Origin of the sequence: Pasteurella atlantica (assembly GCF_963693435.1) — a bacterium.
Classification (GTDB): Bacteria; Pseudomonadota; Gammaproteobacteria; order Enterobacterales; family Pasteurellaceae; genus Phocoenobacter; species Phocoenobacter atlanticus.
This window is the reverse complement of record NZ_OY856306.1, coordinates 1,729,237-1,786,907: the sequence shown is the minus strand read 5'-3', so window position 1 is coordinate 1,786,907 and position 57,671 is coordinate 1,729,237. Positions and strand designations below refer to the sequence as shown.

Below are 57,671 nucleotides of genomic sequence, written 5' to 3'. Positions count from 1 at the left end.
ATAGTGGTGTGCCAAGTAAATAGAGTACTTGTTCTTGATTCATTCCTACCTTTAATTGATCGACCTTTTCTTGCTCTAAATAATTACCTTGAGGTACATCAATACGATACACGACTTTTTCTAATGTTGAACAGGCTGTTACGCCCATCATAAGTAAGATTGTTGCTAAAAGTGATTTTATTTTCATAATTTTTTAAACCTTTCATTTTATAATATTGGGTAAATAATACCTAAACTTACACTTAAATACCATTATTTATTGCGTTGAAGTTGATCTCGCAAATTTGCGGGTATTTCTTTGATTGTTAAAGTGTCATTTAGTTCGTCCCAAATCACTCGCTCGTTTAATAATTGAGCATCAAAACTGAGAGTAACCCCTTTTCCTGAACCTGAATATTTAGTTAAGGCTTTTAATGTATTGCGAATAGGGGGAATAGAGTCTTCTAAATCATAATCTTGAGTTTGAGTAAATTGTGCAAAATTTTGATCATTTAAGGTAGGAATTTCATTGGCTAATTCTTGAATAGCGATTTCTTCACCACTGTTAATTTGACCTTTACAATAATCAAAAACTTGTGTTTTTACTGCTTTGGTTTGATCTGCATTTAGTTCACCTTGATCGCAATAATCGTGAACTGCTTGTAACAAGGTTTGGTTTTGTACTTTCGGATCAAGCCCTGCTTCTGCGCCTAAAAAATCCATAAAAAAATCTGCTACTTTTCGTCCCACTCGTCCTTTGATAAAGGTCAAATAGCGGTTAGATTGTGCATCTAGCTTTAATTCTGTTAAATTAATACGACAAGCAATGTCATATTGTGCCATTTCTAAATATTGGGTACGTTTAATTTCTAATTGTTCATCCACTAACATAGAGGTTCGGTTATCAATTAATGCAATAAATAGATAATCAGTTGCTAAAAAATTATAACGACACAAAATAAAAGAACCACCACTGGCAAATGGATATTTTACCAATTCCGTTGCCAACATTTTGGTACAGCTATAACTAAAGGGTAAAAAATCATTTTCTTGTTCTAATAAACGATTTAATTCCTGAGCAAAATTTGAATTCTCTTGAAATAAGCCATAGCCTTTGGCTTTTCCTTGATAGGCTTGATGAAGTTGTAACATCATCTGCTCAACTTCAGGCGTAACCTCTAATAATTTTTCTCTTAAAACTGTTTTTAATTCAGGTGTTTCGCTTTCAGTTTGTGTCAATTGGTGGAGAACAATTTCTGTTACATTTATACTCATAGTTTCCTTATATTACATCTTTTTATTCAAAATTAATTTGGAAGAGATTTTAACTGTAGTTAGGGTAATTAACAAATGTATTTATGCTTAAGTATTTTTTAGATTAGGTATAGTTTCTAATTACAATTTAATTATAGTAATATGTCATTTAATTCCTAATTAAATTTATAAAGGGATAAGAAGGCAAAGAGGCTTTCATAAGGTAATCCTTAAATTACTGAAAATTTATTAATAGATATATAAAAAATCAGGGTAAGAGCATACTTGAAATTTATTCCCCCCTCCTAACCTCCCCCCGCAAGCGGAGGGAGGAACTTGTGTGTACAACCTAAAAATCCCCTCCTCCGCTTGCGGGGGAGGGTTAGGGAGGGGGAATGTTGTTACTCTGTATTAAACTCACAAACTTAGAAAAATAAACCAATGAAAATTTATATAGATGCGGATGCTTGTCCAAAAACATTACGAGATTTTATTTGTAAATCGGTAATGCGAACCAAAACTACTGCAATATTTGTAAGTAATAGTTTTATCAATTTGCCACGTTCGCCTTTTATTAGCATTAAAGTGGTTGAAAAAGGCTTTGATATTGCGGATAACTATATCGTGGAACAGGCTGAAAAAAATGATTTAGCGATAACCAGTGATATTCCTTTGGCGAATGATCTTATTAACAAAGGTGTGGCGGTAATTAATTTTAAAGGACTAGAGTACAATAAGGATAATATTAAGCAAAATCTAGGGATGCGTGATTTTATGGATATGATGCGTAGTACGGGCGTGCTTGAACCTTCTCAAATGGGTAAACAAAAACCATTTTCTGATAAAGATAAGAAAATATTTGCAGATACATTTAATCGACTACATACAAAATTATCAAGAATATGCAATTAAAGAAAAAATAAATAAAGGCTGAAACTACTCAGCCTTTGTTTCTGTATTACATCAATTAATTTCGTTCTAATCTAAAAGTGGAATAATATTGTTTTTACTCGAAATTAGTCCTGTTTGGGTATAAAGTCCGAGTTTGTCACGAGTATCTTTAATATCAAGATTACGCATAGTTAATTGACCAATACGATCTGTCGCTGTAAAGGGTGCATCTTCCACTTTTTCCATACTTAAATGTTCTGCTTGATAGGTTAGGTTTGGTGATTGAGTGTCTAATATTAAATAATCGTTACCACGACGTAATTCCAATGTGACGTCACCAGTAATTGCTTTGGCAACCCAACGCTGTGCGGTTTCACGTAACATTAATGCTTGTGAATCAAACCAGCGACCTTGATAGAGTAAACGTCCTAGACGTAAACCATTGATACGATATTGCTCAATGGTATCTTCATTATGAATACCTGTGACTAAACGTTCATAAGCAATATGTAATAGTGCCATTCCCGGTGCTTCATAAATGCCACGAGATTTTGCTTCAATAATACGGTTTTCAATTTGATCTGACATTCCTAATCCGTGTCTACCCCCAATACGATTCGCTTCTAAAAATAATTCAACCAAATCATCAAAACGTTTGCCATTTAATGCAACGGGAATGCCTTCTTCGAAACTAATTTTTACTTCTTCTGTTTCAATTTTTATATTTTCATCCCAAAACGCAACACCCATAATAGGTTTTACAATTTTGATACTGGTGTCTAAATCTTCTAAATCTTTTGCTTCGTGAGTGGCTCCAAGCATATTAGAATCTGTGGAATAGGCTTTTTCAACGGACATTTTATAATCAAAACCATTCTTGATTAAAAATTGTGACATTTCAGAACGTCCACCTAATTCGTTAATAAACAGTTCATCTAACCAAGGTTTGTATATTTTGAGATCAGGATTAGTGATTAGACCATAACGATAAAAACGTTCAATATCATTTCCTTTATAAGTGCTACCATCTCCCCAAATATTTACACCATCTTGTTGCATTGATGCCACAAGCATTGTTCCTGTAACTGCACGTCCTAAAGGCGTCGTATTAAAATAGGGCATTCCACCTGTAGAAATGTGAAATGCACCACATTGAATGGCAACAATACCTTCGTGAGCAAGTTGGCTGCGGCAATCAATTAATCGCGCTTTTTCTGCCCCATATTCTATTGCTTTTTGAGGGATTGCATCATAATCTTCTTCATCTGGTTGACCTAAATTTGCTGTGTAAGCATAGGGTACCGTTCCTTTTTGACGCATCCAAAGTAAAGCTGCACTGGTATCTAAACCACCTGAAAATGCGATTCCCACTTTTTTACCAAATGGTATAGATTCTAAAATTGTACTAGACATATAAATTCCTTGTTGTATTGCATAATTTAAATTTTATATAAATAATTCCATTATTCTATCTAAAATAGAATTAAAAATGAACTTGTTATTTTTATTATGACAAAATTTGCAAATTTTAATGAAAAAATAACCGCTTATCATAATTGATAAGCTATTTTTTATCTCAATTTACAAATTTTTGTAAAATAGTTATTGGACTAGTATTCATTGCTTCACATAGTTCAATAAATTCTAAAATATCAAGTTTTCTTTCACAGCGCTCAATTTTTGCAATATATGATTGTGGTTTATTTAATTTATTTGCAATTTGCTGTTGGGTTATTCCTTGCTTCTTTCGTGTAGAAATCAAACATTGAATAATTTTTTGATATTTTTCTTTATAAATTGTTTTCAAGGTTAATCACTCTAAGCTAAAAAATCTAGCTTGTAATTATTATCCTATTTTAGTATTATCCCGTATTGGGATAATTGTTGAATATTAGGAGGAAAAAATGGCTTATCGTTATGATCCCGATTTAGATTTTTTACAACACCTTGAGTCTGATGATTTAAAAGAACTTTATGATGTTTTAGTTTACGATAAAGATGGTGATAGACGTTTAACAGAAACATTATCAGTATCAAATGAACGTAAAGAATATGGTAGTAATTATTCCATCTATTGGGAGCGTATTGCTGAGGAATTACAATGCTATGGAGCGAATACTTTTGTAACGTTACTGAGATTTGGAAAGGGGGTGACCTATCACGAAATTTTATGTGATGTTTGTGATAAATTGAAAGTTAATTATAATAAAAACTCAGCAATAGAAAAAATAGAGCAACATTTATTGATGAAGATTTTAGAAAAATCTTTGGAAGAGATGTCTTCTTCTGAAAAGCAAGAGTTAGCCCGTAGTATTGGCATTAAAAATACGGATAATGTTACACCTGAATTATTAACAGCAGCATTCTTGAAAATTTTTAAATTGGGTGGCTTTAAATCATATCAACTCACAGTTATTGTGGTTAATGCAATTTTAAAAGCATTGATTGGACGAGGATTATCTTTTGCAGGTAATGCTACCTTGACTAGAACAATGGCTGTTTTAACAGGTCCTATTGGTTGGGTAATAACTGGATTGTGGACGGCTATTGATATTGCAGGTCCTGCGTATCGTGTTACAATACCTGCGGTAATAACTGTTATTGGATTAAGACAAAAATATATTAATCGACATATGCTATCTGAACTCAATATTGAATAAGTTTTAGAAAATAACGTAAAACCCAAATGGTTCAATTATTGTTTCTGATAGTCAGTTAAAATTTATAAATTTTAATAAAAAAGTAACCGCTTATTTTAATCAATAAGCGGTTACTTTATTTCTAGTAGTTTATTTTTTATGCGTTATTTTTTCTTCGCATATTTTAAGCTATCAATTGCAACAGCGAAAATGATAATACTACCTTTGATAATATATTGCCAATATGGGTTTACACCGATATAAGTTAAACCGTAGTTGATAAGGGTAAAGATTAATACCCCAGTCACAACACCAGCAACAGTACCCACACCACCAGCAAAGGATACGCCCCCAACCACACAGGCGGCGATGGCATCAAGTTCGTACATAAAACCAAGGTTATTAGTTGCACTTCCTACACGTCCACCTTCAAGCATACCTGCGAAAGCGTATAACATACCTGCAATCATATAAATAACGATGAGATTACGCGTTACGTTTACACCCGATACACGAGCCGCTTCTGGGTTTCCACCGATTGCAAAGATATTTTTACCAAAGCGGGTTTTATTCCACATAATCCATACTAAGACCGTAATAATGGCGGCATAAATGGTAATGTAGGAGAGTTTAAATGATCCTATTCTAAAGAAGTTTTGGGTGAAATCTAAGAATGCGTCACTAAATCCAGCGATAGGTGATGCACCTACTGAATCATAGTAAAGGGAGTTAATACCATAAACGATGATCATTGTCCCTAATGTAGCAATAAACGGAGTTACATTTAAAATTGCAATAATAAAACCATTTAATAATCCAATAATTGCACCGATTACACATACAATTAAGATAACAACAGGAATTGGAATTTCACCAAGATCAGGGAATACTCGGTTTACGTTATCCATTGCCTGTAATAATGTTGCAGAAACTACAGCGGTAAGCCCCACCTGACGACCTGCTGATAAGTCGGTTCCTTGTGTTACCAGTAATCCTGCCACACCAAGTGCGATAATTAAACGTACCGATGATTGAGTTAAAATATTACTAAAGTTACGTAAACTTAAGAAACTTGAATCTTGTGTAATAATGACAGAAAGTAATACTAACAAGACAAAGTAAATAGCGTTTTGTTTTAAAAAATCAAGTGATTTATTTTGTTTTAAGGCTGACATAATACGGTTCCCTCTATAGATATTTAGCCGCTAACTGTAAAATTTCTTCTTGCGAGGTTTCTGCTGTATTGACAATCCCCGCAACTCGTCCGTTACTCATTACTAATATTCGATCTGTTACCCCTAAAAGTTCAGGCATTTCTGATGAAATCATAATAATACCTTTGTCTTTATTGGCAAGATCCATAATGAGTTGATAAATTTCAAATTTTGCTCCAATATCAATACCTCGAGTAGGTTCGTCGAGCATTAATATTTCAGGCTGAGTTAATAACCAACGACCAATGACGACTTTTTGTTGATTACCACCAGATAATGAACCAATACTCGTTTGATGAGAAGGCGTTTTAACATTCATTGAATCAATGACCCACTGTGTATCACTTTTCATTTTTTGATTACTTAGTAGTCCAAATTTTCCTAAATAGGTTTTCATATTTGAGATCAATGAGTTAAATTCAATACTTAAATTGGAGTAAATACCAGTCGCACGGCGTTCTTCTGTTACAAGAGCAAATCCGTGGTTGATTGCCTCCAGAGCAGTATTATTTTTAACGATTTTATCGTGTAATTTAATGGTACCACTTTTGCGTTGGCGAACACCAAAAATGGTTTCTACAATATCAGTTCGTCTTGCTCCCACTAAGCCAGCAATACCTAAAATTTCACCTTTATGGAGATTAAAACTCACATCTTGAATTGATGGCTGATTAGTTGCGGTTAATCCTTCTACTTCTAAAATAACTTCTTTTGGTGTATTTGATTTTGGCGGAAAACGCTGAGTTAATTCACGTCCAACCATCATTGCAACAATATCATCAATAGTACAATCTGCGACTGAAACACTATTTATCCATTTACCATCTCGTAAAACGGTGACTTCATCACAAATTTTAAAGATTTCGTCCATTTTGTGAGAAATATAAATAATTCCACAGCCACGATCTTGTAATTTTTTAATAATTTTAAATAAGTGATCCACTTCTTTTTCAGAAAGAGAAGAGGTGGGTTCATCCATAATAACGATTTTTGCGTTATAGGAAAACGCTTTGGCAATTTCAACCATCTGCATCTGAGAAACAGATAATTTTCCTACTTTTTCTTTTGGATCAACATTAATATCCAACTCATCAAAAATAACCTTAGTATCGTTATACATTTTTTTATGGTCAATAAAGCCACCTTTGGTTGGATAACGTCCCAGCCATATATTATCCATAACGCTTTGTTGACGAACTAAGTTTAGTTCTTGGTGAACCATAGAGATCCCATTTTCAAGGGCTTCTTTTGACGTTTTAAAATCTACTGGCTTTCCTAAAAAAAGAATTTCCCCTTCATCTTTGGCATAAATACCAAATAAACACTTTAATAATGTTGATTTTCCTGCACCATTTTCACCCATTAAGGCGTGAACAGAATAAGAACGGACAGTTAAATTTGCTTGGTCAAGTGCTTTTACTCCGGGAAAGGTTTTACTGACATTTGTCATTTCTAGTAGCACTTCACCTTTAGGCTTTGATGCTGTATTTTGTGCTGTCATATTCAACCTCTATCAAAAAAAGGGGGACTAAGCCCCCTAAATATATTACAAATTATTTTAAAAAGTCTTTTAAGTTATCTGCATCAACTGCAACATAAGGAACGTTGATACGTTTACCGTTAAGTTTGTAAGTCATACCTTCAGTTGGCGCTTTGCCTTCTGCTAAGTTTTTAGAAAGTTGCATAACTGCTTTACCTTGGTTTACACCATCGTTAAGTACGGTACCAAGAATTTCCCCTTTCTTAACCATTTGTAAAACTTCAGGAAGTGCATCTACACCAAAGATTGGTAATTTTTTACCCGCAGCTTTAATTGCATTGAATGCACCCATTGCCATACCATCGTTGTTACAGATAACAACTTCGATATCTTTACCTTTAGGGTTAGATAACCAAGATTGCATTTTATCTTTTGCCATTGATGCATCCCACATACCTGTATCGATAAATAATTCATCAGTTTTGAAACCTTGATCATTTAATTCTTTGATAACAAATTTAGTACGAGCTTCTGCATCTGGGTGTCCAGGTTCACCTTTTAATAAAGCAAATTGGATTTTACCATCTTTATTTAAATCAAATTCAGGATGAGCTTTCCATTGTTTTGCAATTAATTGACCTTGCATTACACCAGATTCTTCAGGATTTGTTCCAACAAAATATGCTTTGTCATAAGTATCAAGTGCTTTTGTACCCGGATCACGGTTAAAGAATACGATTGGCACATCGTCACCTTTTGCTTTACGAATAACTGTTTTTGCTGCACCTGGGTCAACTAAGTTGATTGCTAATGCTTTAACAATAGGATCTCTTGAAAGCAAACCATCAATTTGGTCATTTTGAATTGATTGTTGATTTTGAGAGTCATTCATACTTAATTTAATACCACCAAGAGCTTGGGCTTCTTTTTCAATCTCTTGACGCATTAATGCCATAAAGTTATCGTCGTATTTGTAAATTGTTACACCGATTGGAATGTCTTTTGCAGATGCTGTTGCTACCGCACCAAAACCAACTGCTAATGCCACAGCACTTAAAAACGTTTTTTTCATAATGTGTTTCTCCATTGAAAAATCTTTGTAAAACAAAGTATATTGAGTTTTATTGATAGTAAAAATTTTATTACCAATAATTGAACTTATCCGTATAGCATATTGGATAATCGCGATGATCATACAGCAATTTATAATACAATTCTGTGATCTGTTTCACAATTATGAAAACGTTTTCATAAATTATTTAGAAATATAGCTTGAAATCTAAATTCAAGAAAATTATTTATTGGATAAATTTTTAGTTGAAAATCGTTTAACTAGAGTAGGTTTAAATTGTACATAAGTGGGACGCTCAATTTCTTTATTTGCTAAGTTTAATGCTAATTTGGTTGCATAACTTGCCATTAAATCAATAGGATATCTGATTGTAGTGAGTTTTGGTACTAAATATTTTGCAATAGGAACATCATCAAATCCGATAATTGAAAATTGCTCAGGAACTTTAATATTGTTTTCATTTAAAACCGATAATGCACCTGCTGCAATATTATCATTATATGCGACAATAGCTGTTAAATCAGAGTGATAGCTAAGCAGTTCTATCATTGCTTCTTCACCGCCTTCAAAATCAGGAGATGTGTGTACAATAGCGTGCTCTAATTGTGAAAGTTGATGTTTTTTTAATGCTTTTAAATAGCCATTTTTACGATCAAACTCATCAGTAATATAATGATTAGAACCAATGTAACCTATATGTTTATGCCCTAATTTAATCAATGTTTCAGTGGCTAAAAAAGTGCCTTTTTCATTATCAAGATCAACACAGCGATGCTCATATCCTTCAATAACACGGTTAATGATGACCATACTCGGTACACTTTCTAGGTAATGTTTTAATATTTCATCATCAAGCGCTTTACTATGAACAATTAAGCAATTACAACGTTTACGTAATAAACTCTCAATGGCATTAAGTTCTTTTTCTGCGTTATGGTAACCGATACCAATTAAGATACTTTTACCATATTCAGTGGCAACTTGATCGACAGTTTTCACTAAAATAGCAAAAAAAGGATCAGTTACATCTGTGACCACAACGCCAACGGTATCTGTATTTTTTAGTGCGAGAGCTTGAGCATTAGCATTAGGGCAATAACCTAATGTTTCTACAGCGTGTAAAACAGATTGGCGAGACTTATTACTAGAGGAAGCATTATTTAAAACTCGAGAAACGGTAGCAACTGAAACGCCTGCGAGAGTAGCAACATCACGAATTGTAATCATAATTTTCCTTTTAATTGATCTGTTTTGACATTAAACATCATATAAAAAATATATTTTTTTGAAAGCGGTTACTTTTAAAAATGATACCTAGCTCACAAAAAATAATGTAATTTACTATGATTATTTTAAATTTGTGATGTAGATCACAGTAATTGTATTTTGCTGGGTTAAAATAGGGATGTAATCGTTTACATTTTTAAAAAGAAATAAAAAGGAGAGGAAAAATGAATAATGTATTTGATCCAACTGAGCATCCACATCGACGTTATAATCCATTAACCGAACAATGGGTTTTGGTTTCCCCACATCGAGCAAAACGTCCTTGGCAAGGTCAACAAGAAAAAGTAGTGGAAGAAAATAAACCAAGTTACGATCCAAGTTGTTATTTGTGTCCAAGTAATAAACGCATTACTGGTGAACAAAATCCAGCTTATACTCAACCTTTCGTGTTTAAAAATGATTTTTCCGCCCTTTTAGAAGATACACCAGCTCCACAAGAACAACAAGATCCTCTCTTTCAAAGTTCTCAGGCACAGGGCGAGAGCCGAGTAGTTTGTTTTTCACCTGATCACAGTAAAACCTTACCTTTATTGACCGTTGAAGAAATCACCGAAGTGATCAAAACGTGGCAAGAACAATTACAAGAATTAGGTCAAAAATATCAATGGGTGCAAATTTTTGAGAATAAAGGGGCAGCAATGGGCTGTTCAAATCCTCATCCTCACGGGCAAATTTGGGCAAGCAATTTCTTACCAAATGAAGTTGCCCAAGCAGATAAAGCACAAGCTGAATATTTGAAAAAACATAATTCGGTACTTTTAATGGATTATGTCAATAAAGAATTAGAACTTAAAGAACGCATTGTGGTAGAAACAGAATATTGGGTAGCAGTTGTGCCTTATTGGGCGGTGTGGCCATTTGAAACCTTGTTACTTCCAAAACAGCATATTAAACGCTTAACGGATTTAAATACAGAACAAGAAAAAGATCTTGCTTTAGCAATAAAAAAATTAACAACAAAATATGATAATTTATTTAATACATCATTCCCTTATTCAATGGGCTTTCACGCTGCACCTTTTAATGGAAAAGAGAATGAACATTGGCAATTACACGCTCATTTCTATCCACCTTTACTACGTTCTGCCACCGTGCGTAAATTTATGGTTGGCTATGAGATGTTAGGGGAGAGCCAGCGAGATCTAACCGCAGAGCAAGCTGCAATACGTTTAAGAGAGTTGTCAGATACTCATTATAAAATGAAGTAATATTGAATATAGCGGTTACTTGTGAGTTAAAATTTACAAAAAAGGAAATATTATGCAACCAATCGAAAAAGCGAAACAGTTATTTGTTGAAAAATTTAATCAAAAACCAACCTTATGTGTTTATGCTCCAGGGCGAGTCAATGTGATTGGCGAACATACCGATTATAATGACGGTTTTGTGATGCCTTGTGCGATCAACTATGGAACAGCAATCAGTGGTACTAAACGTAGTGATAGTATTTTTAACGTCTATGCGGCAGATTTAGATCAGTTTGATAAATTTGATTTAAGCCAACCGATCACAAAAAACAGTGAGGCTAAATGGACGGGCTATGTGCGTGGAGTAGTTAAATTTATTCAAGAGCGTTGCCCTGAATTTAAACAAGGGGCAGATTTAGTGATTAGTGGCAATGTGCCTTTATCTTCTGGTTTAAGTTCTTCGGCATCATTAGAAGTGGCGGTAGGAAAGTTCTGTCAGCAATTAGGCAATCTTTCACTTTCTCATACTGAAATTGCGTTAATCGGGCAGAAAGCTGAGAATCAATTTGTGGGTGCAAATTGTGGCAATATGGATCAGTTAATTTCAGCATTAGGGCAAAAAGATAATTTATTGATGATTGATTGCCGTAGTTTAGAAACCAAGCCAACACCCGTGCCAAAAGATGTTGCCGTGATGATTGTAAACTCAAATGTGAAACACGATTTGGTAACAGGGGAATACAACACTCGTCGCCAACAATGTGAAAAAGCAGCGGAATTTTTCGGCGTAAAAGCATTGCGAGATGTGTCTATTGAAGAATTTGCAAAAAAAGAGAAAGATCTTACCGCTTGTGATCCTGAAATGATGAGAAGAGCCAGACACGTAGTGACTGAAAATCAACGTGTACTTGATGCAGTAAAAGCCTTAGAGCAGGGTGATTTAACCTTATTGGGTAAATTGATGTATGCCTCTCACGATTCAATGCGTGATGACTTTGAAATTACCACACCTGAAATAGATTACTTAGTAGAACTTGCTCAAGTCGTTATCGGTTCAAGTGGTGGTGCGAGAATGACAGGTGGTGGCTTTGGTGGATGTATTGTTGCAGTTGCACCTGTTGAAAAAGTAGAAGAAGTACGTAAAATTATTGCGGATAATTATCAAAAACAGACAGGCTTAAAAGAAACCTTTTATGTGTGTACAGCTTCACAAGGAGTATCAGTATGCTAACGGAAACCACCACTGGTATAGCATCTGATAATATTCCTTTTCAGATCTTTACTTTAACGAATGGCAATGGAATGTCCATTCAAGTAATGGATTGGGGCGCAACGTGGATATCCTGTAAAGTCCCTGTAAATAATGAGCTTAGAGAAACTTTGTTAGGTTGTCAGCCTCAAGATTATCTTAATCAAAGTGCTTATTTAGGGGCAACAGTGGGGCGTTATGCTAATCGCATTGCGAATGCCAGTTTTCAACTAAATGGTAAAAAATATCAGCTAGTTGCCAATCAAGGAAAACATCAACTACACGGTGGCGAGGGTTTTAGTCATCGACGTTGGAACATTAAAGAAAAAAGTGAGAATATGATTACTTTTTCACTTTTTTCACAGGACGGCGCTCAAGGATTTGCAGGTAATGTAACGGTTTATGCTACTTATCATTTAACAGAAAAAAATGAAGTCAAAATCGAATTTGAAGGTGAGTCTGATCAAGATACGCCATTGAATTTAACCAATCATAGTTATTTTAATTTAGATAATGCTGAGATTGGTAGTGATGTTCGTGATCATAAATTACAGCTGAATGCGGATTATTTTTTACCTGTGGATAATGAAGGTATCCCAAATGCACCGTTAAAAGCCGTTGAAAATACCAGTTTTGATTTTCGTGATGAAAAAGTAATCAGCAAGGATTTTCTCAAAGAAGAGCAACAACTTACCAAAGGTTATGATCACTCCTTTTTATTAAATCATCAAGGCGAGCAACCTTGTGCGATTTTAACGGCTTCAGATAACTCATTGCAATTACAAGTATTCACCTCACAACCTGCATTACAAGTTTATACTGGAAACTATCTTGCAAACAACCCAAATCGCCATAAGGGGGTCTATAGTGATTATTCAGGAATTGCATTAGAAACCCAAGCATTGCCAGATACCCCTAATCATCCTGAATGGCAGAAATATGGTGGAATTATAAAGGCAGGTGAAAAATATAAACAGTGGACAATATTTAAAATAGATTAAAAAAATAGATTGTGATTTTGAGTAAAAAAATATATTATAGACGTCTAGATGTTTAAACCTCTAAAAAATTATAAATAAGCGGTAAGATATTGTAAAAATTTTACAAAATGTTACCGCTTAGGTATTTTGTAAACCTACTTAATATTAAGGAATAGCACAATGGCAATGAATTTATTTACTTCAGAATCTGTTTCAGAAGGACACCCTGATAAAATTGCAGATCAAATCTCTGATGCAGTTTTAGATGAAATATTAAAACAAGATCCAAAAGCGCGTGTAGCTTGTGAAACTTATGTAAAGACAGGTATGGCATTAGTGGGCGGTGAAATTACCACAACGGCTTGGGTCGATATTGAAAGTCTAACTCGAGAAGTGATTTGCGATATTGGGTATACTCATTCTGATATGGGCTTTGATGCCCATTCTTGTGCTGTATTAAATGCAATTGGTAAACAATCTCCTGATATTAATCAAGGTGTTGATAGAACTGATCCTTTTGAACAAGGCGCGGGGGATCAAGGCATTATGTTTGGCTATGCGACCAATGAAACTGACGTATTAATGCCAGCACCAATTACCTATGCTCACTTATTAATGCAAAAACAAGCAGAAGTACGTAAAAGTGGTAAATTAAATTGGTTACGCCCTGATGCAAAAAGCCAAATTACCTTTATTTATGAAGATAATAAAATTAAAGGCATTGATGCCGTAGTACTTTCAACTCAGCACTCAGACACCGTTTCTCAAAAAGATCTTCACGAAGGGGTAATGGAAGAAATTATCAAACCTATTTTGCCAAGTGAATGGTTAAGTAAAGATACCAAATATTTTATTAATCCAACAGGGCGTTTTGTTATTGGCGGTCCAATGGGTGACTGTGGCTTAACAGGACGTAAAATTATTGTTGATACTTACGGTGGTGCGGCTCGTCACGGTGGCGGTGCATTCTCTGGTAAAGATCCATCAAAAGTTGACCGTTCGGCAGCTTATGCCGCGCGTTATGTGGCGAAAAATATTGTAGCCGCGGGTTTAGCAGATCGTTGTGAAATTCAGCTTTCTTATGCAATAGGTGTCGCAGATCCAACCTCAATAATGGTAGAAACCTTTGGAACAGGTAAAGTAAGTAATGAAGTGTTAGTTCGCTTAGTGCGTCAGCATTTTGATTTACGTCCTTACGGCTTAATTCAAATGTTAGATCTAATTAAACCCATTTATCGTGAAACTGCCGCTTACGGACACTTCGGACGTGAACATTTCCCTTGGGAAAAAACAGATAAAGCAGATATTTTACGTTTTGAAGCAGGATTGAAATAATTTATAAAATCAAGCGGTACGATGTTGATCAAAATTTGCAAATTTTTGATTAAATCATACCGCTTGTTTTTTCTTAACAAGACTGTCCAATAATTAATGGACAAGTAATCGAATTTTCTCCTATCGAATTTCTTCCCTCAATAAAATGCAGTGCTGCCTGTTTTCCCATTTCATAGTGGGGGAGTTGTACAGTGGTGAGTGACGGTTGAAATAAGTGTGTAACACCAACCATATTATCGTAACCAACCACTGCCACATCTTCTGGGATACGAAAACCTCTACTTAATAAGAGTTGATAAGTGAGAAATGCAATACGGTCATTACCACACACTATAATATCAAAATCTAATTTCTTAGGATTATTCTCTAACAACTTTTCAAGCGGTTTTGCTCCATTTTCGTAAGTATGAGGTGTACCAATCATAAAATGTTGTTCTGGTATCTGAGGATTTAATTGACTAAACCAAGCTTTTTCAAAACCATTTTTACGCTCTTTGGCTGCGATGGATTTTTCTGGAATATACATACAAAGGGGCTTTTTATAGCCCTTTTTAACCAATAGTTCAGTTAAATCAAACTGCCCTTGAAAATCATTAGGAATATAGCTTGCTACATCAACATCATTCGTCACACAATTTGATAACACCATCGGAATATTATGTAATTTTTGAGGAATTTTTACTTCTTTTAAACCATTTCTTGCCACGATAATCCCAGCTGGACGATAAGATAATAAACGTTCTGCTGCCTGTTCCATTTCTTGCTCATCATCTTCAAACGTATTGATCACAAAAGAATGCCAGCCGTGTTGTCGCACCGTTTTTTCAATTGCAAGAATGATTTCAACAGAGAATGGCGTCGTTGCTGTACCTAAAGATAGCACACCGATCGTCTTGCCAGTTGATCCTCGAATGTTTTTTGCAGAAAAATTAGGCACATAATTCAGTTCATCAATTGCTTTTTTTACGTGTTTATAAGTTTTTGCAGATAATTTCTCAGGATTATTTAATGCTCTAGATACGGTCATTAAAGAAACCCCTGCCAATTCTGCGACTTGTTTTAATGATGCCATTTTTATTATCCTTCTTATTTTTTTCTATTTTACCTGTAATACTCTCTTTTTTGTTAACGTTAACCGCAAAAGTGTGATCTGGTTCACAAAATTAAAATGATAACCTTAACATTTGTGAGCTAGATCACATTTATAAGTATTTATGGCTTGATAAGTTTTTTGATAACGTTAACATTTGGCGAAATTTATATATTTTAAATAAGGAGTTTTCTATGTCAGAAACACTATCTAATCAAGGTCAACAGCACTATTATCTTACCAATAGAAATTATTGGGTATCAGGTGCTTATTTCTTCACATACTTTTTTATTATGGCAACCTGTTTTCCTTTTCTTGGGATTTGGTTGGGCGATATCAATGGTTTATCTGGCGAAGACATCGGTTTAGTTTTTTCATCAATGTCATTTTCAGCTATCTGTTTCCAACCTATTTTTGGTTACTTAACCGATAAACTCGGTATTAAAAAACATATGTTATGGGTGCTTGCGATTACTTTACTTTTCTATGCCCCTTTCTTCATCTATGTTTTTGCACCACTCTTAAAAGTCAATGTCTTTTTAGGGGCATTATCTGGTGGGGCTTATATGGGCTTTGTGTTTAAAAGTGGGGCACCAGCTTCCGAAGCTTATATTGAACGTATTAGCCGTTTAAGTCGTTTTGAATATGGACGTGCGAGAATGTTTGGTATGTTTGGTTGGGGAATTTGTGCCTCTTTGGCAGGCAACTTGTATAGTTCAAATCCTAATTCTGTTTTTTGGTTAGGCTCTATTGCCGCTCTTGTATTATTAGTTTTAGTCGCAATGATGAAACCTTCAAATAGTTCAACTTCTGCTGTGATTGATAAATTAGGTGAGAATAAAAATCCTGTAAGCTTAAAGCAGGCTTTTGCTTTATTAAAACGTCCACAATTTTGGGCTTTAATTGCTTATGTTGTGGGTGTGGCTTGTACCTATGATATTTTTGACCAACAGTTTGGTAATTTCTTTAATACGTTCTTTGAATCGAAAGAAAAAGGAATTGAAATGTTTGGTTACGTAACAACGCTCGGAGAAACATTAAATGCAATTATTATGTTCTTCGTTCCAGTCATTATTAACCGCTTTATCGGTGCAAAAAATGCGTTATTGATTGCGGGTGTAATTATGAGTATTCGTATCACAGGATCTTCATTTGCAACGGAAGCGTGGCACGTCGTGGTATTAAAAACTTTACATATGTTTGAAGTACCTTTCTATTTAGTCGGCTTATTTAAATATATTTCAAATGTGTTTGAAGTGCATTTTTCTGCAACTGTTTACTTAGTGGCTTGTCAATTTATTAAAGAAGTGGTAAGTATGGTTGAATCGCCAATTGTGGGCAAATTATATGACATACACGGCTACCAAGATACCTATTTCATTCTTGGTTGTATCGCTTTTGGTTTTACTGTTCTTTCTCTGTTTGCTTTAACAGGAAAAAAATTAACACCAGAACAAGCTTAGTATAAATGAACAAATAAGGAATTATTACAATGTTACTCACAAATCATTTTCAAGATCCCGAAGTGATTCATATCAATACCACGCCACATCACGCTTATTTTATTCCTTTTGAAAATGAGCAAAAATGTGCAAAAAGTGATAGAAATTTGTCCGCTTATGTAACTTTATTAAGCCAATGCGACTGGGGATTTAGCTATTTTGAAAGTTATCAAGATTTGCCTGAAAACCTCCCTGAAAACATAGCAGAACAGCCAGCACAGGCAAATATCCCTGTGCCGTCAAACTGGCAGAATCACGGTTATGATCAACATCAATACACCAATATCAATTACCCGTTCCCGTTTGATCCACCTTATGTACCAACGCAAAATCCTTGTGGATTATATCAACGAGAATTTGAGGTTAACCTTAAATCGGATAAGCGTTATTTGATTAACTTTGAAGGGGTCGATAGCTGTTTCTTCTTATATGTTAACCAAAAATTTGTCGGATATAGTCAAGTCAGCCACGCCACTAGTGAGTTTGATATTAGCGATGTATTGCAAAATGGTACAAACCATATCGCTGTTTTAGTACTAAAATGGTGTGATGGAAGCTATTTAGAAGATCAAGATAAATTCAGAATGTCAGGTATTTTTCGTGATGTGTATATCTTAGAACGTGAACAAAATTATCTGCAAGATTTCTTTATTAGAACACAATTATCAGATGATCTTTCATCTGCCACTTTAACGGTTGAGACTTCTTTCTTAGAACAAGCTCAGTCTATTGATTTTCAGATATTTAACCCACAAGGCGAATTGATTCTTGAAAAACAAGCGGTGAATTTATTCGAAGAATTTACAAATATTCAACTCTGGAATGCGGAAAATCCCGCGTTATATAGCCTAAGATTGCACTATGGCAATGAATGGATTGAGCAAAAAATCGGATTTAGAAAAATTGCCGTTGAAAATGGCGTGCTGTTATTCAACAACCAACCGATTAAATTCAAAGGGGTTAACCGTCACGACAGCGATCCAAAAACAGGTTATAGCATTAGTTATGAACAAGCGATCAAAGATCTTACTTTGATGAAACAGCATAATATCAATGCGATCCGCACCGCTCACTATCCTAACGCCCCTTGGTTTACCGAGCTTTGCGATAAATACGGATTTTATGTCATCAGCGAAAGCGACATTGAAAGTCACGGACCAGTAATGTTGCCTGTGCCACAACCTGAAAATAGCATTTTCTTAAATGTATCGAATGAAAACTGGGATAAACAAATTGAGCAAGATACGATCGATAATTTCTGTTATTTTGCAAGAGATCCAAGCTTTAAAGCGGCGATTTTAGATCGTACTTTTGCAAATATTGAACGAGATAAAAACCGCACCTCGATCCTTGTTTGGTCGCTTGGTAATGAAAGTGGTTATGGTGAAAATTTTGAAGAGGCAGCAAAATGGGTAAAAGATCGTGATCCTGAACGCCTCGTACATTATGAAAGCTCAATCTACCAACATTCACAACATAAAAATGATCTCACTAACTTAGATTTTTACAGTGAAATGTACAGCGACACCGACGTGGTCGAAGAGTATTGCTCAAAACCACAAAGCAAACCATTCTTAATTTGTGAATACAGCCACGCAATGGGCAATTCCAACGGTGATCTTGAAGACTACTGGCAAACCTTCCAAAAATATGACACAGCTTGTGGGGGCTTTATTTGGGAATGGTGCGATCACGCCAACCAGCTACCAAATGATCCACAAAAATTAGGTTATGGTGGCGATTTCAAAGAAACAATGCACGACGGTAATTTCTGTGTGGACGGTTTAGTGTCGCCAACACGTGTTCCACACAGCAATTTACTTGAATTGAAAAATGTCAATCGTCCTGTGCGAGCCTGTTTGAGAGACGGAAAAATTGAATTTACCAACCATTTCGATTTCACCAACCTTTCTGAGATCACCATTAAATATTGCCTCTCAGAAAATGGTTATGCGATTAAGCAAGGGGAATTTGAACTTAATTGTGAGCCTCATCAATCCACTTGTGTGCCTTTCGTATTACCAAAACGCAATGGTAATGTATGGCTACTCGATATCACTTATTTTGCAAAAAATGCCACAGAATTGACCCCTTGTGATCATAAGTTAGGTTTTGATCAAATTAATATTTTTGATGATACAATGATTACCGCTGTTTTTAATAAAAAACAACCAAGTCATTTTACTATTAAAGAAAGCACACAAACCTTAGTAGTAAAAAATGAACAACTTTATTGTGAATTTAATAAAAACAAAGGAATTTTAAATCAGCTACAATATCAAGGTAAAACCATCATTGAACAGCCATTAACTTTCAATATATGGCGTGCCCCAACAGATAATGATCGTCTTGTCCGAGAATTATGGCAAAATGCAGGCTATCACAATGCTGATAGTCGAGCTTATCAAGTTTCAGTAGAACAATTTAGTGATAAAGTGGTGGTTTTTGCTGATTGTGCAATCGTAGCAACAGCACGAGAAAGAATTGTCACCTTTAACGTGCAATATCATATTCACCCTGATTACATTGAGATAGTGGTACTTGCAGAGCGAAAAGCCCACTTACCTTATTTACCACGTTTTGGACTCGCATTTAGCTTGAATAAACAAAGTGAAAATGTGGAATTTTTTGGTTATGGCGAAGGAGAAAGCTATATTGATAAGCACTATTCAACAAAGCTCGGGCGTTATACAACCACTGCCACACAAAATCATACGGATTATTTCAAACCACAAGAAAATGGTAGCCACTATGGGTGTCACTATGTGAAAACTGATAATCTATTGATTAGTGCCAATCAACCATTTAGCTTTAACTACTCGCCTTATTCCCTTGAAGAGTTAACGAGTAAAGCACACCATTATAATTTAGAAAAATCATCATTTAATCATTTATATATTGATTATAAAATGAGTGGTATTGGCTCAAATTCTTGTGGACCAAATTTAAAAGGTAAATATCGCTTAAATGAAACTGAATTTAATTGGGTAGTTAGATTAGATTTTAGCTAACAAATAACATTTAATAGCGGTGCGATGTTGATCGAAATTTGCAAATTTTTTGTCACATCATACCGCTTATTTGATTTCTATGTATTTTGAACAATTATATTATTCATAACGTCCGATTATTCCCTCATCAAAATATCCATTCGTCAAGGTATGCCTTGATGCTACAGTTATAATACATAAGTATAGACAGAGAATACCTTGTCTACATATCTTTAATGCTTTTAATAATTGCTTATTTTACAAGCAACTCTTTTTTAATTTTGTATTAATTAACCTTTTTCGCTTGCGTTTTTTTTTTTTTTTTTACAATGGGTAAGTTTTGCTCTATTTATGTTTGTAATATAGTCATAATTTTTAAGATGTTAATTTTGATTAAATGCAGTAATAAATAATAGAGTGTTTTAAAGTATATTGAGAGGTAAATTCTATGAATATCATCCAAAGTTTAGGCACAACTAAAAGTGTCACACTTCCATTTGATAGACAACAAATTGTTACAACATTAAAAAGTGATAATGACTTATTAATTAAGCTGAATAATGGTGAAGTGATCAAAGTGGAGGGCTATTTTGAAACCCCTCGACACTTAATTTTAAATCCAGAACAAGGTAAGCCTATTCAATTACTTGAAATTGATGATGTTTCAGGAAATATTTTAAGTAGTAGAGTATTGAGTTCTGCAGAAGTGCCAGAATTATTGGGCAATGACTTAGCGATGTTAAGTTCACAAACATCAGAAGAGCTAGTATCAAATGGAGTGTATGAGAGTGTAGCCAGTGGAACAGGAGCGGCAACTAGTAGTGGTATAAGTAGTGTTTTATTGGGATTAGGGGCAGTTGGTGCAACATTTGGAGTGGTTGGTGCTATAAAATCCCAAGATCGTTCTCATAATAATGACACATCCAAAGAGAGTAGTAATCAGAATAATACAGCGGTTGTGCCTGAAGAGGCAAAGAAAGCGGAACCAAAAGAGAATATTGAAAAAGTAGATAAAACAGAAAAAGAACCATCAGAAGAGGTGATTGAAAAACAACACATAGAGAAAAAAGAAGCAGATGTAGAAAGTGTTGAAAAAGATACTCAGGAAATTAAAGATCCAAAAGTAGTAGATAAAGCGGAAGAACCATCAGAAGAAGTGGTTGAAAAACAACATACAGAGAAAAAAGAAGCAGATGTAGAAAACTGTGAAATAGATACTCAGGAAATTAAAGATCCAAAAGTAGTAGATAAAGCGGAAGAACCATCAGAAGAAGTGGTTGAAAAACAACATACAGAGAAAAAAGAAGCAGATGTAGAAAACTGTGAAATAGATACTCAGGAAATTAAAGATCCAAAAGTAGTAGATAAAGCGGAAGAACCATCAGAAGAAGTGGTTGAAAAACAACATACAGAGAAAAAAGAAGCAGATGTAGAAAACTGTGAAATAGATACTCAGGAAATTAAAGATCCAAAAGTAGTAGATAAAGCGGAAGAACCATCAGAAGAAGTGGTTGAAAAACAACATACAGAGAAAAAAGAAGCAGATGTAGAAAACTGTGAAATAGATACTCAGGAAATTAAAGATCCAAAAGTAGTAGATAAAGCGGAAGAACCATCAGAAGAAGTGGTTGAAAAACAACATACAGAGAAAAAAGAAGCAGATGTAGAAAACTGTGAAATAGATACTCAGGAAATTAAAGATCCAAAAGTAGTAGATAAAGCGGAAGAACCATCAGAAGAAGTGGTTGAAAAACAACATACAGAGAAAAAAGAAGCAGATGTAGAAAACTGTGAAATAGATACTCAGGAAATTAAAGATCCAAAAGTAGTAGATAAAGCGGAAGAACCATCAGAAGAGGTGATTGAAAAACAACACATAGAGAAAAAAGAAGCAGATGTAGAAAGTGTTGAAAAAGATACTCAGGAAATTAAAGATCCAAAAGTAGTAGATAAAGAAAAAGAACCATCAGAAGAAGTGGTTGAAAAACAACATACAGAGAAAAAAGAAGCAGATGTAGAAAACTGTGAAATAGATACTCAGGAAATTAAAGATCCAGAAGCAATAGATACAACAGAAAAAGAACCATCAAAAGAAGAGCCGAGATTGGAATTAGATGTAGAAGGTTGTGATTTTGGAGATAATCCTGCTGTAGTGGAGAGACCTGTAGATGAAAAAATAGATATAATAGAAAAAGAACCATCAAAAGAAGAGCCGAGATTGGAATTAGATGTAGAAGGTTGTGATTTTGGAGATAATCCTGCTGTAGTGGAGAGACCTGTAGATGAAAAAATAGATATAATAGAAAAAGAACCATCAAAAGAAGAGCCGAGATTGGAATTAGATGTAGAAGGTTGTGATTTTGGAGATAATCCTGCTGTAGTGGAGAAACCTGTAGATGAAAAAATAGATATAATAGAAAAAGAACCATCAAAAGAAGAGCCGAGATTGGAATTAGATGTAGAAGGTTGTGATTTTGGAGATAATCCTGCTGTAGTGGAGAAACCTGTAGATGAAAAAATAGATATAATAGAAAAAGAACCATCAAAAGAAGAGCCGAGATTGGAATTAGATGTAGAAGGTTGTGATTTTGGAGATAATCCTGCTGTAGTGGAGAGACCTGTAGATGAAAAAATAGATATAATAGAAAAAGAACCATCAAAAGAAGAGCCGAGATTGGAATTAGATGTAGAAGGTTGTGATTTTGGAGATAATCCTGCTGTAGTGGAGAGACCTGTAGATGAAAAAATAGATATAATAGAAAAAGAACCATCAAAAGAAGAGCCGAGATTGGAATTAGATGTAGAAGGTTGTGATTTTGGAGATAATCCTGCTGTAGTGGAGAAACCTGTAGATGAAAAAATAGATATAATAGAAAAAGAACCATCAAAAGAAGAGCCGAGATTGGAATTAGATGTAGAAGGTTGTGATTTTGGAGATAATCCTGCTGTAGTGGAGAGACCTGTAGATGAAAAAATAGATATAACAGAAAAAGAACCATCAAAAGAAGAGCCTCAATTGGAAAGATACGCTGAACTTTGTGATCTGGGTGTTAATCCTCCTTTGGTGGATGATACTGTGTATGAAAAAATAGAAATAACAGAAAAAAAACCATCAAAAGAAGAGCCTCAATTGGAAAGATACGCTGAACTTTGTGATCTGGGTGTTAATCCTCCTTTGGTGGATGATACTGTGTATGAAAAAATAGAAATAACAGAAAAAAAACCATCAAAAGAAGAGCCTCAATTGGAAAGATACGCTGAACTTTGTGATCTGGGTGTTAATCCTCCTTTGGTGGATGATACTGTGTATGAAAAAATAGAAATAACAGAAAAAAAACCATCAAAAGAAGAGCCTCAATTGGAAAGATACGCTGAACTTTGTGATCTGGGTGTTAATCCTCCTTTGGTGGATGATACTGTGTATGAAAAAATAGAAATAACAGAAAAAAAACCATCAAAAGAAGAGCCTCAATTGGAAAGATACGCTGAACTTTGTGATCTGGGTGTTAATCCTCCTTTGGTGGATGATACTGTGTATGAAAAAATAGAAATAACAGAAAAAAAACCATCAAAAGAAGAGCCTCAATTGGAAAGATACGCTGAACTTTGTGATCTGGGTGTTAATCCTCCTTTGGTGGATGATACTGTGTATGAAAAAATAGACATAACAGAAAAAGAACCACTAAAAGAAGAGCCACGGTTGGTAGATGATGGTGAATCTTGTGAGGATATTGAGGAATATTTAGTGGATGATAATGTATATATGGAAGGTAATGAACATCAGTTGTATATTTATAAAAATAGTGAGCATTCAAATATGGATCATTTTACAGGTATTCAAAATATTTATTTATCAGGAAAAGAGTTGAAATTGACTATTTCTGATGATGTACTAGATAAAATTGCAAATGATGATAATGATCATAAAGTAATAATAAATAGTGAAAAATTAGATGATGAACTATATTTAGAAGGTAATTTCATTAAAACGACTGAAACAGAAAGTCATAATGGTCAAGAGTATATTAAATATACTGATGAAATAGGTAATGCATTAATTGTTGATCCTGATATTACAGTAATTTAATTCCTTACTTAGAGACTGGGCAATGTGAACTAACCCTCATTTTGCCCAGTTTCTTGTATCTGTGTATATCAAACGTAGCGTCAAGGCATGCCTTGACGGATGGGTAATATAATTATATATCAATTGGTTATGTGAGTATTTGATAAAATATAGCGGTTACATCCAGTTCAAAATTTACCATTTTTATGCTTACTTTTTTTAATAACTACACATTACCGCCTATAACTAAAAGGTGGCTTTGCAAACCAAATAATTACCGTTAACCCTAAGAAAATAACCGCAGATAACCAAAAGACTTCATTGGCGGCAATAATTAATCCCTGTTTGGTGATTTCTCTTGCAAGTTGACCAGAAGCAGCCATTTCATTAAGTCCAATTTCAGCCATTTGTTGATAATATTGCTGAGCATTTGGCGTATAAGGTGTGATTGCTTCAACAAAACGTTCGTGATGCAGGGCTTCTCGGTTATACCACATTGTAATATTGATAGAGGTTCCTATTGAGCCTGCTAGCGTTCTAAGAAAATTAAATAAACTGGTAGCAGAGGCTATTTTCTCAGCGGGTAAGCCTGATAGAGTAATAGTGGTGAGTGAGATAAAAAAGCAGGCTACGGCTAAACCTTGCACAAATTGAGGAAATGCCACATTGCCAAAATCCATTTCAGGTTGAAAGGTTAAGGCTCGCCAGCCAAATGTAAAAGAGTACATAATAAAGCTAAATGTCACCAAGTAGCGAATATCAATTTTATAACCAAATTTTCCAATAATTGGGGTGACTAAAATAGGTAATAGTCCAATTGGAGCGGCGGCAAGACCTGCCCAGGTGGCGGAGTAGCCATAGACGGTTTGCAGTAAAATGGGCATAAGCACCACTGAGCCAATATAGAGCAAATACGCCATACAGGTAGTTAAACAGCCGATGGTAAAATTACGTGAGCGGAATAGGGTAATATCAATAATCGGATTGCTTTCGGTAAATTCCCAAATTGCAAAAATAATAAAGAATGTGACCGCTAGAACGGCTAATAAAATAATTAAATTTGAATTAAACCAATCTTGCTCTCTGCCTTGATCTAACATTAACTGAAAACAACTAACACCCAACACTAATAACACCAAACCAATGGTGTCGAGTGGTTGTTGGACGATTTTGGTTTCCCTATTCGCAAGCAGTGTTTTTGAGGTCAAAACAACAAAAATTCCAATAGGAACATTGATAAAGAAAATCCATCCCCAGTGAAAATTATCACTAATCCAACCACCTAAAATAGGCCCTAAAACAGGGGCAATCACTAAAATCATAGACCAAAACGCCAATGCCATTGATTTTTTTTCAGGGGGATAATTATTAAGTAATAAACTTTGAGAAAGTGGAATTAATGGACCTGAAACCAGCCCTTGAAAAACACGAAAAACTAATAGCATTTCTAAGCTGTTTGACATTCCGCATAACCAAGAGGCAAGGGTAAAAAGTGACACCGAAATTAAAAATAATTTCACTTCCCCCACTCGTTTTGCAAGCCAACCTGTAATCGGAATAGAAATAGCATTTGAGACCCCAAAAGAGGTGATAATCCACGTGCCTTGTGAACTTGAAGAACCCAAATCACCGACAATAGTGGGAATAGCCACATTAGCAATGGTAGAATCTAACACCTGCATAAAAGTGGCAAACCCTAATGCAAAGGTGAGGATAACTAATGTTACGCCTTTTAGCATACTATTGTTCATTTATATTCTGTTTAATAATATGTGAAATACGTTGTTCAATTTCAGATTGCTCGTATTCAAGTGCATCTGTTGTATAAAGAGGTGTTGAACGTTTTTGTTGCAATAATACGTCCCCATCTTTGTTTGTTACCTCTATTTTTACGCTGGCAGATAAGCCCATTCTCAGAGGATATTTTTCTAACTGTTGTGGATCTAATTCAATTCTTACAGGTACTCGTTGAGTGATTTTAATCCAGTTTCCAGTGGCATTTTGAGCAGGTAATAGAGAAAACGCACTGCCAGTACCAAGTGCAATACCTGTGACTTTTCCATCAAACTCAATATCATCGCCATACATATCAACAGTGACTTTAACAGGTTGTCCAATTCGTATATTTTTTAATTGTGTTTCTTTAAAATTTGCATCAATCCAAAATTGATATGGCGGAATAATTGCCATTAAAGGCGAATTTGTACCCACACTTGCTCCAAGTTGTACATTACGTTTGGCTACATAACCCTCCACAGGGCTTAAAATTTGAGTCCGTTTTAATTTTAACCACGCCTGTTTAACAGAAGCTATCGTATTTTGAATACTAGGTTGCTCAATCAAGGGAGTTTGTTGTAATAGGGATTTACTTGAGGCTAGTTGTAGTTTAGCAAGTTGTAAATTCGCATACGCCATCGTCATTTTATCTTTAGCGTGTTGTACGCTTTCTTGATCGATAGAATGGGTTTTGGCTAATTTTTGACGACGAGCTAGATCATTTTTGGCTTGAGCAAGGGAAATTTGTTTGCCTTTCACCGTTTCTTGTAACTGTTTTACACTGTAGTTGAGTTGCTGAATATTTCGTACTGCACTTGCTAATGCAGTTTCTGCCTGTTTTAACGCCAGTTCTTTATCACTGTTATCCAATACCACTAAAACATCACCTTTGTGTACAAAATCCATATCTTCAACATTAATTTGTACTACATTACCTGCAACTTTAGGGGTGATCATCACTTGATTACCGACTACATAAGCGTCATCAGTGGTTTCATAGCCTTTAAAAAAGAACAACCAACATATTGAAACAATAACGATGATAATAAACAATAGCCCAAAGAACAGACTAAATGCTTTTGTTCTTTGCTTTTTCTTTGATAAATCTGATCCTGTTTCTGACATCTTTTTTATCCTTACTCTTTTGCTTGATTTTCAATATGCATAGCCAATTTTTGCAAAATTTTCATTAAATCTGACCGCTCTTGTTCATTTAAAATAGAAAATGTTTCACTAATCAGTTTCCATTGATTAGGTAAAAAATCAGCCATAAATTGATTACCTAAATCCGTCAATTTCAGAGAGAATGCTCGACGATCTTCTTTTATCAATTGACGAAATAGCCAATCTTTTTTCTCCAACTCATCTGAAATACGAGTAATATTGGTTCGAGAAGAACCTAATATGGCACTTAATTTAGAGGGCTGAATTTCCTGATTGGGTTGGTAATAAATAATGACCAGTGCTAAAAATTGCGTATGGTTTAAACCAAATTCTTTTAATAAACGATTACGATTATCCAAAAAAAGTTGATTGGTATGTAGCATTAATCGAGATAGCACAATTTCATCAACGGGTGCATATTTATTACTTTCATTGATCATCGTTCGCATATTTTGTAGTTGTTTATCAAATTTATTATTCAAAATATAAATCCTGTTGGTCATAATTTAGTTACTCATTATATAATAACTTGCGTTACTATCAATAGAGTAATTATAAAATTTTACAAAAAATAGACAAAATCATACCGCTTGTTTTCTTCTCCAAAATATTATTTACATTATATTTAACTATTAAATCAATAATTAAAACCTATTAAAATACCTTTTTAAGGATAATCTTTATTCGTTTGAAGCCTTTTATTTCCTATCTTTATGCTTTATATATCAACATATACTAATGCGAATAGATTGCATTTATTATAATAAATCAAAGAGTTAGGTAATAATGGTTCTTATTTGATTATCAACAATGTGGATGTTATTGAGAATTTGGTTTACAATGTATTCAATGTTACAACCTATCGAATAGAACAAATGGAGAAACCAAAATGTTAAAACAATCAATTATCAACAAATTAAACGAGCAAATAAATTTAGAATTTGCATCTTCAAATATTTACTTACAAATGAGTTCGTGGTGTGCTTATCACGGATATGAAGGAGCGGCTGAATTTTTGTTACGTCATGCGGATGAAGAACTTGAGCATATGCAAAAACTTTTTGATTATGTGAGCGAAACGGGTGGTTTACCATTGCTAGGTACAATTGAAGCACCTCGTACCGAGTTTGAATCATTACAACAAATCTTTGAAATTACGTTAGAACACGAAAAATTTGTTACGAGTAAAATTAATGAATTAGTCGAGGTGACTTTTGATAGTAAAGATAATTCTGCATTCAATTTCTTACAGTGGTATGTAAGTGAGCAGCACGAAGAAGAAACTTTATTCAATGGTATTGTCGATAAATTTAATATGATTGGTGGTGATAAATTAGGTCTTTACTTAATTGATCGTGAATTAGCAACACTTGGTGCAAACCATTAATCCATTTACAAAGAGGAAAAAAATATGTTATCAAATAAAATTATTACAATGTTAAATGAACAGTTAAACTTAGAGCTTTATTCATCAAATTTATATCTTCAAATGAGTGCGTGGTGTGCTAATAAAGGTTATGAAGGAGCGGCAGCTTTCTTACGTGAACACGCAACAGAAGAAATGGTACATATGAGAAAGCTATTTACTTACTTGAATGAAACTGGGGCATATACGACCATTGCTGAAATTGAAGCACCTAAATCAGAATTTTCATCATTGAAAGAAGTATTAGAACTTACTTTTGAACACGAAAAACTAATTACTAAGAAAATCAACGAATTAGTAGAGATTACCTTGGCAGAAAAAGATTTTGCATCATTTAACTTCTTGCAATGGTATGTGAGCGAACAACACGAAGAAGAAACGTTATTCGGTGGCATTTTAGATAAATTGAATTTATTAGGTCAAGACAGTAAAGGTCTATATTACATTGATAAAGAATTAGCAAAATTAGTTACAGCATAATTATTATTTAATTGACACGAGAGAGACAGAATATATTCTGTCTCTCTTTCTTTTTTGTTGAATTAAATATCCACGTCATCAAAAAGAGGTGTACTTAAATAACGCTCAGAAGCAGAAGGAAGAATAGCAACTATTATCTTATCCTTAAATTCGGGTAATTTTGCTAAACGATCCGCTACAGCAACCGCTGCACCTGATGAAATCCCCACCAATAGACCTTCCTTTGCCATTAATTGACGCGCAGTTTCAATCGCAGTTTCACTGTCCACTTGTTCAACTCGATCAATGAATGTTAAATCTAAATTTTTAGGAATAAACCCTGCACCAATGCCTTGAATTTTATGCGGAGCAGGTTTAATTTCTTGATGATTTAAAGTTTGTGTAATGACTGGGGATTCTTTTGGCTCAACAGCAACACTTATAATCTGTTTGTGTTTATCTTGTTTGAAATAACGAGAAATACCTGTTATTGTGCCACCTGTTCCTACGCCAGCAACAATCACATCAACATTGCCTTGTGTGGCATCCCAAATTTCAGGGGCGGTTGTTTTTTGGTGAATATCGGGGTTAGCAGGATTATCAAATTGTCTTAACATTACATAATGTGTAGGATCGCTAGCTAAAATTTCTTCCGCTTTTGTTATTGCCCCTTTCATTCCTTTTGAACCATCAGTTAAGATTAAATTTACTCCCAACCCTCGTAATAATCGTTTACGCTCAAGACTCATTGTTTCGGGCATTGTTAACGTTAATTTATACCCTCTTGCTGCTGCAACATAAGCAAGTGCAATACCTGTATTCCCACTGGTTGCATCAATAATTTCTTTATCTGAAGTTAATATACCATCCTCTTCAGCCTGCCATACCATATTTGCTCCGATACGGCATTTTACACTAAAACTTGGATTACGAGATTCTACTTTAACTAAGATATTACCTTGATTTCCGAAGTGTTTTAAGCGAATAAGAGGCGTATTGCCTATTGTTAGAGAATTATCTTCGTAGATTTTCATTGTGGTTCCTTTTTTTATTTAATTTCAAAAGATAATACGTTTTTCTTAAATTATTCACTAGGAAAATTTTTTTATATGAAATAACAAAAAGATATAAACCGATAAGTAAACAAAATGTAAAAAGAGAAGTGATATCATTTGATTTTTGTGATTTGTATCATAGAATTAAAGATAAAGCATATATAAGGGAAGTAAATAGTGTTATTATAGAGGGATGATTATTAATTTTTTATACTTAAATTTAGGAGAATATTATGCAAAACTGGACAAATGAAATGTGGACAGCCGTTGTAATTGCTTTTGTCATTGGTTTAATTTTAGGTTACTTCGTTATGTATTTTACTAAGGGAAATGTAAAACAACATGTTAAACTTGAAAAAGAATTTAAAAAAGTAAAAGCAGAAAAAGAAGTACAGAAAAAACAGTTGGAAACGCATTTTTCTGAAAGTGCAGTGTTATTATCAACCCTTGCAAAAGATTATAAAAAATTATACACGCACTTAGCGGATGGTTCTGAAAAATTATTACCTGAAACTCACAGTATCGATCTTTTTGAACAACTTCAGTTAGAAGACAATAAAGAAGCGTTACAACCTAAAGAGGTAGAAACGGTTATAGAACCTCTTGTTGAAACAGAGAAAGAGAAAGCAGAATAAGTCGTAAATAGCCGTAAACAGAAAATATTGTCTCTTCAAAACGGCGTTAGGTTAAAAGTAGGGCTCAAATTTATCTTTGAGCCCTCCCTAAAATAAACAGAGATCATTTCTTAAAATTATGCTTAAGCATAAGACATTTGTTTTATAAATATACTAGGCGACACTTTTTAGAAAAGTATTACCTAATTTTGTGTATTTTGTATATTTTTTCCAATAAACCAAATCATCCATTCTAAAAAAGCATAAAAAATGCTATATTCCTAGGCTATGTTTATTTAATTTGAAGATGAAACAATGGCGAATTATTTTGATATTTCAGTGGCAGTCGCAGGGGCTTGTCAAGCGGGTAGTTTAGTGCAGAAATTTGCACATAAAGGAAACAGCGGAGAGTATAATGAAGTCCTTAGTGATTCTTTAAAAAGTTTGTTTGTTTCGCAACCTGATAGCACTTTAGCGGTATTTGATAATGATTTATCTCACTTAAAATTAGGCATTGAAGTTGCAATGGCTCAATTTGGTGGCGGTAAAGGTAATTTAGATACTGAAGTGAGTCGTTATTGGATTGGAATACTTGCATTGAGTAAAAAATTACTAGAAAATCCTGTGGCAAAAACTGAACTGATACAACGCTTACAACAAGTTGAGCGTCAGTTATTGATTTGTGAAAATGATATACTAAATGAGCAAATTATTGCGAATTTAGCGAGTATTTATAGAGAAGTTATTAGCCCATTGGGTACACAAATTCAAGTAACAGGTTCGCAACAACACCTTTCTCGAACAGATGTTCAAAATCGTATTCGTGCTACATTACTTGCTGGTGTACGAGCAGGTGTATTATGGCAACAAGTTGGCGGAAAACGCTGGCAATTTTTGTTCGCACGTAAAAAAATCTTAAACCAAATGCAATCTTTTTATCAAACCTTATAATTTTATCGGAGAATATTTTATGGAACTGAATACCCTTACCGCCGTGTCGCCTATTGATGGTCGCTATCAAGACAAAGTCGCAGATTTACGTCCAATTTTTAGTGAATTTGGATTAATTAGATTTCGTGTAATGGTAGAGGTTCGCTGGTTACAAAAACTCGCTGAAAATACTGAAATCAAAGAAGTTTCTACATTGTCACAAGAAGCAAACGATTACTTAAATCAAATTATTATGAATTTTTCATTACAAGACGCTCAGCGAATTAAAGAGATTGAGCGAGTCACCAATCACGATGTTAAAGCCGTAGAATATTTTTTAAAAGAGAAAAGCGAGACGTTACCTGAATTAGCGAAAATCAGTGAGTTTTGGCACTTTGCTTGTACGTCGGAAGATATTAACAACCTTTCTCACGCATTGATGTTAAAAACCGCACGTGAAGAGGTGCTATTGCCACAATGGAAAGCGGTAACCAATGCGATTGTTGAGCTAGCAAATCGTTATCAACATATCCCAATGCTATGCCGTACACACGGACAGCCTGCGACCCCATCAACAATGGGTAAAGAAATGGCAAATACCGCTTATCGTTTAAAACGTCAATTTAAACAGTTGCAACAAATTGAGATACTAGGAAAAATCAACGGTGCAGTAGGGAATTATAACGCACACTTATCGGCTTATCCTGAGATTGACTGGCATAAATTTAGCCAAGAATTTGTAACGTCATTAGGCATTGAATGGAACCCGTACTCAACCCAAATTGAGCCACACGATTATATTGCGGAATATTTTGATTGTATCGCACGTTTCAACACGATTTTAATCGATTTTGACCGTGATTTATGGGGTTATATTGCGTTAAATTATTTCAAACAACGTACAGTTGCGGGTGAAATTGGATCAAGCACAATGCCACACAAAGTGAACCCGATCGACTTTGAAAATTCCGAAGGAAATTTAGGGTTAGCCAATGCGTTAATGAGCCACCTTGCTCAGAAATTACCAATTTCTCGCTGGCAGCGTGATTTAACGGATTCTACGGTATTGCGTAATCTAGGTGTAGGTGTGGGCTATTCGTTGATTGCATACAGCTCAACTTTAAAAGGGATCAGTAAATTAGAAGTGAACGAAGATCGTTTGTTAGAAGATCTCGATCAAAACTGGGAAGTATTAGCTGAACCTATCCAAACCATAATGCGTCGTTACGGTATTGAAAAACCGTATGAAAAATTAAAAGAACTCACACGAGGCAAGCGAGTAACCAAAGAAATTATGCAAAATTTCGTTGAAACTTTACCGCTTCCACAGGCTGAAATTGAACGCCTAAAACAAATGACACCAGCGAATTATATTGGTTATGCGGTGGAGTTGGTGGAGAAGTTGGGTTAAGGTTTTAAGAAAGTCCATTGAATGGACTTTTTTGTGAGGTTTAAAATGAATAATTATAGATATTTGAAAGATCTTTATTCTTATAAAGAGTGGAAAAGTCAAGAAAATAGAAAAAAACAAGATAGAAGAGAGTTTTTTTCTAGTTATGGTTTGTCTATAATTTCTCTTATTACATTATTTGCAATTATATTAGGTGGTTGCATTATTTATGTACATTTGACAGAAATAAATGCGATATCTATTTTTCCTAATCTAATAGCAAATAAAAATACGTTTATTGGAGTTACTATTTCTGGAATTATTTTTATAAGTATAATGGCTTTTATTCCATTTCTATTTTCTATTGGATTTAGATTAATTCGTAGTGATATAAGAATAAGCATCTTAAAAACAGAAAATAATTTATATATTATATTTTCTATATTATCTATTATTTTTGAATTTATATATTTCTCTTTGTTTAAAGATTTGGATTGGTGGTACCATTTATTATTTTTAATAATACCAATCATGATTGTTATAAATATAAGTAGTACATTTGTTGAAGGTAAATTGAATATAAATAAGGTTATTAGTGCTTCTTTTATGTATCTTTTTTTCCTTTTTTCTTTTATAGGAGCTTTGTTTTTTAGGCTTCAAGTAGGAGGAATAGATATGTATTTTATGATTATTTTTATAATTCATTATATTTTCATGATAATATTTTTTATTTTTCCATTAAATGTATTATTGTATATTTCTATTTTTATACTTTATATCTTTATGGTAATTTTTATACCAATCTATATCGAGAATATATTGGAATTTAATTTAAAATATAAAGGCATATCAAATCGTATTTTAGAAGTGTTAGATATAAAAGAAAATCCAGAACGATCAAACTGGTATTTACTAGATAAACGCTTTATTGAAAATAAAATATTTGAAGTAGTTAAAGATAAAGAAAATACTTCTAATAAGTTAAAAGATAAATTTATAAAATGGCAGGCTATATATATTGCAAGTAATTATGATTATTACTGTGATCATAGGAATAATTGTAAATCAATAATAGGAAATCAGTCTAAATACTCAAATGTCCTCTATGGCTATTTTGCTTGGAATTTGGGAGAAACAAAAGTCTTTTGTCCTAGTAATATTCTGATTGATAAAATAGAGAATGATTCTAGAAAAACAATTCAAGAATTTATGAAAACAAATAATCAACATCCTTGCCTTTTCATTAAAGGCGAATATTTAACTCCATTACCTGGTAGGTTATAACTCAAAAACATTCAACCAAGCGGTTATATTTTTATGAAAATTTACAAAAGTTGCAAAAAATAAAGAAAATCTAACCGCTTATACATTAAATCTTCCAATAAAACTCTTACTATATTGAAGCATTACAGTTGAAACTGGATGATTATTAATCATAGACTTTTTTATGTTTTTTGTTTAAAATGCAAATCGTTATTATTTTTAAACAAAGGGGCTAATGTGAAAAAACTTCATAAATCAATTATTTTAACAAGTACAGTGGCTGTTGCATTACCTGTGTATGCAGATAATGCGGAACAATCAACAATCAACAATTAGTAGTAGAAAATAAACTGTCAGAAGTGGTGGTTTACGGACAACAAAATACAGGACTTTCTTCAACTCAAAAAATTACCAGCAAAGAGATTGCAAAAACACCCGTTTCAAATGGGAATATCTCTGATTATTTAAAATCTAATTCACATATTCGTTTTGAAAATAGTGATGAAACAAGTTTAATGCGTGGTGAAATCAAACCAGCTGAAATTTCTATCAATGGTGCTGAGGAATCTCAAACTAGTTATTATGTCGATAATGTAAATATTAACAATGACTTAGGTAATAGTAGCGAAGGTTTTTTTGATGGTACATTTCAAATGTTACCTAAAATGCAATCAGGACAGGGATATTTCTTTGATGCAAACTTATTGTCTTCTGTTGTAGTTCACGATAGCAATGTGTCTGCGAGTTTAGGCGGTTTTTCTGGTGGAGCTGTTGTTGCTAAAACAAAATATTATGACGGTACGGATCGTGTGAAATTACGTTATAGAACCTCTCGTTCTCAGTGGGCTAAATTTGAATTAAATGATACCTATGGTGAAGGTGATGCGAAAAGACCATTATCAGAAATCTTTAATAGTGCTACACCATTAGGGGCAGAAGCACCTTATCAACCTGACTATAAGAAAACATTTTTTAGTATTTCAGCTGAAAGAGCATTAACGGATAAATTAGGTGTGGTTGCTGGAATTAGTCGCCGTGAGTCAGATATTCAGCAAAGTAGAATTGTGTCAATGGATAAAGAAACTGGCAAAGTTGATTTATCAAGACGCAATCACACTCGCCGTTCGGATAATGCGTTAATCAATTTTAATTATGCCGCTTCAGATGATGATCGTTTTGAATTAGGTTTGCGTTATTCTAAATACAGTGAAGGTAAATTCTTTGATGTAAATATAGATAGCGATTTATATGATTATCATAATGCCTATGGTGCAACGTTAGCTTGGGTTCATAGTTTAGACAATGGTGTGGTTACTTCAACTCTTGCTTATGATAAATTCAAAGATGAGCGTTATTCTAGTGCGACTAAGTTTTCAAAAACATTGATTGAAGAATACGATGAAAACTACAATATTATTCCCAAAGTTAATTTTGAAAAAGGTGGAATGGGGACTTCTACGTTAAAACAGCAGAATATCCATTATTCAATGGAGTATGCGATCAATCCATTTGAATTAGGTTCAACAAGTCATTCTGTTTCTGTGGGTGGATTATATCAACAAACAAAATATAATTTTAATAGAAAACAAGATGTTGAGAGTGAATTAACTCAAATTACGTTTATACCTGCTATGCCTGATATTGGATTTGAAGCTCAGTTTATTGAAGGCGATAAAGAAACTGTACATTACAAAAAAGGTTCTGTGAAAGCAAAATACCAAAATCTTGCACTTTATGCAGAAGATTTAATTCGTGTTGGCAATTTTGATTTTAGACCAGGAATTCGTATTGAACGTGATGATTTCTTAAAAAATACCAATATTGCTCCTCGTTTTGTAGCAAGTTGGTCTCCGTTAGAGGAAACCTCAATGAGTTTAGGTTTAAACCGTTATTATGGACGTAGTTTTGCTGTAATGGCGTTAACCGAGCAGGTTTATAAGTTAGATGATTCTTATGGTTCAGCGGGTAAACCTCAATTCCGTTATAAAAATTTAAGAGATTTTAAAACACCTTATTCTGATGAGCTAAGTTTAGGTTTTTCTCAGCATTATAAGAACGTTAGTTTAGATTTAGGTTTTATTCATAGAAAACATAAAAATCGAATTGTTTTAGATGAACAAACTGAAAAAGAGTTTGATCTAAATGGTAGAGAAAATCGATTTAAACTGAGACAGTATAAAAAAGGTAATGATTATAGCGTGGATATTTATACGTTGAAATTATCTAATAAAGAAGCTTGGCAATTAGGAAAAACCTACTGGAATACCTCATTGAATTTTGATTGGTTAGAGACTAAATCAGTGGATATGGGATTAGGTTATAATCCTAATGAGATTGTTAATTTTAATGGAACTGAAATGACACGCAGTCAAATGATGAAAAAAATTAACAATAATCGTGAGAATTGGACGGTGCGTTTAGGTTTGGATATGCAAGTTCCTGATTATAACCTTGATTGGACGAATAAAGTTTATGTTAAAGCACCAATTAAAGGGGCGAATAATACGGCAGGTAATACTTATGAAAGCTATAATTATGGCTCTCACGTTCAATGGGATACCGGTATTCGTTGGGCACCAAAATTTGGTCAACATAGTCCTTATATTAAACTAGATGTGCTTAATGTTTTAAATAAAACGAGAAAAGGAATGACAAGCAGAGGCATTAATAATGGTTTCTATACTGCTGGTCGTGAATTCTGGCTTGAATTAGGCTATGAATTTTAATTAACCTTTAAATATCAATTATATAGGGCAAATTATTGCCCTTTTTTAGTTAGTGGTAATGATGAAAAAAATATTATTGTTATGTGCTATTTTTTTATTAAATAGTTGTGGGGTTTCTCATTTTAACCCCGCTGAGAAATTGTCTTTTAATGAGAAAGTTACAAAAGGGACATTAGAAAATGGACTACGCTATTACGTGTTAAAAAATACGTTACCCAAAGATAAAGTTTACCTTCGGTTGGTGGTTAATGCAGGATCATTAAATGAAGATGATGATCAAAAAGGGGTTGCTCATTTAGTTGAGCATTTGGCATTTAATGGTTCGAAAAAATTCCCTAAAAATCAAATTATTGACATTTTAGAAAAACTGGGAATGAAATTTGCCAGAGATATCAATGCATTCACTGATTTTGAAAATACGGTTTATACGCTCAATTTAGCGAAAAATAATGAAAAAAATCTCGATCTTGCCTTAGATGTTGTGAATGAATGGATACATAATTTGACTATTTTGCCAGAAGATTTAGATGCAGAGCGTGGCGTTGTATTGGAAGAATGGCGAGCAAGATTAAGCCCGATGTTGCGTTTAGGGAATAAAAAAAGTTTAGTCGAAATGGCAAATTCTCGTTATGTTAAAAGAGATCCAATTGGAGATGTGAACATCATTAGACATATTTCTCAACAGCGAGTTTATGATTTTTATAAAAAATGGTATCGCCCTGATAATATGTCCTTAATCATTGTAGGCGATATTGATCCAGCCCAAGCGGTCAATTTAATTAAGCAAAAGCTAAAAGAAAAAACAACGGCTAAAACGTCGTTGCCAAAAATAGATTATCGAGTTCCCGTGATTGAAAAATGGCGTGTAGCGACAGTGTTTGAAAAACAAATGAACACACCAAGTATTGAATTTGGTCTTTTTAAAGAGTTAAGAAATCAAGATACTGTTGCGGAATATAAACAGGAATTATTGCAACAAATAGCGATACGTTTAACTAACCTTCGTTTACAACAATGGGAAAAAACCAATAAAAACCAAATTGAATCGGCAAATTTATATCAAAATTATTTAGGTCGAGAAACATTGGAATGGGTTTTTAACCTTCAATTAAAAAATAATAAAATTGCAAAAAATGATTATTTAACAACCGCTTCAATCTTATTTAATTTTATTGCGGAAATAAATCAAAATGGCTTTGAGCAAGCTGAATTTGATAGTGAAGTAAAACGTATTAAAAAGTTAAATGAAACGGAAAAAGGGATTGAAATTAATAGTTTAAATCTCGCTGATGATTTATTGATTTCAGCAGCAACTGATCAAGTGAATTTATCTCAGCAATATAAATACCAATTAAACAAAAAGTTATTAAATGAAATAACGTTGAATGAAGTCAATCAAGTTATTCAACAGTGGGTAAAATTAAAAGCTAAATTATTACTGGTTACACAACCCTTTAAAAAAATGTCGTTTAATTTTGATGTAAAAGAAGTTAAGGCTTTATGGGAAAAGGCGTTAGGACAATCTCAATCACACTGGAATAGTAACCCCCAAAAAGCGCATACTGTTTCATTTAAAGAGCAGAAATTGGCTTTAACACAAGGCAATATCAGTATGCTTAATCATTGGAATGATATGGATATAATCGAGTATCAGTTAGAAAATGGCAGCAAGCTGGTTTATTATTATAGTGATAAAAATCCACAAAAAGTTCATTTTAGTGCGATTACCACAGGAGGCTTACGTTCTGTGCCAGAAAAGGATTATCAGTTATTAAAAGCAGCTACGACAATGGTTGATGACACAGGCATTGGAAAATTTTCACAAGATTATTTAACTAAACAATTTGGTAATAATCCGATTGCATTTATGACGGTGCTTGATGAAGCAAAACAAGGTTTTACCAGCATTTCCAAAAGCGATAATTTAGAGAATATTTTAAAATTATTCCGATTTAGATTGCAGGCTAGCCCAATTTCTGAGGCGGTTTTAAAAAAATATCAATATGATATGCAAAGCTATTTTGCAGACCAAGATAAAGAAAGTGAATTTGCTTATCAAGTGTCAAAATTACGCTATCCAAACCGAGAAACGGTTTATACTAAAAAACCGTCTCATTTTAATAGCTTGAAATCAGATGTTTTATCAAAACTTTATCAAAAGTATATTTTGAATAAAACAGATTTTACCTATTTTATCGTAGGCGATATCGATCAAAAAACCGTTGAAAAATTAGCGAAAAAATATTTAGCCACTGTACCGATGGTTAAAATAAATCGTCCGCTTAAACCCTTACTTATCAATAGTCCAAGCAAGGATTTTATATTAAAAGGTTTAAATGAGCCGAGAGCAGAAGTGGATATTTATTTAACGGCGAACAACCGCTATAACCCTGAAAATGAGTATTTATTGGATATTTTGGGCGATATGTTGCAAGAAGAGTTGCGTTTAAATTTAAGGGAAAAAGCCTCTGGGGTTTATTCTGTCACAAGTTGGTTCTCGCAAGCCCCTTATTCATCGCAAATTGAAGGCAAAATCAGTTTTAGCTGTGCACCATCAAGAGTGAATGAATTAAAGAAAATGAGCTATAAAATATTAGATGATTTTCTTAACAATGGTATTGATCGAGAATTATTTTTAAAAAAACTTGCTGAAAAAAGAAACAGCTTAAAGAACGAATATAATTCATTGCTAATGGTACTAAATATGATTGAAGAAAGTTATTTAGTCACAAATAGTCCAAATTTATTGTATCGAGTAACAAGGCTTGAACACATTGTTACTCAACAAAAGTTAGAGCAATTAGCAACGAAAGTGCTTAAAAACTCAGTGCGGTTTAACACTATCTTAACCCATTAGTATTTTTATTTTTTATATGAGATTTTTATAATGTTTAAATCCTTTTTTCTAGACAAAAAATATTTACCTTGGTCTGTTCTAGGAAGTATTTTTTTATTGGCGGCAAGTTGGTATCAAGTTAGCGTTCAAGTATTGATAAATGAATGGTATGGAGAGTTTTTTGATACTATTCAAGATGTGCTAACTAAACCCAATTCAGTACCATTATCTGATGTAATGCTCGAAATATTTTCCTACATTAAAATTGCTGGTATTTATATTATTTTTTCTGTGGTAGTAGAATTTATTACCAGACATTACGTATTCCGTTGGCGTACTGCAATGAATGATTATTATATGTCTCATTGGGATAAATTACGCCATATTGAAGGGGCTTCACAGCGTATTCAAGAAGATACGATGCGTTTTGCTAAAATTGTTGAATCACTCGGCATTAGTTTTATCAACTCTTTAATGACACTGTTCGCTTTTCTTCCATTACTTTGGGAATTAAGCAAAAAAATCACAACTTACCCTCTAATTGGTGAAGTCAGTCACGGTTTGATTTATGTGGCGATTTTATTTTCTCTGGGCGGAACGCTATTGCTTGCGTTAGTCGGTATTAAATTACCGGGTTTAGAGTTTAATAATCAAAAAGTGGAAGCTGCTTATCGTAAAGAATTGGTTTATGGCGAAGACGATCCTAATCGAGCAGATCCTGTTACCGTTAAAAATTTATATAAAGATGTGCGTAAGAACTATTTTAAACTATATTGGAATTATTTTTATTTTGATATGGCGAAATGGTCGTATATTCAGTTTGATGTAATGGTACCTTACATCGTGCTTGCTCCAACTATTGTGGCGGGTGTGATTACATTAGGTGTATTTAAACAAATTACTCGTGCATTTAATCAAGTGGAAGGTTCATTCCAATTCTTTGTTTATTCGTGGGGATCGGTCGTTGAGTTAATGTCGATCAGAAAACGTTTAAAAGCCTTTGAAGAAAATATTCACTAAATGTATTAAGAAATAGGCAAATTTGAAATATAATGACGGAACTATTTTATAAAATCCCAAAGGAGCAAAACGATGCCACATTTAAAAATTCGTGGAATTGAGAAAAATTTAATTGTTGAAAACAGCAAAGAAATCATTGATGGTTTAACGGAAATCATTGGTTGCGATCGTGATTGGTTTACCTTAGAGCATTATCCAACCGAGTATATTTTTGATGGAAAAATCGTTGAAGGCTTTACTTTTATTGAGCTTTATTGGTTTGATCGAGGCGAAGAAGTGAAAAAGCAGACGGCTGATTTTCTGACTAAATTGATTAAACGTATTAACAATAACAAAGACTGCACTATAATTTTCTTCCCTCTAACAGGAGATAATTACTGTGAAAATGGTGAGTTTTTTGGGTAAATACTAAACTTGTAGGCGGTATGATCTTGTTAAGATTTTACTACTTTATTTGATAAAAAAATAATGTAATATTGTAATTGACTAAAAAGAAAAGCAACTATATAAAAATTTGCTTTTAAATTAATTTAATAAAAAATAAAGGAAAAATTATGGCACTTTGGGGTGGACGTTTTAGTGAATCAGCAGATCAACGGTTTAAACTTTTTAATGATTCTTTGTGTTTTGATTATCGTTTAGGGTTGCAAGATATTGAAGGCTCGATTGGTTGGGCAAAGGCGATTGCATCAGTGGGCATTATTACCAAAGAGGAAGAACAGAAATTAATTCAAGCACTACAAGAATTACACACTGAATTAGCACCAAATTTGAAGGTGATTTTACAAGATGATAATGAAGATATTCATAGTTGGGTAGAGTTAAAACTGATTGAAAAATTAGGTGATTTGGGTAAAAAATTGCATACAGGACGAAGCCGTAATGACCAAGTGGCGTTAGATATTAAATTATGGTGCAAAGCTCAAGTTAAATTATTGCAACATAGCATTCGTGGTTTACAACAAAAATTAGTCACAACTGCAAAAAATCATCAAAATGCAGTAATGCCGGGTTATACCCATTTACAACGTGCCCAGCCTGTGACTTTTGCTCATTGGTGTTTAGCCTATTATGAAATGTTGGCACGTGATTATTCTCGTTTAGAAGATGCTTATAATAGAATGAATACTTGCCCGTTAGGTTGTGGAGCATTGGCGGGGACTGCGTATCCGATTGATCGTGAAAAATTGGCACAGGATTTAGGCTTTGCAAGTGCAACAAATAATAGTTTAGACAGTGTATCGGATCGTGATCATATTTTAGAATTACTTGCTGTTGCCTCTATTAGTATGGTACACCTTTCACGTTTTTCAGAAGATTTAATTATTTTTAACAGCGGTGAAGCCAATTTTATTGAATTGGCGGATCGTGTCACTTCAGGCTCTTCACTTATGCCACAAAAGAAAAATCCTGATGCTTGCGAGCTTATTCGTGGTAAAACAGGGCGAGTTATTGGAGCATTAACAGGGTTGTTAACAACAATTAAAGGGTTGCCTCTTGCTTATAATAAAGATATGCAGGAAGATAAAGAGGGTATTTTTGATACTGTTGATACGTGGCTTGCTTGTTTAGATATGGCAACGTTAGTGTTGGATGATATTAAAATAAATACTGAACGAACATTAGAAGCAGCAAAACAAGGCTATGCCAATGCCACAGAATTAGCGGATTATTTAGTCGCCAAAGGTATTCCTTTCCGTGAGGCTCACCATATTGTTGGAGAAGCGGTGGTTTATGCTATAAAAAATGCAAAAGCATTAGAGGAATTAACCCTTGATGAATTTCAACAATTTCATACCGTGATTGCTGATGATGTCTATCCTATTCTTTCTATTGAGTCTTGTTTAGAAAAACGCTGTGCGAAAGGTGGTGTTAATTCTCAACGTATTGCAGAAGCTATTGAAAAAGCGATTTAAAAAAGTAAAAATTATTAACATTTTTAACCAAATTTTTACGCCAAATGGAGTAAAAAAAACGTGATTTGGTTTTCCAAAAGAGTATAATTCGTATTAGTAATTATTTTTAATATTAACTTTATAGGAGAACTAAAATGAAAGGTTTTGCAATGTTAAAAATTGGTGAAACTGGTTGGATTGAGAAAGAGGCACCAAAATGTGGTCCTATGGATGCAATCGTTCGCCCTTTGGCAGTGTCGCCTTGTAGCTCAGATATCCATACCGTATGGGAAGGTGCTATTGGTGAAAGAGAGAATATGATTCTTGGTCACGAAGCCTGTGGTGTGGTAGAAGAAGTCGGTGAATTAGTGAAAGACTTTAAAAAAGGTGATCGTGTAATGGTTGCTGCTATTACACCAGACTGGGGAACAGTGGAAGCACAAGGTGGTTTCCCTATGCACTCAGGTGGAATGCTTTCAGGTTGGAAATTCTCAAACTTTAAAGATGGCGTATTTGGTGAATTATTCCACGTAAACCACGCGGATGCTAACCTTGCTCACTTACCCGATTCAATTCCTCCAGAAGAAGCGTGTATGTTATCAGATATGGTGCCAACAGGTTTTCACGGTGTTGAACTTGCTGATGTTCAGTTTGGTGATGTAGTATTAGTTGTAGGTATTGGACCAGTTGGTTTAATGGCTGTAGCAGGAGCTGCATTAAGAGGTGCTTCACGTATTATTTGTGTAGGTACTCGTGAAAATTGTAGAAAAGCTGCAAAAGGTTATGGTGCAACTGATTTTATCGGTTATCACGAGCCAATTGATGAGCAAGTAATGAAAATGACGAATGGTAAAGGTGTCGATAAAGCTATTATTGCTGGTGGTACAGTTGATACTTTTGCACCCATTATCAATGTGTTAAAACCGGGTGGTAAAATCGGTAACGTAAACTACTTAGGTCGTGGTGCAAGCATTAATATTCCACGTGAAACTTGGGGTGTAGGTATGGGTCATAAACAAATCAATGGTGGTTTAATGCCAGGGGGACGTTTACGTCTTGAAAAATTAGCCAGCTTAATTGAATGTGGTAAATTAGATGTTAAACCATTATTAACCCATAAATTCAAAGGCTTTGAACACGTTGAAGAAGCATTGCTATTAATGAAAGATAAACCAGCTGATCTGATTAAACCAGTAGTTGTTTTATAATTTATTATTGAATGTTGATGATAAGGGGCGGATTGATATATCTGCCCTAATTATTTATGTTGAATGTAGAAGTGATTAAATGAAAATACTCGTTATTTCAGGATTTTTAGGTGCAGGTAAAACCTCTTTCATTAAAGATATGGTTAAACAGACTGGTCGTCAGTTCGTGATTTTAGAAAATGAATTTGGTGAATTAGGGTTAGATGGTGAACTGCTAAAACAAGAGCAAAGCCAAAATAAAGACGTAGATATGAAAGTTTGGGAATTAACCGAAGGCTGTATCTGTTGCTCGTTAAATTTAGATTTTAGTTATTCGGTTCTCACTATTGCAAACACCCTTAACCCAGATTATTTATTGATTGAGCCAAGTGGTGTGGCAATGCCAAGTAAAATTCTTGAACAGCTTAATCGTATTGTCTATGAGGATATTTCTCTTGTTGCCCCGATTACTATTGTCGATGGTCGTCACTATCAAGAGAGTAAACAACATTTTCCTGAGTATTTTCAAGATCAACTTAATACAGCAGGTACGGTCGTTGTCAGTAAATCAGAAACTTTTTCAAAAAGTGATTTTGAAGCGGTAAGATCTTCATTAAAATTTACAAATAATGTGGAATTTTTTGATTCACATTATAGCACTTGGCATAAAGAAAACTGGCATTCACTATTAGAAAAAGGTATTGAAATTCAACAAAAAGAGAATAAAGTAAAGTATCGTTTTTTTCGTCAAGAAGATGCAAAAGTCGATCCATTAGAAAATATCAGTTTCTCGTCTCATAATATTCAGAATATTGACCAACTTGCAGATAGATTATTTTGGCTTACCACAGGGCTATGTGGAAAAATTGCACGAGTAAAAGGCTATGCTGAAATTGCAGATGTTTGGATGAAATTTGATATAGTGGAAAGTCAATATACCATTACTGGTTGTGAATCAATGCCAGATGAACGTATTGTGGTAATAGGTCAGCAATTAAGTAGAGATGTTATTCAGCAGTTATTTATAAGTTAATTTTTTGCAAAAAATAGTTTACAATCACACTATTCCCCAAATTTATACTAAAGAAGGAGTAGATAATGCAGCAATTGAACCAATCTCTTTTAGATATTGTGTATCAAGCTGGTCGTCATTTAGCAGAGTTTTATACAAAATCTGTGGAAATAACGATAAAGCCAGATAGTAGCCCCGTGACTGAAGCCGATCTATTCCTTAGTAAATTTTTAATTGAAGAATTATCCAAACTTACCCCAAATATTCCCATCTTATCTGAAGAAAATTGTCAATATCCCCTTTCTGAACGTGAAAAATGGAATGAATATTGGATAGTCGATCCTCTCGATGGCACACAACAATTTATTGATAGAACAGACCATTTTTCGATAATGATAGCATTAGTGCGTCACAATAAACCTGTTTTAGGGATTATTCACGCCCCTATTTTGGATAAAACCTATTATGCAATGGAAAATCAAGGGGCTTTTTTAATTGAAAAAGGTGAAGCTCATCGTTTAGAAAAAAATTGCAAAAAGTTGGAAAGATCTGACCGCTTAATTATTGCTGTAGGAAGTGGAAAACACACCAAAATAAAAAATAGCATTCAACATCCTTTTGAATTTTTACGCTGTGGTTCTAGCAGTTTAAAAGCAGGATTGGTTGCAGAAGGAAAAGCAGATTGTTATATAAGTTTTGGTAAAACAGGAGAATGGGACACCGCAGCGGCAGAGGTTATCCTTTCTGAAGTTGGCGGTGAAATTTATAATCTTAATTTTGAACCTTTAACCTATAATCAACGGGAAACCCTTATTAATCCTCCCTTTTTAATGGTGGGAAATAAAAAAATAAATTGGCAAAAAATGTATCAGTTTAATAGTTAATATCAACTAATCATTTTTATAAAAGTATGTCATAGTAGCTGAAAATAAACATAGTCGAGGTAAATAATGAAAGCAGATAATAATTGTATTGTAATCTTTGGTGCATCAGGAGATTTAACCTACCGTAAATTGATACCAGCACTTTATGATTTATATAAAGTCGGGCAGTTAACAGAAAACTTTTCTGTTTTAGGGGTAGCACGTAGTGACTTTTGTGATGAAACATTTCGAGAAAAAATGTATGGTGCATTAATTGAGGCAGGGCATACAAGCGGTGAGATGTTAGATAATTTTTGCAAACATCTTTATTATCAATCGGTTAATACTTCTGATGTGATAGATTATGGTAAACTTATTCCTCGTTTGGATGATCTTCATCAGCGTTATCAAACGGAAGGAAATACCCTTTATTATCTTTCAACTCCGCCAAGTTTATATGGCATTATTCCCGAATGTCTCGCTGCTCACGGTTTAAATACCGAACAGAATGGTTGGAAACGTTTAATTGTTGAAAAGCCTTTTGGTTATGATATTCATACTGCAAAAGAATTAGATATTCAAATTCATCATTATTTTGAAGAACATCAAATTTATCGTATCGATCACTATTTAGGCAAAGAAACCGTCCAAAATTTATTAGTATTACGTTTCTCAAATGGCTTATTTGAACCGCTTTGGAACAGAAATTTTATTGATTATATTGAAATCACAGGGGCTGAAACTATTGGCGTGGGTGATCGTGGTGGCTATTATGATGGCTCAGGTGCAATGCGAGATATGTTCCAAAACCATTTATTACAAGTATTAGCAATGGTTGCAATGGAACCTCCAGCAATTATTAACGCAAACTCAATGCGTGATGAAGTCGCAAAAGTATTACATTGTTTACACCCATTAAGTGAAGAAGCCGTGAAGCATAATTTAGTTTTAGGGCAATATACTCGAGCAGAAATTAACGGCAAGCAAGTAAAAGGCTACTTGGAAGAAAAAGGTGTTCCTGCAGATTCAAATACAGAAACCTATATGGCATTACGCTGTGAAATTGATAACTGGCGTTGGGCAGGCGTCCCTTTCTATGTTCGTTCAGGAAAAATGTTACCAGCACGGGTAACAGAGGTCGTTATTCACTTTAAAACGACCCCTCACCCAGTGTTTAGTCAAAACGCACCCGATAATAAATTGATTATTCGCATTCAACCAGATGAAGGTGTTTCAATGCGTTTTGGTTTGAAAAAACCGGGTTCAGGGTTTGAGTCAAAAGAAGTTTCAATGGATTTCAGATATGCTGACTTAGCCTCGCCAAATCTTTTAACCGCTTATGAACGTTTACTATTAGATGCAATGAAAGGTGATGCAACCTTATTCGCACGTACCGATGCTGTTCACGCATGTTGGAAATTCGTTGAGCCAATCTTAGCTTATAAAAAAGCAGGAGGACGAGTTTACGATTACGAAGCAGGTACTTGGGGACCAAAAGAAGCGGATCGTTTAATTGCCAAAGAAGGCAAAGTATGGCGTCGTCCATCAGGTAAAATGAAGAAAAAGGTATAACAGTAATGAATAAAATTATTTTTGATTCAGCCCAGCAAGCGGTAGAAAAGATCGCACAAGAATTTAAAGCATACAGTGAACAAGGCGAGCCTGTTCATATCTCGCTTTCAGGTGGAAGTACGCCAAAATTATTGTTTAAAATACTCGCTCAACCGCCTTATAACACTGCAATAAATTGGAAAAATTTACATTTTTGGTGGGGTGATGAGCGAATGGTTGAACCAACTGATCCTGAAAGTAATTATGGCGAAGTACAGGCGTTATTATTTGATCATATTGATATTCCTACTGAAAATATTCATCGTATTCAGGGGGAACAAGAAGTTCAAGCTGAGTTAATCCGCTTTGAACAAGAGATCAAAGATTGCGTACCAAACCAAAAATTTGATTGGATTATTTTAGGAATGGGAACAGACGGACATACGGCTTCATTATTCCCAAATCAAACTGATTTTGATGATGAGCGTTTAGTAATAATTGCAGAACACCCTGAAACAAAACAATTACGCATTTCAAAAACAGCAAAATTGATTGAAAAAGCAAAACGAGTTACTTACCTTGTAACAGGACAAAGTAAAGCGGTTATAATCAAACAAATTTTTGCAAATGATCCAAAAGCACAAAGCTATCCAGCGGCTAGAATTAAAGCAAGTAATGGAAATACAGAGTGGTATTTGGATAAAGAGGCGGGGGAGTTGTTGTTATGAATGAATTAGTTAAAGTCATTTTATTAGGGTTAGGTCAAAATGCTTTTATTATAGCGGTTACCGTTGTTGCTTTATTAACAATATGCTATTTGAAAAAATATATTGATTTTCAAAAAAAAGAAAAATTACTTTTAGCTATTCAAGATTATGAACAGCTTATCAAATTGAATTGTGAGTTAGATGATTTGAAGCAGAAACCACAAATTATTAAAGACTTAGCTTGTGAAAGGGTTTCGTATTTTAAAGGTGTTGATTTTGATAGAATATGTAATTGTTTAGAAAATAAAAAAATTGGTTTGAATGATTTTAATAGACTGAATTTTTTATATAAATTTGGATTTTTAGATAAAAATTATAAAGATATAGAAAAGAAAAGGTATAGTATTTATGTTTATTCTGCAATTGGTTTTGTTTTTCTTTTAATTTACTACCTGATTTTTATAGGAATATGTGTATCTATTCTTTATTATTCTAAATTAACTTTTAACAGTACAGAATTTTTGATTCCATATATACTTTTTATTGCTATTCCTGAAATCTTTTTATTTTATAAAATTGATCAAAGAACTAAACTATTAAAATATGTTAATTGGTATCAAGAAAATAAAACTCAATTGATAGATAAGAAAATTATTTTTTAATAAAACTCAAATGGATGGTAATATTTTTCTTATAATTTACAAATTTTAATAAAATTGAATTACTAAAGTTAAAATAATTGTATTGCATTGAAATACTTTTTGATCTAATATTGATGTATTACATTGAAATACAAAAGGGAATAAAAAAATGGCAACAGTAAATAATTCAGCATTTAGTTTTAGAGTACCTGAAAGTATAAAAAACCAAGCGTTTGATGTGATTGCACAATATGGCTTAACACCTTCACAGGTAATGAATATGTTTTTAAATGAAATCGCTCATACTAAAACCATTCCTGTAAATTTGGATTATCATCAACCGAATGCGAGAACGTTAAGATCAATACAAGATATTGAAAATGGCGATTTCGAAATGGTTGATGTTAGAGATGATGAAACTTTGACAGACGCATTATTGAGACAATGTAAGGGCTAAATTTTGAAAAATAGAAAGCCGTTAAAAACAGTAATGACAAAAGATTTTCAACGTGATTTCAAAAAATTGGGTGCTAAAAAATGTTTAACACCTGAATTTATTGAGGTAATGTATCTATTACAACATTCTTATCCCTTACCAGTAGAATATAGAGATCACGCATTAAGTGGTAATATGGATGGTTTTAGAGATTGTCATATTTTTAACGATTTAGTATTGATTTACAAAATTGATGATGATTATTTGTATCTTTCTCGTATTGGTACACATTCACAGGTTTTTAAATAATTGTAGGGGAGGATTGAACTCGCAGAGCGAGTGAAATATCCTTCCGTTAATTAGTAAATTTACAAAAGTGGGAGGATATACGGCTATGCCTAATCCTCCCCTACAAAAGAATTAAACAAGCGGTCACATTATTACAAAAATTTGCAAATTTTGATAAGGATCATACTGCTTAAAGGGAAACAAATTTAAACTTCAAACAAAACGAGGAGCAAAAATGAAAGGTGATATTGGTGTTATTGGCTTAGCCGTAATGGGACAAAACCTAATTTTAAATATGAACGATCACGGTTTTAAAGTGGTAGCGTATAACCGTACCACTTCAAAAGTCGATGATTTCTTAAATAACGAAGCGAAAGGTACGAATATTATTGGTGCGTATTCTTTGCAAGATTTGGCGGATAAATTAGAAAAACCACGCCGTATTATGTTGATGGTGCGTGCAGGCGAAGTGGTTGATAAATTTATCAACAGCTTAGTACCATACTTAGACGAAGGCGATATCATCATTGATGGCGGTAACTCAAACTACCCAGATACAAACCGTCGAGTGGTAGAACTTCGTGAAAAAGGCATTCGCTTTATTGGAACAGGTGTTTCTGGTGGTGAAGAAGGAGCAAGATTTGGACCTTCAATTATGCCAGGTGGTCACGAAGAAGCGTGGCCTTTTGTTAAACCTGTGTTACAAGCTATTTCAGCAAAAACGCCAGCAGGCGAACCTTGTTGTGATTGGGTTGGTCAAGACGGTGCAGGTCATTTTGTAAAAATGGTTCACAACGGTATCGAATATGGCGATATGCAGTTAATTTGTGAAGCATACCAATTCTTAAAAGAAGGCGTAGGTTTATCTGATGATGAATTAGAAGCGACGTTCAATGAATGGCGTAAAACAGAATTAGACAGCTATTTAATTGATATTACAGCAGAGATCTTAGGCTATAAAGACGAAGACGGTAGCCGTTTAGTGGATAAAATCCTTGATACTGCTGGGCAAAAAGGGACAGGTAAATGGACAGGTATCAATGCATTAGACTTTGGTATTCCTTTAACTTTAATCACTGAATCTGTATTCGCTCGTTGTGTGTCTTCATTTAAAGAACAACGTGTTGAAGCGTCAAAATTATTCAACAAAACTGTGGGCAAAGTAGAAGGCGACAAAGCACAGTGGATTGAAGCCGTTCGTAAAGCATTATTAGCGTCAAAAATCATCTCTTATGCACAAGGCTTTATGTTGATTCGTCAAGCGTCAGAAGAGTTTGGTTGGAATATTAGCTATGGTAATACGGCATTATTATGGCGTGAAGGCTGTATTATTCGTAGTGCATTCTTAGGGAATATCCGTGATGCCTATGAAGCAAACCCTGATTTAATTTTCTTAGGCTCAGATAAATATTTCAAAGATATTTTAGAAAATAGCCAAGCAGATTGGCGTAAAGTGGTAGCGAAATCTATCGAAACAGGTATCCCAATGCCTTGTATGACATCTGCGATTACCTTCTTAGATGGTTACACTTCGGCACGTTTACCAGCAAACTTGTTACAAGCTCAACGTGACTACTTTGGGGCTCATACTTATGAGCGTATCGACAAAGCTCGTGGCGAATTCTTCCATACTAACTGGACAGGTCGTGGCGGAGATGTGGCTTCAACCACTTATGATGTGTAGTATTTCATTTTAATAAACTAAATATAGCGAGCAGAGAATAAATTTGCTCGCTTTTTTATAAATAATTAAAGTCGGTTTAAAGTAATACAAGCGGTATGATATTGAACATTTTTTACAAAACCTAGATTTAATTGGAAAATATAATGTAACAAAATTAGCCTTTTATTTGCCCTTTGACGGTGAAATTTCACCATTACCTTTGATGGATAAATTATTAGAGCAGGGTAAACAAATTTACTTACCCGTATTACACCCTTTTTCAAAAGGACATTTATTATTTCTTAAGTATGATAAAAATTACAAAAAATCATTAAGATCTAACCGCTTTGGTATTATTGAACCCCAATTAGGTGTGAGAAAAGTATTGCCATTAAGTGAATTAGACATCATTTTTTCCCCCTTAGTCGCTTGTGATAAAAAAGGCAATCGCTTAGGAATGGGAGGCGGATTTTATGACCGAACCTTTGCTCAAGCACCTCCCAATTTAATTAGTATAGGACTGGCTCATCAGTGCCAACAAGTAGAAAAACTACCTGTTGAAAGTTGGGATATGCCGCTGGATTATATTGTTTTGGGAAAGTAAAAAATAAATATTATTTTTATCTACCTTTTTGTTCATGATGCCGAAATTTCCCAAAGTAGGTCTTACCATATCGTTATATTTAAACAAGGCTTAAGGGATACTTTAAAAATAATTTTTAATGTAGCGATTAAGTCTTAAAATATATCACTAAAATTTTATTACTTATAATCCGGTATAAGGATTCTATTCATCTAACCAATCAGGTATTTTTATATTATAATCTAAATCATTACTATCAAGTTTTAAAAGTAAATCTAAATCTTCTATACCAACTTTACCTATATATAGCTTTTTCAATATTTCATTAGGTAAGAGTTTTAGCTGATTATATCCAGAAAAATAAACTTGATCTTTAGTATATCCTCCGAATAAAGCCGTATTTTCCAAGCCTCTTTTAATTCTTGCTACCATATCAAAAGCATCACTATCATTAGTAATATATTGCTTTACAAATATAAATAAATCCCAAAAATCGGTTGTTAAGCACTTATCGCATAGAATAAGTCTGAGAGCATATTTCATTTCATCATATTTACTTCTTAAGTGATTTCTCTCCTCAGCTAATGTTGCTAAACCTTCTTCTGTAGCAAGATAATTTGGAAAACCTATTGAAAAAATTTCATATTTTTGTTTTTTTCCATTCTCATTTCGTAATATATGAGTTTCTATTTCATGAACATATAAACGCTCAATTTCACTCAGAGTAAATGTAGCACTATCTTTTATGTTTAAGGTTTGTTCCAAGCTACTAACAGACATTTTTGCCGACATATTCTGAATTGTTACTTTCCAGTTATATCCACACATCTCTAATTTAGAAGTGATAAATCTTTGAGCCTCAACCGCAGATATCTGCTCTTCATTCTTATTAAGCGTACAATTATATGTTTTTAAAATATCTAATGCTTGTTGTATATCCTCATCTTTTGGCTTTCCATAAAGTGATGATAACCAATTATTGAATGTCACGCCTTTATTTTCAAAATGAGTCAACCATTCAATATCTTTATTGATACTTATTTTATACAGTTCTGATAAACAAAAGTTTATATCTGAAAATTGTTTATAAAAAATTTGTAGTTTTTCTATTACCTCTGAATTATCCCTGCTATTACAATACTTAAAAATAGGATTATATTTTTGGTTTTGTCTAAATTTAGCAATAAACTGCTCTTTTTCTTGATTGAGATTTAGTGGAGTAATATCTTTTATCAAATTTATTGTTCTTTTAAAATCCCAATACTCTCTTTCTAAAATAGCAAACTTTATTTTTTGCCATAATATAAACGCTTCTTGGTAATCAGCATTTTTAGTATTTTTTTGAATCTTTTTTTGGATTAGTAATGCCTTCACTACATATTCTAATGCCTTATCCAGTTCATTTTTACAAAAATATATTTTTGCTCTGATTGTTTTATTAATTGCTATACGAGGATGATGTTCATGTAATTTTCCTTCTATACATTGACTTGCTTGATCGCAATACTTCATAGCAATATCAAAATCCTTTTTTTGTAAATATATTCGACTCAAATTATTATATGCGAATGCTGTTGATGGATGATATTCTCCATAATTTTTAACTTTATTATCTAATGATTTTTTATGATATTTGGAGGCTTTATTAAGTTTATTTAATTGTAAATACATCTTCCCTATATTATTTAATGAACCGCCATAATATGGATGTTCTTCAGCTAAATACTTACGTCTAATTCTAAAACCTAATAACCGATAAAATAAAGCAAGCCGATATTTATTATTATCATTTAGCTTTAACCCCCATTTACTATAAGTAAAACCCAAAAGATCATAAGCTCGAGCTAACTCTAACTGAGATTCCATTTCTTTATCTTGTTTTAATATACTTATTGCTTTTCTAGCATACTTAACAGACATATCATACTCAGCTAGATCTCTATAATTTATCATCAACAATATATATAATCGTCCTAATTCTATATTAGGATGATTCTCTAATTTGTCTATTAAGTCCTTAGTTTTTAATTGTTTCTCTAATCCTTGATTAAAATATCCATTTCTAGAATAACAATTTCCAACCACCATATATGTTTTTGCAATTTCTAATTGATCACAACTTTTATCTACTTCCATTAATGCCAAAGAGTCTTCTGCACATTTTATAGCTTTTTCAAAAAGGCTAAACTTTTCAAGTAGTCGTGCATACTCTCTTAAAAGTTTTGCATAATTGAAATTATACTCCTTTATATTGATAATGATTTCATCAATATATGTCATATAAGGTTTACTTTCTATCCAGTTGGTATCTGGTCTTATTTCAATTTTATTTATAAAAAATTGAAGTAAATCATTTAAATTCTTAGCAGAAATATCCAATTTCTCTCTAACTACTTCCTGAATTAATGGATGGCATTTATATGCAATAACCATATCAATTTCATTTTCTAAATTATTTTGTGTCAACAATCCTTTAATAACTAAATCATTTAAAATATTTATAAAATCAACCAGATTCTCTTCTTTTATTTGAAAAATCTTGAGTAAATCATTAATAGATATATCGCTATAAGGTAAAACTGAAAAGTACACTAAATATTTTTGTTCATTTGGGCTTAAAGACTCAAGATCAAAAAGAGCCATAAGATGGCCTAGTAAGTTATTTTCTGCACTAATTAGACTGGGATTACTGATAGAAATTTTATTTTTGAGTAGCTGTTCGGTTAAAAAATATCTTGCATCTTGATTATTTTTAATTCCTTTCATATTTGAAAGAGGATGCTTGTTTAAAGCTTTAGCCAGTAATATTATAAATAGAGTATGATAATTAATTTCCTTAAAAATAAGTTTTAATACTTCATCACTACTGTCCTTTTTTTTGTAATATTCTAAAAATAGTTTTTTACAATCCTGAAAATTTAATGTATCAAGATGAATAATTTCACATTCATCAAATTCAGCTTTAGAAGTAATAAGGATGTTCCAACGTAAACTCTCCAACATACTTTTAATATTCATTAATTGTCGAGAATCATTAACATTATCTATTATTAGTAGATTCTTTCCTTCCAGCATTGATAAAGATGTCTTTAAATTATAAAAATTCTTTTCAAGGTCTAAATCTGCAGAATACTCAAACCCTGTTTTCTTATTGGATAATTGATGCATCAAATCACTTTGTAAATTATCGTTGACTGTGACCCATGCAATATGGTGATATTTCTCCATAAAGTTAGAAGTATTACAATATGCTAAACTTATAGTTGTCTTACCAATTCCTTCTATTCCTGATAATATCACTAATTTCTTTGATCCCATTAAAACTGTATCTATTTCATCTAGCTTTTCTTTTCTCCCAAGTAAAGAGTGACAATTATATTGTGGGACTAAATTTAAATATCTATTTTTTATTAATGAAGAAGTACTTTTGGCCGGACAAATAAGATGTGTAGTTATATACTTCTCTAGTTGATTACTAAATTGATTAAGTAAATAATCAGTATTAGTATACAACGTATAAAAATGCCCTAATGATGCAAGTTTTTCCTGAAAATCCCAAAGACTATTCATATCTTCTCTATTTAATGAATTCAAATTAACTGCTTCAGTTTTAAAATAAGTGTAGATAGCAGGCTTTCCCTTTCTCTTAAATTCAGAAAATGCTTCATCAAATTCTTCTTCCGTAAATCTTCCAACTTTTGTATGAAATAAACACAGTAAAATATCACTATCTTTAATTGCTTCATTATAGTCATTTTGTTTTCTAGTTGACGATATCGAGTCATTAAAATCCTCCCAAATTCTTAATTCTAGGAAAATACCTTGATTGTTATAAATCTTATTTTTGCGACCGATAAATATCTCAAAATTTTCACGATCTTTTTTTAATTCATTTGAAGATGCTAGAAAAATTTTTATAGTTTTCACCCCTTCCATAATACCCCCCCATTTACTTTTAGATATAAAATTCTTTGCTATGTGATTAAACTTGGCAAGTCTGTGTTTTTAAAAGACTTCGATTCCATTACTATTATTATACTGTTATTGAGAATAATGAATTATTGCGGCGGTTAACCCTAAAATAGTCTACATAAATTAGACCATTATAGTCACACTAATCGTGACTGTAAATCACACTATTTGATTACCTAGAAAATTTTTCTTACAGTCTGAAGAACGTTTTGCCATTGCGTTCGAAACACCAGAGTGGATTGTTTCAAAGTTTTTCTATTCTAATGGTTAATTGTATTGGGATGAAGATCTGATGAAAGTGTGTTTTTGAGATTAGTATATGTCAACACAAAACGGTGAATTATTTTATTAATATGTATGTTTTTTAAATATGATTTCGCCCAGATATCTGAATGTTCATATTTAGATCCAATAGTTTTTTGGATAATTTTCATTTTTTCGATTTAAAAATCAATTTAAGATGGTACTTATGGAAATTCTAATAATTATAGGTGTTATAGCTCTTGTCTCTGGCATGCTTGATGCGAAGAGTCTAGGAAAAATAAGAATGGAGCAGTGTGATGGATCAGGGCAAGAGCATTTTAATTTATATTTAGAAGTAATTGAGCTCTAAAATTATCATCCAATGCAGCCATTTTTAGCTTACGTTTCATACTTGCTTTACGAGTTGTATCAGTTTTAACAATATTTAATGCTAGTTTTCTAAAAGCATTCATTACCTCAGCTGCATTCCCTCGCCTAATCCTTGAATTATCTTCATGGGAAGTCATATCTAAAGTCCAGTGTAAGCTATTTTCTATCGCCCAATGATTACGAATAATACTATTTAATCTTTCTGCATTAAGGCTAAGAGAACTTATATAATAACGGTTTTCTATTGTCACTTTTTCACCAATATGGCATTTAGCTTCTATACAAATTACGGTTTGGATATTCGCCCATTTTTTATGTTCTGTAAGCCAATTTTTATCAATTTCTAATTGAATACATCTTCGCTCTTCTATTCGTCCATGACCACTAGTAATATGCTCATAAATAGAATGACCAACATTTGCAAACTGTTCTCTATGACATTTGTGAAACCAAGCCTTAACTTCTTTATTTAACTGTCCTTGATTACCTTTTAATGACACCACATAATCCGCACCTTTAGAATGAATCTTATTGATAATAGCATGCTGACATCCCATTGCATCAAGTGTAATAGTGGCTCCTTTTACATCAAGTAAATCTAATAGTTTAGGGATTGCTGTAATTTCATTTGATTTACCCTCTACTTTTTGTTGTCCTAACACTAAGCCATTTTCACAACTCCAAGCACTAACCATATGTAGACTATCTTTTCTATTTTTTGTAGAAAAACTGCCTCTTGCACTTTTTCCATCAATGGCAATAATTTCTCCATCTACTTCTGTTATGAGTTCTTTAACCCAATTGATAAAACAAGTTTGAATAGCTTCAGGTTCTAAGCGACTCATTACCCTTGCTATAGTATCATGTTTAGGAATTCCATTATGAAAAGGTAAATAACGTCTCAACCAGTCTAGTTTTACGTGACCGAAGTCTTCTATATCTTCCCAACCTTCTGCACCAGATAGGACTGCACAGATAGATAGAAATAAAATATCTATAAGTGCATGCTTTTTACATCGTTCAATTCTAGGATCTTTGATAATTGAAAAGTGAGTAATAAAATTATTTGTCATATCAGTAAACCTTTTTTACATTTGTTACTGATCTGATCGTAAAAATAGTATTTAGTTCAATTTAAAATGATCTTGCCCTGTGTGATGGATGTTTAGGCACAGGAAAAATTTAAAGTAAGAGTTGTTAAAAAATTTCTAGGTTATAGCAAGATTGATTGGGAGACAGGGGAGTTGAAAGTAGAATTCCCTGAAATTGATATAGGAGAAAAGTGTGCCAAATGTGGTGGTAAAAAGTTATAGAATACTTTTGTAGTTTTGAGAATAACTTTCATTGTAAACCGAGTGATACGGAT

General features: G+C 33.4%; 44 protein-coding genes and 1 pseudogene (1 of these 45 running past the window's edge). 30 read left to right on the top strand and 15 right to left on the bottom strand.

Annotated features, from left to right (window positions below; all coding sequences use genetic code 11):
• Both bamE and yejK read right to left on the bottom strand, forming a co-directional pair.
• On the bottom strand, positions 1-187 hold the 5' portion of the coding sequence (gene bamE, locus U9966_RS08325) for an outer membrane protein assembly factor BamE (RefSeq protein ID WP_306347376.1). 152 nt of this gene lie to the left of the window's left edge; 187 of the gene's 339 nt are visible here — the first part of the coding sequence; its start codon is at positions 185-187; its stop codon lies beyond the left edge, outside the window.
• Between the two features lie 65 nt (positions 188-252).
• Positions 253-1,254: a nucleoid-associated protein YejK gene (yejK, locus tag U9966_RS08320; RefSeq protein ID WP_306347375.1), complete on the bottom strand. Its 1,002-nt coding sequence runs from the start codon at positions 1,252-1,254 to the stop codon at positions 253-255.
• A 420-nt stretch (positions 1,255-1,674) separates the two neighbouring features.
• On the opposite strand from yejK, the gene U9966_RS08315 reads away from it, so the two are divergent.
• A complete protein-coding gene (locus U9966_RS08315; RefSeq protein ID WP_306347374.1) occupies positions 1,675-2,145 on the top strand; it encodes a YaiI/YqxD family protein in 471 nt (156 codons plus the stop codon).
• A 66-nt stretch (positions 2,146-2,211) separates the two neighbouring features.
• Here U9966_RS08315 and argG read toward each other — a convergent pair whose 3' ends face one another.
• On the bottom strand, positions 2,212-3,537 hold the full coding sequence (argG, locus tag U9966_RS08310; protein WP_306347373.1) for an argininosuccinate synthase: 1,326 nt from the start codon (positions 3,535-3,537) through the stop codon (positions 2,212-2,214).
• 163 nt (positions 3,538-3,700) lie between these two features.
• On the bottom strand, positions 3,701-3,886 hold the full coding sequence (locus U9966_RS10250) for a helix-turn-helix domain-containing protein (protein ID WP_407675209.1): 186 nt from the start codon (positions 3,884-3,886) through the stop codon (positions 3,701-3,703).
• A gap of 142 nt (positions 3,887-4,028) precedes the next feature.
• On the opposite strand from U9966_RS10250, the gene U9966_RS08305 reads away from it, so the two are divergent.
• The gene (locus U9966_RS08305) at positions 4,029-4,784 is read left to right on the top strand and encodes a YaaW family protein (protein WP_306347372.1); all 756 of its coding nucleotides are present in this window, start codon (positions 4,029-4,031) and stop codon (positions 4,782-4,784) included.
• Positions 4,785-4,927: 143 nt separating this feature from the next.
• On the opposite strand, the gene mglC is transcribed toward U9966_RS08305, so the two are convergent.
• From mglC to U9966_RS08285, 4 genes are all read right to left on the bottom strand, one after another.
• On the bottom strand, positions 4,928-5,938 hold the full coding sequence (mglC, locus tag U9966_RS08300) for a galactose/methyl galactoside ABC transporter permease MglC (RefSeq protein ID WP_306347371.1): 1,011 nt from the start codon (positions 5,936-5,938) through the stop codon (positions 4,928-4,930).
• 13 nt (positions 5,939-5,951) lie between these two features.
• A complete protein-coding gene (mglA, locus tag U9966_RS08295; RefSeq protein WP_306347370.1) occupies positions 5,952-7,478 on the bottom strand; it encodes a galactose/methyl galactoside ABC transporter ATP-binding protein MglA in 1,527 nt (508 codons plus the stop codon).
• Positions 7,479-7,530: 52 nt separating this feature from the next.
• Positions 7,531-8,529 (bottom strand): galactose/glucose ABC transporter substrate-binding protein MglB, encoded by a 999-nt coding sequence (gene mglB, locus U9966_RS08290; protein WP_306347369.1) that lies wholly within the window; start codon positions 8,527-8,529, stop codon positions 7,531-7,533.
• A gap of 222 nt (positions 8,530-8,751) precedes the next feature.
• Positions 8,752-9,756, bottom strand: coding sequence for a substrate-binding domain-containing protein (locus U9966_RS08285; protein WP_306347368.1), 1,005 nt, complete (start codon positions 9,754-9,756; stop codon positions 8,752-8,754).
• Between the two features lie 224 nt (positions 9,757-9,980).
• Here U9966_RS08285 and galT point away from each other — a divergent pair, with 224 nt between their 5' ends.
• From galT to metK, 4 genes are all read left to right on the top strand, one after another.
• A complete protein-coding gene (galT, locus tag U9966_RS08280) occupies positions 9,981-11,024 on the top strand; it encodes a galactose-1-phosphate uridylyltransferase (RefSeq protein ID WP_306347367.1) in 1,044 nt (347 codons plus the stop codon).
• A gap of 52 nt (positions 11,025-11,076) precedes the next feature.
• The gene (gene galK / locus U9966_RS08275; RefSeq protein ID WP_306347366.1) at positions 11,077-12,234 is read left to right on the top strand and encodes a galactokinase; all 1,158 of its coding nucleotides are present in this window, start codon (positions 11,077-11,079) and stop codon (positions 12,232-12,234) included.
• Positions 12,228-13,253 (top strand): galactose-1-epimerase, encoded by a 1,026-nt coding sequence (gene galM, locus U9966_RS08270; RefSeq protein ID WP_306347365.1) that lies wholly within the window; start codon positions 12,228-12,230, stop codon positions 13,251-13,253. The genes galK and galM overlap by 7 nt, the downstream gene beginning before the upstream one ends.
• 159 nt (positions 13,254-13,412) lie before the next feature.
• On the top strand, positions 13,413-14,567 hold the full coding sequence (gene metK, locus U9966_RS08265) for a methionine adenosyltransferase (protein WP_306347364.1): 1,155 nt from the start codon (positions 13,413-13,415) through the stop codon (positions 14,565-14,567).
• A gap of 73 nt (positions 14,568-14,640) precedes the next feature.
• On the opposite strand, the gene U9966_RS08260 is transcribed toward metK, so the two are convergent.
• Entirely contained in the window at positions 14,641-15,639 is a 999-nt protein-coding gene (locus U9966_RS08260; RefSeq protein ID WP_306347363.1) for a LacI family DNA-binding transcriptional regulator, read from the bottom strand.
• Positions 15,640-15,851: 212 nt separating this feature from the next.
• On the opposite strand from U9966_RS08260, the gene U9966_RS08255 reads away from it, so the two are divergent.
• The 3 genes from U9966_RS08255 (at position 15,852) to U9966_RS08245 (ending at position 24,236) form a co-directional block, all read left to right on the top strand.
• Positions 15,852-17,120, top strand: a complete 1,269-nt coding sequence (locus tag U9966_RS08255) for an MFS transporter (protein WP_306347362.1) — start codon at positions 15,852-15,854, stop codon at positions 17,118-17,120.
• A 29-nt stretch (positions 17,121-17,149) separates the two neighbouring features.
• The gene (locus tag U9966_RS08250) at positions 17,150-20,170 is read left to right on the top strand and encodes a glycoside hydrolase family 2 TIM barrel-domain containing protein (protein ID WP_306347361.1); all 3,021 of its coding nucleotides are present in this window, start codon (positions 17,150-17,152) and stop codon (positions 20,168-20,170) included.
• Positions 20,171-20,597: 427 nt separating this feature from the next.
• Entirely contained in the window at positions 20,598-24,236 is a 3,639-nt protein-coding gene (locus U9966_RS08245; RefSeq protein WP_322631696.1) for a BapA/Bap/LapF family prefix-like domain-containing protein, read from the top strand.
• 212 nt (positions 24,237-24,448) lie between these two features.
• On the opposite strand, the gene U9966_RS08240 is transcribed toward U9966_RS08245, so the two are convergent.
• Genes U9966_RS08240 through U9966_RS08230 form a run of 3 tightly spaced genes read right to left on the bottom strand, consistent with a single transcriptional unit; the run spans position 24,449 to position 27,637 of the window.
• A complete protein-coding gene (locus U9966_RS08240) occupies positions 24,449-25,966 on the bottom strand; it encodes a DHA2 family efflux MFS transporter permease subunit (protein ID WP_306347357.1) in 1,518 nt (505 codons plus the stop codon).
• Complete coding sequence (locus U9966_RS08235) at positions 25,956-27,116, bottom strand: EmrA/EmrK family multidrug efflux transporter periplasmic adaptor subunit (RefSeq protein WP_306347356.1); 1,161 nt, start codon at positions 27,114-27,116, stop codon at positions 25,956-25,958. Before U9966_RS08235 ends, U9966_RS08240 begins: the two co-directional genes overlap by 11 nt.
• A gap of 11 nt (positions 27,117-27,127) precedes the next feature.
• Positions 27,128-27,637 carry a MarR family transcriptional regulator gene (locus tag U9966_RS08230; protein WP_306347355.1) on the bottom strand — a complete coding sequence of 170 codons (510 nt, stop codon included), beginning with the start codon at positions 27,635-27,637 and terminating at the stop codon, positions 27,128-27,130.
• Between the two features lie 407 nt (positions 27,638-28,044).
• On the opposite strand from U9966_RS08230, the gene ftnA (U9966_RS08225) reads away from it, so the two are divergent.
• Positions 28,045-28,542, top strand: coding sequence for a non-heme ferritin (gene ftnA, locus U9966_RS08225; protein WP_090920331.1), 498 nt, complete (start codon positions 28,045-28,047; stop codon positions 28,540-28,542).
• A gap of 24 nt (positions 28,543-28,566) precedes the next feature.
• Positions 28,567-29,061, top strand: a complete 495-nt coding sequence (ftnA, locus tag U9966_RS08220; RefSeq protein WP_306347353.1) for a non-heme ferritin — start codon at positions 28,567-28,569, stop codon at positions 29,059-29,061.
• Between the two features lie 62 nt (positions 29,062-29,123).
• Here ftnA (U9966_RS08220) and cysK read toward each other — a convergent pair whose 3' ends face one another.
• Positions 29,124-30,074, bottom strand: a complete 951-nt coding sequence (gene cysK / locus U9966_RS08215; protein WP_306347352.1) for a cysteine synthase A — start codon at positions 30,072-30,074, stop codon at positions 29,124-29,126.
• Positions 30,075-30,328: 254 nt separating this feature from the next.
• Here cysK and U9966_RS08210 point away from each other — a divergent pair, with 254 nt between their 5' ends.
• The 19 genes and pseudogenes from U9966_RS08210 to U9966_RS08120 all read left to right on the top strand — a co-directional run.
• Positions 30,329-30,730, top strand: coding sequence for a Z-ring associated ZapG family protein (locus U9966_RS08210; RefSeq protein ID WP_229577201.1), 402 nt, complete (start codon positions 30,329-30,331; stop codon positions 30,728-30,730).
• A 294-nt stretch (positions 30,731-31,024) separates the two neighbouring features.
• Positions 31,025-31,660, top strand: a complete 636-nt coding sequence (gene hflD / locus U9966_RS08205) for a high frequency lysogenization protein HflD (protein WP_306347351.1) — start codon at positions 31,025-31,027, stop codon at positions 31,658-31,660.
• Between the two features lie 19 nt (positions 31,661-31,679).
• Positions 31,680-33,050: an adenylosuccinate lyase gene (gene purB, locus U9966_RS08200; RefSeq protein WP_306347350.1), complete on the top strand. Its 1,371-nt coding sequence runs from the start codon at positions 31,680-31,682 to the stop codon at positions 33,048-33,050.
• Positions 33,051-33,095: 45 nt separating this feature from the next.
• Positions 33,096-34,313 carry a hypothetical protein gene (locus U9966_RS08195; protein ID WP_306347349.1) on the top strand — a complete coding sequence of 406 codons (1,218 nt, stop codon included), beginning with the start codon at positions 33,096-33,098 and terminating at the stop codon, positions 34,311-34,313.
• Positions 34,314-34,654: 341 nt separating this feature from the next.
• On the top strand, positions 34,655-37,018 hold the full coding sequence (locus U9966_RS08190; RefSeq protein WP_306347348.1) for a TonB-dependent receptor plug domain-containing protein: 2,364 nt from the start codon (positions 34,655-34,657) through the stop codon (positions 37,016-37,018).
• Positions 37,019-37,076: 58 nt separating this feature from the next.
• Positions 37,077-39,875, top strand: coding sequence for a M16 family metallopeptidase (locus U9966_RS08185; RefSeq protein ID WP_306347947.1), 2,799 nt, complete (start codon positions 37,077-37,079; stop codon positions 39,873-39,875).
• Between the two features lie 30 nt (positions 39,876-39,905).
• The gene (locus U9966_RS08180; protein ID WP_211598474.1) at positions 39,906-40,874 is read left to right on the top strand and encodes a putative transporter; all 969 of its coding nucleotides are present in this window, start codon (positions 39,906-39,908) and stop codon (positions 40,872-40,874) included.
• Positions 40,875-40,946: 72 nt separating this feature from the next.
• A complete protein-coding gene (locus U9966_RS08175) occupies positions 40,947-41,279 on the top strand; it encodes a DUF1904 domain-containing protein (RefSeq protein WP_211598472.1) in 333 nt (110 codons plus the stop codon).
• A gap of 149 nt (positions 41,280-41,428) precedes the next feature.
• Positions 41,429-42,790 (top strand): argininosuccinate lyase, encoded by a 1,362-nt coding sequence (argH, locus tag U9966_RS08170; RefSeq protein ID WP_306347346.1) that lies wholly within the window; start codon positions 41,429-41,431, stop codon positions 42,788-42,790.
• A gap of 134 nt (positions 42,791-42,924) precedes the next feature.
• Complete coding sequence (locus tag U9966_RS08165) at positions 42,925-43,977, top strand: NAD(P)-dependent alcohol dehydrogenase (protein WP_090922525.1); 1,053 nt, start codon at positions 42,925-42,927, stop codon at positions 43,975-43,977.
• Positions 43,978-44,056: 79 nt separating this feature from the next.
• Positions 44,057-44,989: a CobW family GTP-binding protein gene (locus U9966_RS08160; RefSeq protein ID WP_306347345.1), complete on the top strand. Its 933-nt coding sequence runs from the start codon at positions 44,057-44,059 to the stop codon at positions 44,987-44,989.
• 65 nt (positions 44,990-45,054) lie between these two features.
• Complete coding sequence (gene cysQ, locus U9966_RS08155) at positions 45,055-45,852, top strand: 3'(2'),5'-bisphosphate nucleotidase CysQ (protein WP_306347344.1); 798 nt, start codon at positions 45,055-45,057, stop codon at positions 45,850-45,852.
• Between the two features lie 66 nt (positions 45,853-45,918).
• On the top strand, positions 45,919-47,403 hold the full coding sequence (gene zwf / locus U9966_RS08150; RefSeq protein ID WP_306347343.1) for a glucose-6-phosphate dehydrogenase: 1,485 nt from the start codon (positions 45,919-45,921) through the stop codon (positions 47,401-47,403).
• Between the two features lie 5 nt (positions 47,404-47,408).
• On the top strand, positions 47,409-48,110 hold the full coding sequence (gene pgl / locus U9966_RS08145) for a 6-phosphogluconolactonase (RefSeq protein ID WP_306347342.1): 702 nt from the start codon (positions 47,409-47,411) through the stop codon (positions 48,108-48,110).
• The gene (locus U9966_RS08140; protein ID WP_306347341.1) at positions 48,107-48,751 is read left to right on the top strand and encodes a hypothetical protein; all 645 of its coding nucleotides are present in this window, start codon (positions 48,107-48,109) and stop codon (positions 48,749-48,751) included. Before pgl ends, U9966_RS08140 begins: the two co-directional genes overlap by 4 nt.
• Before the next feature lie 148 nt (positions 48,752-48,899).
• Entirely contained in the window at positions 48,900-49,187 is a 288-nt protein-coding gene (locus tag U9966_RS08135) for a type II toxin-antitoxin system RelB/DinJ family antitoxin (protein WP_306347340.1), read from the top strand.
• Between the two features lie 33 nt (positions 49,188-49,220).
• Positions 49,221-49,475, top strand: coding sequence for a type II toxin-antitoxin system RelE/ParE family toxin (locus U9966_RS08130; protein WP_306347397.1), 255 nt, complete (start codon positions 49,221-49,223; stop codon positions 49,473-49,475).
• A gap of 214 nt (positions 49,476-49,689) precedes the next feature.
• Positions 49,690-51,138 carry a decarboxylating NADP(+)-dependent phosphogluconate dehydrogenase gene (gnd, locus tag U9966_RS08125; RefSeq protein ID WP_306347339.1) on the top strand — a complete coding sequence of 483 codons (1,449 nt, stop codon included), beginning with the start codon at positions 49,690-49,692 and terminating at the stop codon, positions 51,136-51,138.
• 115 nt (positions 51,139-51,253) lie between these two features.
• Positions 51,254-51,721: pseudogene (locus tag U9966_RS08120) on the top strand (5-formyltetrahydrofolate cyclo-ligase); the annotation flags it as partial.
• Between the two features lie 183 nt (positions 51,722-51,904).
• On the opposite strand, the gene U9966_RS08115 reads toward U9966_RS08120, so the two are convergent.
• Together U9966_RS08115 and U9966_RS08110 are read right to left on the bottom strand one after the other, a co-directional pair.
• Positions 51,905-55,636: a tyrosine/phenylalanine carboxypeptidase domain-containing protein gene (locus U9966_RS08115; RefSeq protein ID WP_306347338.1), complete on the bottom strand. Its 3,732-nt coding sequence runs from the start codon at positions 55,634-55,636 to the stop codon at positions 51,905-51,907.
• A gap of 617 nt (positions 55,637-56,253) precedes the next feature.
• Positions 56,254-57,378, bottom strand: a complete 1,125-nt coding sequence (locus U9966_RS08110; RefSeq protein ID WP_322631695.1) for an ISAs1 family transposase — start codon at positions 57,376-57,378, stop codon at positions 56,254-56,256.
• Between the last annotated feature and the right edge of the window lie 293 nt (positions 57,379-57,671).

What these genes read in the sequence shown, in the direction of transcription:
- yejK (WP_306347375.1), bottom strand. Translation starts at nt 1,254, where the DNA reads ATGAGTATAAATGTAACAGAAATTGTTCTCCACCAATTGACACAAACT.
- U9966_RS08315 (WP_306347374.1), top strand. Translation starts at nt 1,675, where the DNA reads ATGAAAATTTATATAGATGCGGATGCTTGTCCAAAAACATTACGAGAT.
- argG (WP_306347373.1), bottom strand. Translation starts at nt 3,537, where the DNA reads ATGTCTAGTACAATTTTAGAATCTATACCATTTGGTAAAAAAGTGGGA.
- U9966_RS08305 (WP_306347372.1), top strand. Translation starts at nt 4,029, where the DNA reads ATGGCTTATCGTTATGATCCCGATTTAGATTTTTTACAACACCTTGAG.
- mglC (WP_306347371.1), bottom strand. Translation starts at nt 5,938, where the DNA reads ATGTCAGCCTTAAAACAAAATAAATCACTTGATTTTTTAAAACAAAAC.
- mglA (WP_306347370.1), bottom strand. Translation starts at nt 7,478, where the DNA reads ATGACAGCACAAAATACAGCATCAAAGCCTAAAGGTGAAGTGCTACTA.
- mglB (WP_306347369.1), bottom strand. Translation starts at nt 8,529, where the DNA reads ATGAAAAAAACGTTTTTAAGTGCTGTGGCATTAGCAGTTGGTTTTGGT.
- U9966_RS08285 (WP_306347368.1), bottom strand. Translation starts at nt 9,756, where the DNA reads ATGATTACAATTCGTGATGTTGCTACTCTCGCAGGCGTTTCAGTTGCT.
- galT (WP_306347367.1), top strand. Translation starts at nt 9,981, where the DNA reads ATGAATAATGTATTTGATCCAACTGAGCATCCACATCGACGTTATAAT.
- galK (WP_306347366.1), top strand. Translation starts at nt 11,077, where the DNA reads ATGCAACCAATCGAAAAAGCGAAACAGTTATTTGTTGAAAAATTTAAT.
- galM (WP_306347365.1), top strand. Translation starts at nt 12,228, where the DNA reads ATGCTAACGGAAACCACCACTGGTATAGCATCTGATAATATTCCTTTT.
- metK (WP_306347364.1), top strand. Translation starts at nt 13,413, where the DNA reads ATGGCAATGAATTTATTTACTTCAGAATCTGTTTCAGAAGGACACCCT.
- U9966_RS08260 (WP_306347363.1), bottom strand. Translation starts at nt 15,639, where the DNA reads ATGGCATCATTAAAACAAGTCGCAGAATTGGCAGGGGTTTCTTTAATG.
- U9966_RS08255 (WP_306347362.1), top strand. Translation starts at nt 15,852, where the DNA reads ATGTCAGAAACACTATCTAATCAAGGTCAACAGCACTATTATCTTACC.
- U9966_RS08250 (WP_306347361.1), top strand. Translation starts at nt 17,150, where the DNA reads ATGTTACTCACAAATCATTTTCAAGATCCCGAAGTGATTCATATCAAT.
- U9966_RS08245 (WP_322631696.1), top strand. Translation starts at nt 20,598, where the DNA reads ATGAATATCATCCAAAGTTTAGGCACAACTAAAAGTGTCACACTTCCA.
- U9966_RS08240 (WP_306347357.1), bottom strand. Translation starts at nt 25,966, where the DNA reads ATGAACAATAGTATGCTAAAAGGCGTAACATTAGTTATCCTCACCTTT.
- U9966_RS08235 (WP_306347356.1), bottom strand. Translation starts at nt 27,116, where the DNA reads ATGTCAGAAACAGGATCAGATTTATCAAAGAAAAAGCAAAGAACAAAA.
- ftnA (WP_090920331.1), top strand. Translation starts at nt 28,045, where the DNA reads ATGTTAAAACAATCAATTATCAACAAATTAAACGAGCAAATAAATTTA.
- ftnA (WP_306347353.1), top strand. Translation starts at nt 28,567, where the DNA reads ATGTTATCAAATAAAATTATTACAATGTTAAATGAACAGTTAAACTTA.
- cysK (WP_306347352.1), bottom strand. Translation starts at nt 30,074, where the DNA reads ATGAAAATCTACGAAGATAATTCTCTAACAATAGGCAATACGCCTCTT.
- U9966_RS08210 (WP_229577201.1), top strand. Translation starts at nt 30,329, where the DNA reads ATGCAAAACTGGACAAATGAAATGTGGACAGCCGTTGTAATTGCTTTT.
- hflD (WP_306347351.1), top strand. Translation starts at nt 31,025, where the DNA reads ATGGCGAATTATTTTGATATTTCAGTGGCAGTCGCAGGGGCTTGTCAA.
- purB (WP_306347350.1), top strand. Translation starts at nt 31,680, where the DNA reads ATGGAACTGAATACCCTTACCGCCGTGTCGCCTATTGATGGTCGCTAT.
- U9966_RS08195 (WP_306347349.1), top strand. Translation starts at nt 33,096, where the DNA reads ATGAATAATTATAGATATTTGAAAGATCTTTATTCTTATAAAGAGTGG.
- U9966_RS08185 (WP_306347947.1), top strand. Translation starts at nt 37,077, where the DNA reads ATGATGAAAAAAATATTATTGTTATGTGCTATTTTTTTATTAAATAGT.
- U9966_RS08180 (WP_211598474.1), top strand. Translation starts at nt 39,906, where the DNA reads ATGTTTAAATCCTTTTTTCTAGACAAAAAATATTTACCTTGGTCTGTT.
- U9966_RS08175 (WP_211598472.1), top strand. Translation starts at nt 40,947, where the DNA reads ATGCCACATTTAAAAATTCGTGGAATTGAGAAAAATTTAATTGTTGAA.
- argH (WP_306347346.1), top strand. Translation starts at nt 41,429, where the DNA reads ATGGCACTTTGGGGTGGACGTTTTAGTGAATCAGCAGATCAACGGTTT.
- U9966_RS08165 (WP_090922525.1), top strand. Translation starts at nt 42,925, where the DNA reads ATGAAAGGTTTTGCAATGTTAAAAATTGGTGAAACTGGTTGGATTGAG.
- U9966_RS08160 (WP_306347345.1), top strand. Translation starts at nt 44,057, where the DNA reads ATGAAAATACTCGTTATTTCAGGATTTTTAGGTGCAGGTAAAACCTCT.
- cysQ (WP_306347344.1), top strand. Translation starts at nt 45,055, where the DNA reads ATGCAGCAATTGAACCAATCTCTTTTAGATATTGTGTATCAAGCTGGT.
- zwf (WP_306347343.1), top strand. Translation starts at nt 45,919, where the DNA reads ATGAAAGCAGATAATAATTGTATTGTAATCTTTGGTGCATCAGGAGAT.
- pgl (WP_306347342.1), top strand. Translation starts at nt 47,409, where the DNA reads ATGAATAAAATTATTTTTGATTCAGCCCAGCAAGCGGTAGAAAAGATC.
- U9966_RS08140 (WP_306347341.1), top strand. Translation starts at nt 48,107, where the DNA reads ATGAATGAATTAGTTAAAGTCATTTTATTAGGGTTAGGTCAAAATGCT.
- U9966_RS08135 (WP_306347340.1), top strand. Translation starts at nt 48,900, where the DNA reads ATGGCAACAGTAAATAATTCAGCATTTAGTTTTAGAGTACCTGAAAGT.
- U9966_RS08130 (WP_306347397.1), top strand. Translation starts at nt 49,221, where the DNA reads ATGACAAAAGATTTTCAACGTGATTTCAAAAAATTGGGTGCTAAAAAA.
- gnd (WP_306347339.1), top strand. Translation starts at nt 49,690, where the DNA reads ATGAAAGGTGATATTGGTGTTATTGGCTTAGCCGTAATGGGACAAAAC.
- U9966_RS08115 (WP_306347338.1), bottom strand. Translation starts at nt 55,636, where the DNA reads ATGGAAGGGGTGAAAACTATAAAAATTTTTCTAGCATCTTCAAATGAA.
- U9966_RS08110 (WP_322631695.1), bottom strand. Translation starts at nt 57,378, where the DNA reads ATGACAAATAATTTTATTACTCACTTTTCAATTATCAAAGATCCTAGA.